Source organism: Rhizobium sp. SRI_017, from assembly GCF_057586295.1.
Genome location: NZ_JBYCZP010000015.1, coordinates 1 through 55709 on the forward strand (window position 1 = coordinate 1; position 55709 = coordinate 55709).

55 protein-coding genes, 1 tRNA gene and 1 pseudogene (1 of these 57 running past the window's edge) are annotated in these 55709 nt (G+C 60.3%); 25 read left to right on the plus strand and 32 right to left on the minus strand.

All coding sequences use genetic code 11. The features are described 5' to 3' along the window. Positions 1-1060: adenylate/guanylate cyclase domain-containing protein (locus AC2YI2_RS26035; RefSeq protein WP_487389439.1), on the plus strand; the 1060-nt coding region annotated here is incomplete at its 5' end. Positions 1061-1087: 27 nt separating this feature from the next. Here AC2YI2_RS26035 and AC2YI2_RS26040 read toward each other — a convergent pair. Then, on the minus strand, positions 1088-1453 hold the full coding sequence (locus AC2YI2_RS26040; protein ID WP_487389440.1) for a hypothetical protein: 366 nt from the start codon (positions 1451-1453) through the stop codon (positions 1088-1090). 500 nt (positions 1454-1953) lie between these two features. Further along, entirely contained in the window at positions 1954-2529 is a 576-nt protein-coding gene (locus AC2YI2_RS26045) for a TetR/AcrR family transcriptional regulator (protein ID WP_487389441.1), read from the minus strand. A gap of 250 nt (positions 2530-2779) precedes the next feature. On the opposite strand from AC2YI2_RS26045, the gene AC2YI2_RS26050 reads away from it, so the two are divergent. Continuing rightward, positions 2780-3271 (plus strand): hypothetical protein, encoded by a 492-nt coding sequence (locus AC2YI2_RS26050; RefSeq protein ID WP_487389442.1) that lies wholly within the window; start codon positions 2780-2782, stop codon positions 3269-3271. 166 nt (positions 3272-3437) lie between these two features. Here AC2YI2_RS26050 and AC2YI2_RS26055 read toward each other — a convergent pair whose 3' ends face one another. Beyond that, complete coding sequence (locus AC2YI2_RS26055) at positions 3438-4706, minus strand: MFS transporter (RefSeq protein ID WP_487389443.1); 1269 nt, start codon at positions 4704-4706, stop codon at positions 3438-3440. Positions 4707-5465: 759 nt separating this feature from the next. Here AC2YI2_RS26055 and AC2YI2_RS26060 point away from each other — a divergent pair. The 3 genes from AC2YI2_RS26060 to AC2YI2_RS26070 are packed head-to-tail and all read left to right on the plus strand — an operon-like array spanning position 5466 to position 10334. Beyond that, positions 5466-6449, plus strand: a complete 984-nt coding sequence (locus tag AC2YI2_RS26060; protein ID WP_487389444.1) for an HlyD family secretion protein — start codon at positions 5466-5468, stop codon at positions 6447-6449. Further along, on the plus strand, positions 6439-9204 hold the full coding sequence (rbbA, locus tag AC2YI2_RS26065; protein WP_487389445.1) for a ribosome-associated ATPase/putative transporter RbbA: 2766 nt from the start codon (positions 6439-6441) through the stop codon (positions 9202-9204). The genes AC2YI2_RS26060 and rbbA overlap by 11 nt, the downstream gene beginning before the upstream one ends. 2 nt (positions 9205-9206) lie before the next feature. Next, a complete protein-coding gene (locus tag AC2YI2_RS26070; RefSeq protein ID WP_487389446.1) occupies positions 9207-10334 on the plus strand; it encodes an ABC transporter permease in 1128 nt (375 codons plus the stop codon). Between the two features lie 365 nt (positions 10335-10699). Here the strand turns inward: AC2YI2_RS26070 and AC2YI2_RS26075 are convergent, their stop codons facing one another. Next, the gene (locus AC2YI2_RS26075) at positions 10700-11047 is read right to left on the minus strand and encodes a hypothetical protein (protein WP_487389447.1); all 348 of its coding nucleotides are present in this window, start codon (positions 11045-11047) and stop codon (positions 10700-10702) included. Positions 11048-12005: 958 nt separating this feature from the next. Here AC2YI2_RS26075 and AC2YI2_RS26080 point away from each other — a divergent pair. Beyond that, on the plus strand, positions 12006-12749 hold the full coding sequence (locus AC2YI2_RS26080) for a Crp/Fnr family transcriptional regulator (RefSeq protein WP_487389448.1): 744 nt from the start codon (positions 12006-12008) through the stop codon (positions 12747-12749). A gap of 401 nt (positions 12750-13150) precedes the next feature. Here the strand turns inward: AC2YI2_RS26080 and arcC are convergent, their stop codons facing one another. The 16 genes from arcC to AC2YI2_RS26160 form a co-directional block, all read right to left on the minus strand. After that, complete coding sequence (gene arcC, locus AC2YI2_RS26085) at positions 13151-14062, minus strand: carbamate kinase (protein ID WP_487389449.1); 912 nt, start codon at positions 14060-14062, stop codon at positions 13151-13153. A 1-nt stretch (position 14063) separates the two neighbouring features. Further along, positions 14064-15065: an ornithine carbamoyltransferase gene (locus tag AC2YI2_RS26090; RefSeq protein WP_487389450.1), complete on the minus strand. Its 1002-nt coding sequence runs from the start codon at positions 15063-15065 to the stop codon at positions 14064-14066. A gap of 17 nt (positions 15066-15082) precedes the next feature. Further along, positions 15083-16315, minus strand: a complete 1233-nt coding sequence (locus tag AC2YI2_RS26095; RefSeq protein WP_487389451.1) for an arginine deiminase — start codon at positions 16313-16315, stop codon at positions 15083-15085. Between the two features lie 21 nt (positions 16316-16336). After that, a complete protein-coding gene (gene arcD / locus AC2YI2_RS26100) occupies positions 16337-17911 on the minus strand; it encodes an arginine-ornithine antiporter (protein ID WP_487389452.1) in 1575 nt (524 codons plus the stop codon). Positions 17912-18074: 163 nt separating this feature from the next. Further along, a complete protein-coding gene (locus tag AC2YI2_RS26105) occupies positions 18075-18320 on the minus strand; it encodes a hypothetical protein (protein WP_487389453.1) in 246 nt (81 codons plus the stop codon). Positions 18321-18367: 47 nt separating this feature from the next. After that, the gene (locus tag AC2YI2_RS26110; RefSeq protein ID WP_487389454.1) at positions 18368-19024 is read right to left on the minus strand and encodes a methyltransferase family protein; all 657 of its coding nucleotides are present in this window, start codon (positions 19022-19024) and stop codon (positions 18368-18370) included. Between the two features lie 2 nt (positions 19025-19026). Then, a complete protein-coding gene (locus AC2YI2_RS26115; RefSeq protein WP_487389455.1) occupies positions 19027-19278 on the minus strand; it encodes a DUF2933 domain-containing protein in 252 nt (83 codons plus the stop codon). A gap of 69 nt (positions 19279-19347) precedes the next feature. Next, entirely contained in the window at positions 19348-19524 is a 177-nt protein-coding gene (locus AC2YI2_RS26120; RefSeq protein ID WP_487389456.1) for a hypothetical protein, read from the minus strand. Beyond that, positions 19521-21887: a copper-translocating P-type ATPase gene (locus AC2YI2_RS26125; protein WP_487389457.1), complete on the minus strand. Its 2367-nt coding sequence runs from the start codon at positions 21885-21887 to the stop codon at positions 19521-19523. Before AC2YI2_RS26125 ends, AC2YI2_RS26120 begins: the two co-directional genes overlap by 4 nt. Before the next feature lie 49 nt (positions 21888-21936). After that, the gene (locus tag AC2YI2_RS26130) at positions 21937-22044 is read right to left on the minus strand and encodes a multicopper oxidase domain-containing protein (protein ID WP_487389458.1); all 108 of its coding nucleotides are present in this window, start codon (positions 22042-22044) and stop codon (positions 21937-21939) included. Between the two features lie 464 nt (positions 22045-22508). After that, complete coding sequence (locus tag AC2YI2_RS26135; protein WP_487389459.1) at positions 22509-22892, minus strand: hypothetical protein; 384 nt, start codon at positions 22890-22892, stop codon at positions 22509-22511. A 412-nt stretch (positions 22893-23304) separates the two neighbouring features. Further along, complete coding sequence (locus AC2YI2_RS26140) at positions 23305-23760, minus strand: DUF411 domain-containing protein (RefSeq protein ID WP_487389460.1); 456 nt, start codon at positions 23758-23760, stop codon at positions 23305-23307. 2 nt (positions 23761-23762) lie between these two features. Continuing rightward, entirely contained in the window at positions 23763-26936 is a 3174-nt protein-coding gene (locus AC2YI2_RS26145; RefSeq protein WP_487389461.1) for an efflux RND transporter permease subunit, read from the minus strand. Next, positions 26933-28342 carry an efflux RND transporter periplasmic adaptor subunit gene (locus tag AC2YI2_RS26150; RefSeq protein ID WP_487389462.1) on the minus strand — a complete coding sequence of 470 codons (1410 nt, stop codon included), beginning with the start codon at positions 28340-28342 and terminating at the stop codon, positions 26933-26935. The genes AC2YI2_RS26145 and AC2YI2_RS26150 overlap by 4 nt, the downstream gene beginning before the upstream one ends. Before the next feature lie 4 nt (positions 28343-28346). Beyond that, positions 28347-28748 (minus strand): FixH family protein, encoded by a 402-nt coding sequence (locus AC2YI2_RS26155; protein ID WP_487389463.1) that lies wholly within the window; start codon positions 28746-28748, stop codon positions 28347-28349. Between the two features lie 104 nt (positions 28749-28852). Then, positions 28853-29236, minus strand: a complete 384-nt coding sequence (locus tag AC2YI2_RS26160) for a hypothetical protein (protein ID WP_487389464.1) — start codon at positions 29234-29236, stop codon at positions 28853-28855. 230 nt (positions 29237-29466) lie between these two features. Between AC2YI2_RS26160 and AC2YI2_RS26165 the strand changes: the two are divergent. Beyond that, positions 29467-29919: pseudogene (locus tag AC2YI2_RS26165) on the plus strand (IS110 family RNA-guided transposase); the annotation flags it as partial. A 52-nt stretch (positions 29920-29971) separates the two neighbouring features. Here AC2YI2_RS26165 and AC2YI2_RS26170 read toward each other — a convergent pair. Beyond that, a complete protein-coding gene (locus tag AC2YI2_RS26170; RefSeq protein WP_487389465.1) occupies positions 29972-30271 on the minus strand; it encodes a hypothetical protein in 300 nt (99 codons plus the stop codon). A gap of 352 nt (positions 30272-30623) precedes the next feature. On the opposite strand from AC2YI2_RS26170, the gene AC2YI2_RS26175 reads away from it, so the two are divergent. The 7 genes from AC2YI2_RS26175 to AC2YI2_RS26205 all read left to right on the plus strand — a co-directional run bounded on the left by AC2YI2_RS26175 (position 30624) and on the right by AC2YI2_RS26205 (position 36194). After that, a complete protein-coding gene (locus AC2YI2_RS26175) occupies positions 30624-31016 on the plus strand; it encodes a hypothetical protein (protein WP_487389466.1) in 393 nt (130 codons plus the stop codon). After that, complete coding sequence (locus AC2YI2_RS26180) at positions 31013-31378, plus strand: hypothetical protein (RefSeq protein ID WP_487389467.1); 366 nt, start codon at positions 31013-31015, stop codon at positions 31376-31378. The genes AC2YI2_RS26175 and AC2YI2_RS26180 overlap by 4 nt, the downstream gene beginning before the upstream one ends. Positions 31379-31737: 359 nt before the next feature. Beyond that, positions 31738-32403 (plus strand): hypothetical protein, encoded by a 666-nt coding sequence (locus tag AC2YI2_RS26185; protein ID WP_487389468.1) that lies wholly within the window; start codon positions 31738-31740, stop codon positions 32401-32403. Beyond that, on the plus strand, positions 32400-32606 hold the full coding sequence (locus tag AC2YI2_RS26190) for a hypothetical protein (protein ID WP_487389469.1): 207 nt from the start codon (positions 32400-32402) through the stop codon (positions 32604-32606). Before AC2YI2_RS26185 ends, AC2YI2_RS26190 begins: the two co-directional genes overlap by 4 nt. A gap of 8 nt (positions 32607-32614) precedes the next feature. Next, a complete protein-coding gene (locus AC2YI2_RS26195) occupies positions 32615-33133 on the plus strand; it encodes a hypothetical protein (RefSeq protein WP_487389470.1) in 519 nt (172 codons plus the stop codon). Positions 33134-34038: 905 nt separating this feature from the next. Further along, positions 34039-35706: a phage tail tape measure protein gene (locus tag AC2YI2_RS26200; RefSeq protein WP_487389471.1), complete on the plus strand. Its 1668-nt coding sequence runs from the start codon at positions 34039-34041 to the stop codon at positions 35704-35706. Further along, the gene (locus AC2YI2_RS26205; protein ID WP_487389472.1) at positions 35691-36194 is read left to right on the plus strand and encodes a hypothetical protein; all 504 of its coding nucleotides are present in this window, start codon (positions 35691-35693) and stop codon (positions 36192-36194) included. The genes AC2YI2_RS26200 and AC2YI2_RS26205 overlap by 16 nt, the downstream gene beginning before the upstream one ends. A 635-nt stretch (positions 36195-36829) precedes the next feature. On the opposite strand, the gene AC2YI2_RS26210 is transcribed toward AC2YI2_RS26205, so the two are convergent. The 4 genes from AC2YI2_RS26210 to AC2YI2_RS26225 form a co-directional block, all read right to left on the minus strand. Further along, positions 36830-37627 carry a S1 family peptidase gene (locus AC2YI2_RS26210; RefSeq protein WP_487389473.1) on the minus strand — a complete coding sequence of 266 codons (798 nt, stop codon included), beginning with the start codon at positions 37625-37627 and terminating at the stop codon, positions 36830-36832. 299 nt (positions 37628-37926) lie between these two features. Continuing rightward, positions 37927-38433, minus strand: a complete 507-nt coding sequence (locus AC2YI2_RS26215; RefSeq protein WP_487389474.1) for a DUF2441 domain-containing protein — start codon at positions 38431-38433, stop codon at positions 37927-37929. 1226 nt (positions 38434-39659) lie between these two features. Further along, positions 39660-40370 (minus strand): hypothetical protein, encoded by a 711-nt coding sequence (locus AC2YI2_RS26220; RefSeq protein WP_487389475.1) that lies wholly within the window; start codon positions 40368-40370, stop codon positions 39660-39662. A gap of 364 nt (positions 40371-40734) precedes the next feature. After that, entirely contained in the window at positions 40735-40983 is a 249-nt protein-coding gene (locus tag AC2YI2_RS26225) for a hypothetical protein (RefSeq protein WP_487389476.1), read from the minus strand. A 123-nt stretch (positions 40984-41106) separates the two neighbouring features. Between AC2YI2_RS26225 and AC2YI2_RS26230 the strand changes: the two genes are divergently transcribed. Both AC2YI2_RS26230 and AC2YI2_RS26235 read left to right on the plus strand, forming a co-directional pair. Further along, positions 41107-41364 carry a helix-turn-helix domain-containing protein gene (locus AC2YI2_RS26230; RefSeq protein WP_487389477.1) on the plus strand — a complete coding sequence of 86 codons (258 nt, stop codon included), beginning with the start codon at positions 41107-41109 and terminating at the stop codon, positions 41362-41364. A 16-nt stretch (positions 41365-41380) separates the two neighbouring features. Then, the gene (locus tag AC2YI2_RS26235) at positions 41381-41548 is read left to right on the plus strand and encodes a hypothetical protein (protein ID WP_487389478.1); all 168 of its coding nucleotides are present in this window, start codon (positions 41381-41383) and stop codon (positions 41546-41548) included. Between the two features lies 1 nt (position 41549). Here AC2YI2_RS26235 and AC2YI2_RS26240 read toward each other — a convergent pair whose 3' ends face one another. The 3 genes from AC2YI2_RS26240 to AC2YI2_RS26250 all read right to left on the minus strand — a co-directional run bounded on the left by AC2YI2_RS26240 (position 41550) and on the right by AC2YI2_RS26250 (position 43870). Next, positions 41550-42794, minus strand: coding sequence for a tyrosine-type recombinase/integrase (locus AC2YI2_RS26240; protein ID WP_487389479.1), 1245 nt, complete (start codon positions 42792-42794; stop codon positions 41550-41552). A 179-nt stretch (positions 42795-42973) separates the two neighbouring features. Next, positions 42974-43063: transfer RNA gene (locus AC2YI2_RS26245), tRNA-Ser, on the minus strand. Positions 43064-43234: 171 nt separating this feature from the next. Next, positions 43235-43870, minus strand: a complete 636-nt coding sequence (locus AC2YI2_RS26250) for a hypothetical protein (protein WP_487389480.1) — start codon at positions 43868-43870, stop codon at positions 43235-43237. 333 nt (positions 43871-44203) lie between these two features. Between AC2YI2_RS26250 and AC2YI2_RS26255 the strand changes: the two genes are divergently transcribed. The 4 genes from AC2YI2_RS26255 to AC2YI2_RS26270 are packed head-to-tail and all read left to right on the plus strand — an operon-like array spanning position 44204 to position 48195. Further along, a complete protein-coding gene (locus AC2YI2_RS26255; RefSeq protein WP_487389481.1) occupies positions 44204-45208 on the plus strand; it encodes a septal ring lytic transglycosylase RlpA family protein in 1005 nt (334 codons plus the stop codon). Between the two features lie 33 nt (positions 45209-45241). Continuing rightward, the gene (locus AC2YI2_RS26260; protein WP_487389482.1) at positions 45242-46435 is read left to right on the plus strand and encodes a D-alanyl-D-alanine carboxypeptidase family protein; all 1194 of its coding nucleotides are present in this window, start codon (positions 45242-45244) and stop codon (positions 46433-46435) included. Positions 46436-46480: 45 nt separating this feature from the next. Next, a complete protein-coding gene (tmk, locus tag AC2YI2_RS26265) occupies positions 46481-47164 on the plus strand; it encodes a dTMP kinase (RefSeq protein WP_487389483.1) in 684 nt (227 codons plus the stop codon). Then, positions 47161-48195 (plus strand): DNA polymerase III subunit delta', encoded by a 1035-nt coding sequence (locus tag AC2YI2_RS26270; protein WP_487389484.1) that lies wholly within the window; start codon positions 47161-47163, stop codon positions 48193-48195. Before tmk ends, AC2YI2_RS26270 begins: the two co-directional genes overlap by 4 nt. On the opposite strand, the gene AC2YI2_RS26275 is transcribed toward AC2YI2_RS26270, so the two are convergent. Continuing rightward, on the minus strand, positions 48190-48990 hold the full coding sequence (locus tag AC2YI2_RS26275; protein WP_487389485.1) for a sulfite exporter TauE/SafE family protein: 801 nt from the start codon (positions 48988-48990) through the stop codon (positions 48190-48192). The two genes, AC2YI2_RS26270 and AC2YI2_RS26275, sit on opposite strands and share 6 nt — an antisense overlap. 202 nt (positions 48991-49192) lie before the next feature. Between AC2YI2_RS26275 and metG the strand changes: the two genes are divergently transcribed. The 3 genes from metG to AC2YI2_RS26290 are packed head-to-tail and all read left to right on the plus strand — an operon-like array spanning position 49193 to position 52340. Then, positions 49193-50740: a methionine--tRNA ligase gene (gene metG, locus AC2YI2_RS26280; protein ID WP_487389486.1), complete on the plus strand. Its 1548-nt coding sequence runs from the start codon at positions 49193-49195 to the stop codon at positions 50738-50740. Between the two features lie 8 nt (positions 50741-50748). Then, positions 50749-51534: a TatD family hydrolase gene (locus AC2YI2_RS26285; protein ID WP_487389487.1), complete on the plus strand. Its 786-nt coding sequence runs from the start codon at positions 50749-50751 to the stop codon at positions 51532-51534. Next, positions 51534-52340 (plus strand): MBL fold metallo-hydrolase, encoded by an 807-nt coding sequence (locus tag AC2YI2_RS26290; RefSeq protein ID WP_487389488.1) that lies wholly within the window; start codon positions 51534-51536, stop codon positions 52338-52340. The genes AC2YI2_RS26285 and AC2YI2_RS26290 overlap by 1 nt, the downstream gene beginning before the upstream one ends. A 6-nt stretch (positions 52341-52346) precedes the next feature. Here the strand turns inward: AC2YI2_RS26290 and AC2YI2_RS26295 are convergent, their stop codons facing one another. The 3 genes from AC2YI2_RS26295 to hspQ form a co-directional block, all read right to left on the minus strand. After that, the gene (locus AC2YI2_RS26295; RefSeq protein WP_487389489.1) at positions 52347-52568 is read right to left on the minus strand and encodes a hypothetical protein; all 222 of its coding nucleotides are present in this window, start codon (positions 52566-52568) and stop codon (positions 52347-52349) included. A 74-nt stretch (positions 52569-52642) separates the two neighbouring features. After that, positions 52643-53593, minus strand: a complete 951-nt coding sequence (locus tag AC2YI2_RS26300) for a phosphoribosylaminoimidazolesuccinocarboxamide synthase (RefSeq protein ID WP_487389490.1) — start codon at positions 53591-53593, stop codon at positions 52643-52645. Between the two features lie 113 nt (positions 53594-53706). Continuing rightward, positions 53707-54036 (minus strand): heat shock protein HspQ, encoded by a 330-nt coding sequence (gene hspQ / locus AC2YI2_RS26305; RefSeq protein ID WP_487389491.1) that lies wholly within the window; start codon positions 54034-54036, stop codon positions 53707-53709. Between the two features lie 183 nt (positions 54037-54219). Here hspQ and AC2YI2_RS26310 point away from each other — a divergent pair, with 183 nt between their 5' ends. Then, entirely contained in the window at positions 54220-55530 is a 1311-nt protein-coding gene (locus AC2YI2_RS26310; RefSeq protein ID WP_487389492.1) for a hypothetical protein, read from the plus strand. Positions 55531-55547: 17 nt separating this feature from the next. Then, positions 55548-55709, plus strand: partial view of a TAXI family TRAP transporter solute-binding subunit gene (locus tag AC2YI2_RS26315; RefSeq protein WP_487389493.1) — the 5' end (the start) only. Its footprint extends 876 nt past the window's final position; 162 of the gene's 1038 nt are visible here — the first part of the coding sequence; it begins with the start codon at positions 55548-55550; its stop codon lies off the right edge, out of view.

The following is a 55709-nucleotide window of genomic DNA, read 5'->3' on the forward strand; positions in this document are numbered from 1 at the left end:
CCGGACTACGTTCGTGACGCTCGATGCGTTGGCCGTCACCCTGGTACTTTACGCCCAGCTCCTTCAGGCTCCCGTCGATCACACCCATAATCTTACCACGACGGGCCTCGTGATGGCGTTCATTCTGCTCAACCATGTCGGCCTCTCTTCCGACCGCAAGCTGGTCCTGCTCTTCTCGTCGATCGTCATCGTCTCGTGGATCGGATTTCTGGCGGCGATGGCCATAAGGCACGAGGGCGCAGAGCCCGGTGCCGTGATCGGAGCCTTTCTCAACCGGGACCTCGGCCTCGCCGCCAGCTTTGGCTTCACTGCTTTCGCCGTCTATGTGGTCGCCCGTGATCACGGGCACACGCGTGAACATGCGGAGGTATCGACCCGCCGACGCAACAACCTGGCCCGGTTTTTCTCTCCGCAGGTGGTTTCCCAAATAGAGGACGCAAGTCCGGCGCTCAGGATGGAACGGCGGCGTGCGGCGATCATGTTCGTTGACCTCCGCGGGTTCACGTCATTTGCCGAATCCGCGACGTCTAAGGAACTCACATACGTTCTCTCGCGCTACAGGGCCATCACCTCCACAATCATCACACGCCACGGTGGAACAGTGGACAAGTATATCGGCGACGGCGTGATGGCGGTATTCGGGCATGTGACGCCCGGGCCGGATGATGTGGACAAGGCACTTGCCTGCTCGCTGGAACTGGTCGCCGCGCTCGCGGGCTGGAAGGAGACGAGCGACACCAAAGGCCTCCCGGCTTTGCGGGCCGGAATCGGCCTGCACGTCGGAACGGTCATGGGCGGAATCCTCGACGCCGGCGGCCATAGCGAATTCACCGTTGTCGGCGACGCCGTCAACGTCGCCCAAAGACTTCAAACCGTGTCCAAGACTTTTGAGGCATCTCTCGTGGTTTCCGCCGACGTCTTCTCGAGATTGTCATCGCCGCCGCCGGACGTGCCATGGAAACATGCGGCGGATGTCGAAATTCCCGGCCGTTCGCTTTCCCTCGATGTCGCCTATTTACCCCAGGCGACCGACCATCAACGCATCAAGTCTGCGGGGTGAAGGATGAACACCTGTTGCCACCCACGATCAAGATATCGGAGCGTGGCAGACCGTGTTCCAGAGCGCGGTCTTCCAGTCGGACGGATCGAGCTTATCGATGGCATATTCGTGCCCCGCCACCATCACGAGCGCTGGCTCGTAGCACCGGACGGCAGCGGGGTGTGCGGAGGGGTCGACATAGTGATCCTTCCCGGCGGGCCTCACGCTTCCGACTCCGATCATCACATCGTAGTCGAAGCCTGCCTCCGCGGCAGCGATCGTTTGCTCGAGAAAGAGGCCGACGGTCTGGTCGTCGGAGAGTCGCGCGGAATAAAACGCAGGCGGCTGGCAGTGCGCGGCCGTCGCTCCACCGAGCGTCAGCACAGTCACCGTCAAGAGCTTGATCGTGATCATCGAAGCCTCCCTTGTATGGTGGCAGATCATACCAGATTGCGCTGGCCCTGGAAAACAAATCACACAGCCGAAACTGTACCTCGCGGCCTTCGTATTCTCGGAATTTCTCAGACACCGGCGGAGGTGCTCAAAATACAGGATCGAAACTCAGTCCCGAGAAACTTAGTGATCGATAGAAGCACTTTGATCGAATGGAGGTCGCAATGTTACTACCTAGATTTGTCTATGCCGCGCTCGCAATGGTGGTGATAACGTCCTGTTCGTCACATGATACCAAAACGACTTATACGTCTTCGTCTCCAAACTGCAAACAATCGAAGGCGACGGACGCCGGTCCCAATTCGCCAGCGACGGCAGCTGAAAAACCCGACGATCAAACCGCGGATGCAGATCATGTGTTGACGAAAGTTGGACGCACAGTGTTTTGGCTTGAGATCAAGCTGTTGGAGCAAAACAAAAAGACTTCCTCTCGATGTAGCGTCCCTCGGTGACCGTCGCGATCATAATCCGCGCGTACTGATGAGGGCGTCACGCAGGAGTCTCACGGCACGGTGGACGGACGGCTCGTCGGCGAGCATGTATGCGGACGAAAGCGATGAATGGCAGAAGCGGGCAAGCTCTTCCGGCGGAATGTCCGTCCTGAACACGCCTGCCCGAGCACCCAGCCTTATAAGATTTCCAATCACGTCGAGCAGCTCGTCTTCCGCTCTTCGGGCGTGGTCGTGACGATGGAGCATCGAGGCGAACCGTGTGCCATGATGCCTAAAGACGGTCAGGGCGTAGGTTTCCAAAATCTCGGAGAGCTTTGCGGCCTGATCGCCTTCACCGTCGGCAATCTCGACAACGTGCGCCAGGTGCTCGTGAAGAGTGGACCGATGCCATTCCTGGAAGATGGCGTCTACATCACCGAAATATTTGTACAGGGTCGCACGGGTGATCCCCGCCCGCGCCGCCACCTCCGACATCGACACTTTCTGAAATCCTCGTTCCGTGGCGAGCGCCAGCGCAGCGTCCATGACAGCTTGCCGAACCGCCTGACGGTGGCCTTCCAGCGTATCGTCCCAAGTCTTCGGCATTCGACGCATCGCACCGGTTGACAATGTGATTTGACATTAAACACATCGTATAGATAAATACCAGCATGAAAGCCGGAGGTCACATGCCACAGGACTCCATGAAGTCGGACAGCAGGCCGAGACCCCCGATGCCAGGTTGGGCGAAGGCCTTCGTTGTTGCAGGATTGATCCTGGCGTCTTTGGCTGTGGTGATGATGGTGACGGGTCACGGCCCCGGGCGTCATTTCGGTACGACCGTGGACGATCCGAAATGATCTACCGTCGTCTGCGAACACCGCTTCTTGTCGCGCACATCGCGACGTCGGTCGGGTTCTTCGGCGCGGTCGCCGTCTTCTTCTGCCTCGCCTTGACGGGCCTCGTGGTCTCGGATGTGGCGTTGGCGAACGCAAGCTACGCGGTCATGCCGCGGATCACCTGGTCCGTCATCGTGCCGCTCGCCGCCGTCTCTCTCGCCGTGGGCGTCCTCCAATCCGTCCTCAGTCCGTGGGGGCTCATCCGACACTACTGGGTCGTCGTGAAGTTCGCGATGACGATCGTCATTGCGGGGGTCCTCATTCTGCAGACGGGCACGATCGAACGCTTGGGGGAAGCGGGCACCCAAGCCGCCATCGGGAGTGCGGAATGGGCTGCGCGGTATTCAGTGCTTCTCCATTCAGGGGTAGGGCTGGTGGCTTTGCTTGTCACCTTGGTTCTCTCCGTGGCCAAGCCGAAGGGGTTGACGGGGTGGAGCCGTGCGGCGTGACAAGGTTGAATGCTTGGTGCTTCGATGCGGCCAATGCAGAGTCGAGGAATAGTGCAGCGGGGGCGCGTCGCTGAAACTGGCCTGCTGACGGACGCTCGGGAGTATCTGCCGCGTCTGGATCAGCCTGTCGCAGTTCCGCAAATGCAGGGATGCTCCTGTCGCCAACCTAATCCCGTGGGTGGATACGCGATGCATGCCGAGGCGGGGTTGATGGCGTCTCTTCGGCGGAGGTCGGCGTCAGCAATCTCGCCAACGGAAAACCCACGAAGAGGCTCACTGCGACTATGAAGGCGGTGACAATGAAACCAGCATCCGGAAGTATCTGGATGTTGAACAGCAGCCCACCCCCGGCGGAGCCGAGCGCTTGACCGAGGCTCGATGCCGCCGTCATTCGGCCGAGATCGGCACCCTGGGTTTCCGTGGTGCCGAGCGACGCCCAGTAGGTGGCGATGGGCGAGAGAATTCCGGCGCTTGCAGCGATCAAAGCTACCGCAACCGTCATCGCGATGGATGTATCTGCGAGGGGGACCGTGGCAAGACCCGCAGCAAGCAGCGCGAGCGCGGGCCAAATGAGCCAGCGGGTACGCGCAGGGTCCATCAAGGGCGAGAAGACCAGCGCCTGAGCAATGAACATCACCAAGCTGCATTCTGCGAACATCGCGCCGATATGCTCCGCATCCAGACCGAGACTTTGTTTTGCGCGAAGCGACAGGCCGACTTCGAAAGAGCCGACGGCCAGTGCCGTAACGAACGCGATAATCCAGAGACGGTGCATGACCGAATTGTCCAACCGCATCGGGGTTTGGGCGGGCCGGCTCATCTGATGGGGCTTGTCGGGAAGCGACACCCACAGCATGACAGCCGCGACAAGTGCCAGAATGGCAGGCGCAAGGAGGGCCAGGAATAGCGACCCGTTGTTCGTTGAGATAGAGAGGCCGCCCGAGAGCCGCACGGCGAGCCCTCCCAATAGCGGACCGACAAAGACCCCGGCTGTTCCGGCGATATTCACCAATGTGAAGCGACGGGCGCGCCGGGCCTTCGAAGGTGCGTAGTCTCCCACCAGCGCGTAGGCAACCGGGGTGATCCCGGCCGCGAAGACACCGCTGACAAATCGGCTTGCGTACAGCAGCGGCAGGTCGCCCGCGGCCGGGAGAAGCGCAACTGTCACGGCAAAGCCGATCAGACCTGACAACATCACGGGTCGCCGACCCCAACTGTCAGAGACCCGCCCCCACAGCGGAGCGAAGATGAAGATCGCGAGTATGTAAACACCTGTCAACAGACCCGTGTGCCAAGACAGTTCCGTCGCGTCGATCCTCCCGGCGACCCATTCGATCTGAAATGGGAGAATGGGCAGGACCACTCCGTAGCCAATGCTGATGGCGAACATGGAAAGGATGATCGACAAGAACGCAGGCCATGTCAGTGTTTTCATTGCGCCCTCCATCTGTCTCACGTGCGCGCGGAATTGCCCAGGGGGGCCTGCTGGACCATATTCGCCTCCCGAGTCGTACGCCTCCTCAGTCCGACAGCGGGTCGGGGAAGAGGCGTCGATGAACGCACAGGTGGTCACACGGACAGTTTGAGGGCCTGCGCGTCAGCGGGCATTTATGCCGTTAGTAGACGGATTCTTTGCCGCGTGGGCCGATCCCGGCTCACAGGACTGGGATTCGGCATGCGCCGCTTGCACGTGGTCGCAACAGTCATGAGAAGCATGCTTCGTATCTGCAGGGACATTGGCGACGGCGTGTCCGCCGCAGCAGTCGTGCCTGGGCTTGGGCGTGATCTTTGGCGAGTGCGAGGGATCAGATGGAGTCGAGTGGGACATTGCATTGCTCCTGAGTTTTGTCGGCGCAGCCTTCTGTGCCTCGATGTCGCGCAAGTGGTATCGGGCGCACGTGGTGCGATCTTTAACTCAGATCAAGCCGACAGCCCGCCATCCTCGGACAAGATCGTACCCAGGCGTCGACGGCGAGCAGCGCTACTCGCGCGATGACCTATCAGCAGAAGCACGAAGGGGTGGAAATTGAACGCCAGCAGCACATCACATTATTTCCCCACCCCCGTCCTCTGCATCCTTGATCGAAGTTAAAGAGAGGCCCGCCAGTTTCGTGTCGACATTGACGTGACGTCGCAGTGAGCGCTTCGGGGTTGCCCAGCTGTTACGATATCAGTCCCACGTCAGGAAACGAACTTGCGCCTTGTTCCCATACTCTCGGTAATCGTGCTCGCCGCTGCCGCAGCCGGTGGCTACGTATATTGGCTTGATGCGCGAGATCGCATTCCCGCGGGTTTCGCACGGTCAAATGGAAGGGTGGAAGTCGAGCGTGTGGACATCGCCGCGAAATATCCCGGCCGACTCTCCGAGGTCACAGTCAACGAGGGCTCTGATGTGTTGCGTGGCCAGGTTCTCGCTCGTTTCGACACGACCGAGGTCGTCGCCCAGCTGGCGGCCGCCAAAGCGTCAGTACACCGAAGCCACCAGAGTGTCGCCAGCGCGGAGGCGGGCGTGTCGGTGCGCGAAGCAGAGAGGAACCTCGCACAGATCGAACTGGACCGCGTGATCAGGCTCGTGCGCACGAGCGCAGCGCCGCAGGCGGAACTGGACCGCCAGAAAGCGCAAAGGGAGACGTCCGTTGCCGCGTTGGAGAGTGCCAAGGCGATGGTCGAGGACGCGAGGGCCTCCGTGGAGGTGGCCGAGGCCCAGGTAAGGCAGATCGAAGCGGTGCTCGCCGACATGACCCTCCAAGCCCCCGTGTCCGGCCGCGTCGAGTACCGCCTTGCCCGCGGTGGAGAAATCGTCGCGGGCGGGCAACGAGTCCTGACCCTGTTCGATCTGTCGGATGTCTATATGACCGTCTTCCTGTCGACGGCCGATTCCGGACGTGTCGCGATCGGATCGGAGGCGCGGATCATCCTTGACGGCGCGCCCGAGAGTGTCGTTCCGGCCACCGTGTCCTTCGTTTCCGCCGAGGCGCAATTCACGCCCAAATATGTCGAGACCGCGGATGAGCGCGAGAAGCTGATGTACCGCGTCAAGTTGCGGATCGATCCGCAGCTTCTGGAGGCCGATCGGGTGTTCCTGAAGGCCGGGATGACGGGAGATGCCTACATCAGGGTCACTACCGATGCCGTCTGGCCCACCAATCTCACCCAGGGGCTTCCCGATGTCCGCTGAGGCATCGCCCGCCATTCGGCTCGATCTGGTGCGGCACCAATACGGCAAGACAATCGCACTTGCCGATTTCAGTCTTTCGGTCGCGCCTGGATCGAGTGTTGCGATCATCGGGCCGGACGGAGTTGGTAAATCGACGCTTCTCGCGCTGATAGCGGGTGTCAGGCGTATCCAGAGCGGGTCGGTGTCTGTTCTCGATCGGAACATGGCGTCGTCTGCCGACCGCGCGGCGATCGCGCCGAGGATAGCCTACATGCCGCAGGGGCTCGGGCGAAATCTCTATCCCACGCTTTCTGTCGTCGAAAACATCGACTTCTTCGGCCGTCTGTTTGGTCAATCCGAGGTGGAACGGTCGCGGCGGATCGTACGGTTGCTCGCCGCGACGGGGTTGGCTCCCTTCCGCGATCGACTGGCGGGCAAGCTTTCCGGCGGAATGAAGCAGAAGCTCGGCCTATGCTGTGCCTTGGTCCACGATCCGGACGTTCTGATCCTCGACGAACCGACCACGGGAGTCGATCCGCTCTCCCGGCAGCAGTTCTGGTCTCTGATCCGACAGATTCGGGACGAGCGGCCCGGCATGACGGTGCTCGTCGCCACCGCCTACATGGAAGAGGCCGAGGGATTCGATCGCATCGTGGCCATTGACGAGGGGAGCATCATCGCCGACGGCAGCCGATCGGGCCTGCTATCTCGTACCGCGTGCAACTCGCTCGAGGAAGCATATATCCAACTGCAGCGGCCCGAGCGGCGCGGTGAACACGAGGCCCTCGTGATTCCGCCGCTGCCGCACGCGAACGGCTCGCCGGCGATCGTCGCGAACGGCCTGACGATGCGGTTCGGCGACTTCACCGCCGTCGACAACGTGAGCTTCCGGATCGGCCGCGGGGAGATTTTCGGCTTCCTGGGGTCGAACGGTTGCGGCAAGACGACCACGATGAAGATGCTCACCGGGCTGTTGCCTGCGACCGAAGGAGAGGCGTGGCTCCTGGGCAAACCCGTCGACGCGCGCGACATCTCGATGCGAATGCGCGTCGGCTACATGTCCCAGTCGTTTTCGCTCTACGATGAGCTCTCGGTCAGGGCGAACCTGGAACTGCACGGGCGCATCTGCCGCATCGAGGAAGTGGATTTGGGACCGCGCGTCAACGAGGCGCTCTCTCGTTTCGACCTTGCGGATCTGGCGGGAATATTGCCGTCGGCGCTGCCGTTGGGCATGCGGCAACGGTTGCAACTGGCGGCCGCCTGTCTGCATCGGCCCGAGGTGCTCATTCTCGACGAGCCGACATCCGGCGTCGATCCGGCGGCCCGCGACCGATTTTGGCGGCTTCTTGTGGAGATGTCGCGACGAGACGGTGTGACGATCTTCATATCGACGCATTTCATGAACGAGGCGGAGCGTTGCGACAGGATTTCCTTGATGCATGCCGGACGGTTTCTTGCTGTTGGCACTCCTGCGGAACTGCAGGCCAATAAGGCGGCGCACAGCCTCGAAGGGGCTTTCATCGACTACATATTGGCAGCAGGCGGGGCGGAAGGCGGGGCAACCATCAGGCCAACCGAAGTCGAACAGTCTGACCCTGCGCGCGCAGACCTAAAGCAATCGGAAATCCCGCTACCTCGATCAAACCTCTCCGCATCGCTCAATCGCATTTGGACCTTCGCGAGGCGTGAGGCCATGGAGGTCACTCGCGATAGAGTCCGGCTCGCCTTCGCCTTGCTCGGACCCCTCTTGCTCATGGCGACCTTCGGCTATGGCATTTCGTTCGATATCGAAGGCTTGCCGTACGCCGTGCTTGATCGTGACCGGTCCTCGGATAGCCGCGTGTTTCTCAAGCAGTTCTCCAATTCCCGGTACTTCATAGAGAAGACGCCACTGAGGGACGAAGTGGAGATTGACCGTCGCCTTCGTTCCGGCGAATTGAAATTCGCGCTGGATATTCCTCCAGGGTTTGGCCGGAACATGCTGCAGGCCCGACGGCCCGAAGTGAGCTTCTGGATCGACGGAGGCAACACCTTTCCGGGGGAAACGGCCAGGGCCTACATCATGGGCATCGTCCAGGCATACGCAGCCGACCAAAGCCGAAGATCGTCCGGATATGCTTCTAGTTTCCCCCTTGTGCAGGTCGAACCACGGTTTCGCTACAATCAGGATTTCCGCAGCGTGTTCGCCATCACGCCCGGGTCCATGATGCTCCTGCTGATCGTTTTCCCCGCCATGCTGACCGCACTCGGTGTTGTCCGGGAGAAGGAAATGGGGTCCATCACCAACGTCTACGCGTCGCCCGCCACTGTCGGCGAGTATCTTTTGGGAAAGCAGCTTCCATATATAGCGGTCGGCCTCCTGAGCTTCGCGAGTATGCTCGTACTGGCGGCCGGTGCATTCGGGGTCGTCCCCAAGGGCTCGCTTCTCGCCCTCTCGGTCGCTGCACTCGCCTATGTTTTCGCCGCAACCGCGTTCGGGCTGCTGGTTTCCGCGTTCGTGTCGACCCAGGTTGCTGCGATTTTCGGGACGGCAATCGTGACGGCGATGACGGCAGCGCATTACTCAGGTTTTCTCTTTCCGGCTTCCTCGCTCGAAGGACTAGGACGTGTGATGGGGCTGTCGTTCCCGTCGCTCTGGTTTCAGACAGTGAGTCTCGGCGTGTTCGCAAAGGGCTTAAGCGCCGCCTCTTTCATTGGCGAGATATCGATCCTGTTCGGGTTTGGCGTGGTATTTCTCGTGGCCGCCCGCCTGTCGGTCAGAAATCAGGGCAGTTAGCGATGCGCCAGTGGTTGCGAAATGTCTTCCGGCTCGGGGTCAAGGAATTTTCCAGCCTGTCTCGTGACGTCGTGATGGTCGTCCTGATCGTCTATGTCTTCACATTTGCGGTCTATGCCGAAGCGACCGCGATGCGAACGGACGTCCACGACGCCAAAGTTGCCGTCGTGGATGGCGACCGCTCCACGCTGTCGTCGCGGATCAGGGATGCTTTGCAGCCTCCGTACTTCCGTGAAGCCGATCTTATAGACCGTTCCGAGATTGATGGTCTCATGGACAAGGGGCGGTACACCTTCGTTCTCGACATACCCGCGGGATTCGAGGCCGATCTCCTCGCGGGCCGCCAAGCCGCGATCCAGGTCAATGTCGACGCCACCGCGGTGACGCAGGCGGCCGTCGGCACGGCCTACATCCAACAGATAGTCGATCAAGTGGCGGCGAACTTTCTCCGAAAGCCCCCGTCATCGAGCACGCTTCCGATCACCCCCGTCGTGCGCGCACTGTTCAACCAGAATCTCGAGGCGATCAGTTTCACCGCGAGCATGGGTGTCATCAACAATGTAACGATACTCGCCATCATCCTGGTGGGCGCGGCGGTGATGCGCGAAAGGGAGCACGGCACGATAGAGCATCTGCTCGTGCTGCCTATCAGGCCGAGCGAAATCGTCGCGGCGAAAGTGTGGGCGAACGGGTTGGTCATCCTCATCGCGGCCGCCTTCTCGCTGCACGTCGTCGTCGAAGTCGCGTTGGGCGCGTCAATCGTCGGATCGATCGAACTCTTCCTGGCGGGAACCACCATGTATCTTTTTGCCGTGACGTCGCTCGGCATCCTCCTTGCGACGGTCGCCAGTTCAATGCCGCAGTTCGCGTTGCTGTCCATTCCGGTTTTCGTCCTGATGTTCCTTCTTTCAGGATCGTTCACGCCTTTCGATAGCATGCCGGACTTCCTCCAGGTCCTGATGTCCGTCTCTCCCTCCACCCATTTCGTTCGGTTCGCCCAATCGGTGCTGTATCGGGGTGCTGGTGTCGATGTGGTCTGGCGCGATCTTCTGACCATGGTGGGCCTAGGTGCGCTCTTCCTCCTGGCTGCGCTGCACCGCTTCAAGGCGATGCTGGAGCAACGCGGCTGATCTTTGCGGTGCCGATCCGGGCGCGCCTCAGGAACATCTCTTTTTCGCGGCTTTCGACGCTTCGACGGGCGCGCATTGAGAATGCGCGGATGATCGCGAACATCGAAGGCTTTGGTCATGCCGGCCGCCAGCGCTTGGAACTCGAACCGTTGTCAATTGTCGGAACGATAACCTACCGCGGTTCGTCAACCTCCCGGGCAATGATCAGTACCGAATTCAGCTCGACATGAGGTTCCGGGCCGATCTGGAACGGTCACAGTAGCTCGGAGCGAACACTCCTGATAAAGCGATCTTCAAAGTGAAACCCGATCGGGCAAGGTCGAAACTTCCCGCTTGGAGGGGTGCCAGTCCTCTAACCCGTCTTGCTATGCGGAGGGGAGGGTCTCGAAGCCTTGGACGAGAATGTCGACAGGGCATGCGCACGAGCCGATCCTCACATCGATGCCCTTGGCGACAAGCTGATCACGCTCCGGTGGAGCGATGAAACCACACACCAGTTTGCCAGCGCAGCTTCCAAGAACCATTTCGCACGCGGAGCGGTTTGTACGCTCGGTGTTAGCCCGGAACGGTCCCAATTGGGAATCGGCCTCAAATATCAGCATGCCGTCACATTTCGCAAAGAAGGGACTCAGCATCGGCGTCTTGCGATGACGGGTCACAAGCACGGCGATGCCGCGGCTGCGATCTGTGAAATGCTGGGCTGGCTTTGCCATATGATGCCCCTAAGGTGAATTCCATAGTGCTGATATTCGCATTCTTACATCGACCTGACCTTAATCTGAATCAACTGACAGGGGTTGGGTTGGGGCACGAGAACGCCGCGGGACTTCGCGAGTAGATTTGATTTGGGTCAAAGCAGCGAGAACGCCATCGTAGGAGATTGAGACCCGGTGACTGCGTAGGACGTTAGCGCGAAATCCGTGTATATGGGTGTCACGCTTTATCTGGCGTCGGGGCAGGAGCGGTGTGGGTGCTGTGGCATGCTTAGGTTGATGGCAGTGTTGATTGTCTGCGCGGCCGCCTTGTTAATGCAGGGCGCGCCCTTTTGGGCACACGACAGTGAGGTTGGCCGGCCAATCGACGCGTCCTGTTGCGATCGAAGCGCGAACGCCGCATCCATTCCGCTTGAGCAGGACGACTGCATGGGTGGGGACAGCTGCTGCATGGTCGTATGCTGCCCCTGCCAACCGCAATCGGGCGCTCATTTCATGGTCGTCGACAGGCTGACGCTGGAGTCCGTTCCTCTCCGACTTCCGAACGCCAACGCTATTCGGTCGGCAATCCTGGCTCGAGACCCACCAATTCCAAGAATTCATCACTTCTCGACACTTTGATCTGGCACTGCCGCCACGGCTCGCGTCCGCGGGTTCGACGGTGTGGTCAGGTTGATTGTGCCATCCCGAATGCTCGGACGCGTAGCGTTCGCGACTCGGCGCTTCACTCATAAAGAATTGATTGGCTGCGGAAGCGGCCGCCGAAACGGGCGTTGCGCCCGGGAGGTGTAATATGAATTTGGATAATACGTTTTTGCCCGACCACACGCTGCGGGCGTTCCCTCTCGGGGCCTCTCCGAAGATCGAGACGGCAGGCATGTGGAGTGCATCTGCTCTTCACGGGTATCGGCAAGTCGATTGTGCATGTGGACTTTGCCGGGGAGATGGTGAACCGCCGATGCCCTCCGCCGAGGAGGATGCTGGAACGGAAAGCCTTCTGGAAAGCGTCTCGACCGTCGTACCGCTTTCGACGGAACGGCATAGGCTGATTCCCTCCTATCGGCTTGGCGACCGCAAGATTGAAGCAGGACGCGATCTATTCAGTATCGGCTCTACCGGCGGCGCAGTCTTCAATCTCCTCGATGGCTGGGTCGCATTGTACACCCTCCATGAGGACGGCCGACGTCAGATCGTCCAGTTTGCGTTGCCAGGTGCGATTCTCGGCCTCGGGCCATCGGCTGGTGCGCAGGCGACGATCGGGGCTCTGACGCTCACCGACGTCGTTGTTTCGGTCGTCCCAGTGGCCACGCTGACATCGCTTTCGCGAGCCGAACCAGAGATCAGCATGCGGTTGGCGCGGTCTCTCGCACACGATTGCAGCCTGGCGTTCGATCGGATGACGAGTATCGGACGCCGTTCGGCGCGAGAGCGTGTCGCCCATCTCCTGCTCGAATTGTTCACTCGGTACCGCGCCCACTGGCCGGGAAACCGTATCGAAGAGATGACGCTACCCATCACCCAAGAACACATCGGGGACGCGACAGGCCTCACATTTGTTCACGTCAACCGGGTCCTCAGCACACTCCGCAAGGAAGGCATAGTCCACTTCCATTATCGAAGGCTCACGATACTCGATCCCGACCGACTCATCGAGGTCGCCGGGGTTGACCCGGAGATGGCTGCGACATGGCTCGACCGATGATGTCGAGACAGGGTCCAGGCCCCGACCTGATTGTGATGGCGCGGCAGGGGACCTGACCTCTTGCCGACGCCGTCTACCACGTGGAGTGATCCAACCTGTCTTCAAGCCACCCGTGCAATTGTCGCGGGTGCAGAAGGGCCCGAACTGGCAACGCCCCCGGCGGAAACGGCGAACGCCTGCCGTTGATGTGGAGCGATGAAAGCCGCAGGACAGTCAAGTTGTCCGGCAGGCGCGTGAATGTCTTGAGCGAGAGTGGTCAGTCGCTGCGCTGCGCCAGGGGGCGAGCTTGGCATGCCGCCCACGGTACGCATTGCGTGCGAACGCAGGATCGCGTGTCTTGAGACAGAGAGAGGTTGTCGTGCCAGCGATGAGGGGATTTCGCCCCAGCACGGTGGAATACTCTACCGAGGTCTGGAAATTCGCGTTCCGGCCGTTCCCTCCAGGATGGCGAGGGCATCTTCAAGCCGACCGATTCCGGCGAAACCGCCATTCTCCGCGAAATCGGCTCCGGCTGCGAGCTTCGGCCCCATGGACCCTGCGGGAGCTTCCAGCGCCCGCGCGCCTTCAGGAGTCAAATTGGCGAGAGCCAGAGCGTCTTTCGTGCCGAAATCGCTATAAACCGAGTCGACATCGGTCAGCAGCAGCAGCGCATCAGCGTCAAGCTGGCGCGCCAGAAGTGCGCTTGCGGCGTCCTTGTCGATTACGGCCTCTACCCCGATCAGGCTGCCGTCATCGCGCCGGATCACCGGAATCCCACCTCCACCAGTGCAGATAACGATGACGCCTTGATCCAACAGCAACTTGAGAACCCTGAGATCGGGTATCTCCAAGGGGCTTGGCGAGGGGACAACCCTGCGCCAATTCTCTCCGTCGCGGGCAACGACCCAGCCCGCCGCCGCGGCGCGAGCCTCGGCGTCATCCTTCGCGTAGACCGGTCCGACAAACTTGGTCGGCCGTCGAAATGCCGGGTCCGCTGCGCTGACGACCACCTGTGTCAATAGCGTCGCCACGGGATGGGAGTGGCCGAGCGCGTTCTCGACCTCCTGCTCGATCATGTAGCCGATCATGCCCTCGGTTTCCGCGCCGAGGACATCCAGCGGGAAAGCTTCGTCCGGCTTGTAGGCGGCTCCCTGCAGCGCCAGAAGACCGACCTGGGGACCGTTGCCGTGGGTGATGAGCAGACGGTGGCCTGCCCGGACTATGGCGGCCAACGGCTTTGCGGCCAGTTGCACATTCGCCCGCTGGGCCTCGGCGGTCAGCGGTTGTTGACGTTTGAGAAGGGCGTTTCCCCCCAGCGCGGCTACGACCAGCATTTCAGGCTCCCAGCGTCGCGACGAGTACAGCCTTGATCGTATGGAGCCGGTTCTCGGCCTGGTCAAAAACTATCGAGGCCGGACTCTCAAACACTTCCTCGGTTACTTCCATGGCGTCGATGCCAAATTCGGCGTGTATTTCCGCGCCGACAGCGGTCTCGGTGTTATGGAAAGCAGGGAGGCAGTGCATGAATTTCACGCGGGGATTTCCCGATTTCGCCATCAAATCGGCATTCACCTGATACGGCAGAAGGAGCTTGATCCGCTCGGCCCACTTCTCCTTTGGTTCCCCCATCGACAGCCATACGTCAGTGTAGACGAAATCAACCCCGTTCACCGCGTCATCGATATCTTCGGTGATCGTGATGCGCGCGCCAGTCTCCCGCGCAGTGTCTGCCGCAATTTCCTGGACCCTGTTGGAGGGCCAGCAGGCGCGGGGAGCGCAAAGCCGCACGTCCATGCCCATCTTGGCGCCGCCGATCAGCAGACTGTCGCCCATGTTGTTGGCCGCATCGCCAAGGAAGACATACGACACTTGGTGCAGAGGCTTTTCGGCGTGTTCCTGCATCGTCAAGAAGTCGGCCAGAATCTGCGTCGGATGAAATTCCTTGGTCAGCCCGTTATAGACCGGCACGCCAGAGTATTTGGCGAGTTCCTCGACGATCTCCTGACCAAAGCCACGGTATTCTATCGCGTCATAGACGCGGCCCAGGACCCGCGCCGTGTCCTTCACCGATTCCTTGTGGCCGATATGGCTTCCTGTGGGCCCCAGATAGGTGACACGAGCCCCTTGATCATAGGCTGCCACCTCGAAGCCCACTCGGGTACGGGTGGAATCCTTCTCGAAGATAAGAGCAATGTCCTTGCCGACAAGCCTCGGAATTTCGGTGCCCGCATACTTCGCCGCCTTGAGATCGGCGGCGAGTTTCAGAAGAAAGCCGATCTCTTCCGGCGTGTAGTCGGCGAGCGTCAGAAGGCTGCGGTTCTTTATGTTGAAAGCCATGACCTTGTTCCTTGATTTCAGACGGCATCCCGGATGGTGGGGCAGCTCATGCAATGGCCGCCCCCTCGGCCTCGACCTAGCTCGGCTCCGGGCACGGCAAGGACCTCGATACCCGCTGCCCTCAGCGCCGCATTGGTGTCATCGTTGCGGTCGTAGCCAATCACCACTCCGGGACGTACCGCCAGCACATTGTTGCCGTCGTTCCATTGCTCGCGAGCGCGTTCCTCGTCGGAGTTGCCGCCGGTCGGCACAATCTGCAGCTTCTTGTAGCCCAATACCTCCGCGACTATCTCGAAGATCGGTCGGGGGTCTTGCCGGAAGGACAGCGGCGACGCTCCGTCGCCAAGCCTGATGTCGTAGCATAGCAGTTCATCGGCGACTTCGCGGAAAGTTGTCACGACGTCGCCGCCGCACAAGGTGAACACGGTGTCCAGATGCATCGCCGCCCGCGATTTCGGGATTCGAAAGGCAAGCACGCGGTCGACCACACCTCTCGCAAAGAGCGCTTCGGACAACTGACCGATGCCCTGGGGAGAAGAACGTTCCCCCATTCCGACGAGCACGGTCCGGTTTCCGATCGGCATGACATCTCCGCCTTCCAGCGAGGCGAGCCCATGATCCATGGTGGGATCACCCCAATGAATCTCGACATTGCCTGCGAACTTCGGATGGAATTTGTAGATCGCGGCCAAAAGCAAGGTTTCCGGACGCCGCGCGGGCCAATACATGGGGTTGACCGTCACGCCACCATATATCCAGCAGGAGCTGTCACGAGTGAAGAGCGCGTTGGGCAGGGGCGGCAGGATGAAGCCGTGATGGCCGAGATAGCTGCCGAAGAGTCCCGTCGGCTTGAAGGGAAGGTCATCCGCCGCAAGACCACCCACGAGGTGTTCCGCCAACCGGGCCCCGCTGAGTTCGTCCATCCAGGATCGAAGTTCCGCGATCATGCCGACACCGACCTGGTCAGCGCCGATACGATGGTCCAGCACCCAGGCGCGACCTTCCTCCGAGTCCAGCGTCTCGGACAACAACACGTTCACGTCCAGGACTTCGACACCTTCGTCACGCATCAGGCCGGAAAAGACGTCATGGTCTTTCTGGGCCTGCTTGACCCAGAACACGTCGTCGAAAAGCAGCTCCTGGCAGTTCGACGGAGTCAGGCGGCGATGGGCGAGACCGGGTCGGCAGACGATCACCTGACGCAGCTTGCCAGTCTCGGAATGGACGCCGAGTCTTGCGAGTTCATTCATTTTGATTTTCCCGAGTTAAAGTCACAGAGCGCTGATCGCGCCGGTCCACATCAGATACCCGGCAATCGCGGCGGCGATGACGATACCGATGCCGATCAAGGACTCGACGCCCGAGAAGGCCTTCTCTCCCCGTTCATGTCGAGACCACCAATATACCGGGACGCCAAGGGCGTAGAGAATCGCGCACATGAACAGGTAATTCGGACCAGCGGCATAGACCAGCCAGATGCCGTAGAGCGTCGCGACAGCGCCCGTGAACATGTCACGACCACGGCCTTCCCCAACAGCATATCCGTCGCCGCTCATGGCGAGCTTGACCGCATAAGCGCCCGAAAGAACGTATGGAACCAGGATGGCCGCCGAGGCGATGTAGAACAGCGCCAGATAGGTCGAGTTGGAATAGAGGGTTACGATCAAGAATATCTGTACGAAGATGCTTGTAATCCAAAGCGCGCCCGCCGGAGAGCCGTGTTTGTTCTCGGCTCCGAAGACCTTTGGCAGAATGCCTTCGCGCGCGGCGCGATAGGGAATCTCGGCGGCAAAAAGGGTCCAGCTCAGGAACGCCCCGGCGACGGAGACGACCAGGCCGATCCGCACAATCACTGCCCCCCATGGCCCCACCACTTTTTCAAGGACGTTCGCCATCGATGCGGCGGCTGGCAACGCCGCCAGCTCAGGCTGGCTCATGAGCCCGAACGGGAGGAGTGATACGAACAGGTAAACGACAAGGGCGATCGCGAAACCTGTGATCGTCGCGCGACCGATATCGGTGCGCTTCGAAGCGCGCCCCGAAACGACGCTTGCACCTTCGATGCCGATGAAGACCCAAAGCGTCACCAGCATCGTGCTCTGAACCTGGGCCATGACGCTGCCGAGATCAGGCGTTCCGGCACCCCAGAAATCCAGATTGAACCGCGGAAGGCTGAAGGCGACGAGAGCCAGAACGATGAACAGTGCGATTGGAGCGAGCTTGGCGAGCGTTGTCGCGAAGTTTATGATCGCGGCTTGGCGGACCCCCAATAAGACGAGCGCGTGGGTACCCCACAGAACAGCCGACGCTCCGATGATTGCCTGGGTCGTGTTCCCTTCCGCTCCGAAAGGCGGGTAGAAATAGCTGAGAGCGCCGAAAATCAACACGACGTAGGACACGTTGCCGATCCAGGCACTGAGCCAGTATCCCCAGGCGCTGTTGAAGCCCACGAAGTTCCCAAATCCCGCGCGAGCATAGGCGTAGGGTCCGGCATCCAACGTGGGTTTGCGTGTCGCAAGCTGTTGATAGACAAAAGCCAAAGCGAGCATGCCGACACCGCTGACCAACCAGCCGATCAAAATCGCGCCCGGCGATGCTCCTTTCGCCATGTTCTGCGGAAGGCTGAAGACGCCGCCGCCGATCATGGAGCCGACGACCAGAGCCACCAGCGGCAGGAGACCAAGCTTTCGGTCGGCCGTTTGGATTGTTGCAGGCATGACAACGATATTCTCAGTGCTCATTCTTATCTCCTCCGCCAAGGAATTCGTCCCTTGCATTCGAAATCTGCCGTTTGGCCGCGCGAACGTGGAAAGCGGCTGCCGGGTGCACCGCTCGTTCGAGTTCAAGACGACTTGGAGTTTAGTAGCGGAGGAAGATGCGCGACTTGATTCAGATTAAGAATTCGCGCGATTTTGATCTCGAGAAGGACGAGACGCCGCAAGCGTGACCTGCGGCGTCTCGATGACTGGCGAACGGCTCGGCCGTTTCATCGTCTGCTCGCCGGAGGTATCACATCATGTCGTTCATGGCCTTGTTCATGTGGATCTTGCAGTCGTCCATCTTGTTCATCTTCATGGCGTCTTTCGCCATCTCCATCTCTTTCATCGCCTTGTCCTTCGTGCCCATATCCTTCATTCCCATCATCTGGTTCTCCATCATTTTCATCGACGCTTCGTCGCATTTCATTTCTGCTCCCAGCGCGGGAACGGCGAGGGCGGTCGAAAGGATGGCCGCAGTGAGGATCGATTTCAGCATGGTAGTCTCCTGTGGTTGAGGGCATTTGCCCAGGGTGAGTTGGAGGGTTATCTGGTGGATGCCCGGCCGAACCACGGCCAGGCCGGAAAGAGGGCAGGAACGCGGCGCGCGTAGCGATCGTATTCGTCCCCGAACTTCCTCCGCACCTCGCGCTCTTCTGTCCGCGCGAGCCTTGCGTACATGACGACGAGCACTGGAAACATGAGAAGGGTGAGAAGCGTCGGCCATTGTACCAGGAAGCCGAGGAGGACGAGCACGAAGCCGATATATTGAGGATGCCGGACAAAAGCATAGGGACCGTCAGTGGCCAGCGTGCCCAGCTTCTGGGCATCGAACAGCCGCCGCCATCCGGCCGCGATAAGGGCGAAGCCGCCGCCGATGAAGATGAAGCTTAGGATATGGAACGGACCGAAATGCGGATATGCGCGCCAGCCGAACAGTTCTTCGAGCAGGTGCCCCGCATCGTGCGAGAACCAGTCGACACCCGGATATCGGCTCTGTAGCCAGCCGGAAAACAGATAGATCGTCAGCGGGAAGCCGTACATTTCCACGAACAGAGCCACGAGAAATGCGCTGAAGGTCCCGAAGGACGTCCAGTCCCGCGCGGTCTTGGGCTTGAAGAAGCTGAACGCGAACATGATGAAAACAGCCGAGTTCAGCAGCACCAGGCCCCAAAGGCCATATGAGGGGGTTGCCGTGTCCATGTTCAATCTCCTTTGACGTCTTTATGATTCCCGTGGCCGCCATGTCCCGAGTGCATGAAGACATGCAGCAGCGGACAGGCGAGCAGCAGCAGGAATGGCAGGAAGCCGAGCGCATGTGCCCGGTGCTCGCTCAGCAAAAGGAAGAGGGCGATTCCGAGGAAGGCAGCGAAAACAAGTCCCGTGCGCGAGCGCCAGAAACTGCCGCCCCCATCGGCGTCGTTGGTTTGGTTGCTTTGATGTCCTTGGTGAAGCATGTCTTTCTCCTTTCGTGCCGGAGCGGAGAGCCGTGGGATTTCCGCCCGCCGCCCGCCCGCGGCGTGCGTTCATTCGGAATAGGTCACGCCATTCGGCCCCTTGCCGACCTTCTCAGTCGCGAGAACCTTGAAGTTCGAAAGGTCGAGCACGGACAGGGTGTCGTCATAGATGTTGGTCACGAGGGCCAACTCCTCGTTGCCCGGCAATGCGAAGACCAGCGGTCGCGAATGAGCCTGGCGCATCATGCGGTCTCCAATGTAAGCGCCCGCGGCGAGGCTGCCGGCGGCCTGGCCTGCCGGATGCCATCGAGCCGCGTTCTCTTGAGCATCAGCGCGTTTATGGCGACAAGCGCCGAGCTTCCGGACATTGCCAGGGCGGCGACCTGGGGGCTGAGCACAAAGGGATAGAAGACCCCCGCGGCCAACGGAAACGCGATGACGTTGTAGCCGATCGCCCACCAGAGGTTCTGGTGCATCTTCCGGAGAGTGGCCTTCGACAGCGTCATCGCGCCGACGACGTCGTAAGGCTCGCTCTTCATGAGCACGACATCGGCGCTCTCGATCGCGACGTCGGTCCCCGCGCCGATGGCGAAGCCGACATCGGCCTGGGTGAGGGCGGGTGCGTCGTTCACGCCGTCTCCGACCATCCCGACTTTCAGCCCCTGGGCCTGGAGCTCCTTTATCTTTTCGGCCTTTTGCCCAGGCAGGACGTCGGCCAGCACGATGTCGATACCGAGTTGCCCGGCGATCCGCTTTGCCGTCCCGGCATTGTCGCCGGTTATCATTGCGACCCGAACCCCCTGTTCATGCAGCTTCGCAATCGTGGCCGCCGAGTTGGGCCTTGGCGCGTCTGCCACGGTGATCAATCCGGCCAGCCGACCGTCGCGTGCGACATAGGTTACGGTACGGCCTTCGCCCTTGAGTTGCTCGGCACGCCCGCCGAGGTCGCCGAGAGCCACGTTGTTCTCCTGCATCAGACGCAGGTTGCCGACGAGATAGCGCTTTCCTTCGATCTCGGCGCTCGCGCCCCGGCCGTCCATGTAAAGGAAATGCGAGACATCAGGGCGGGCTAATCCACCCGCCCGCTCGATGATCGCGAGCGCGATGGGATGATCCGAGTTGCCCTCAATGGCTGCGGTGGAGGCGAGCAGTTCGTCCGCTGTCACCGTCGTGTCCGGCACCACGTCGATGACCTTCGGCTGGCCCATGGTGAGCGTGCCCGTCTTGTCAAAGACGATGACATCCAGCTTGGTGGCCTCCTCGAGCGCGGCGGCGTTCTTGAACAGGATGCCGTTCGACGCTCCAAGGCCGGTGCCGACCATGACCGCCATTGGCGTGGCCAAGCCCAACGCGTCAGGGCAGGCGATGACGAACACCGTGATCGTAAGGGTGAGCGCGAACAGGAGAGGCTGGCCAAGAACCCAGAACCAGACCCCGAATGTCACGATCCCGACGAGAACCGCGGCCAGAACAAGCCATTGGGACGCCCTGTCGGCCAGCAACTGCGACGGAGCCTTGGAGTTCTGGGCCTCCTGGACGAGCTTGACGATCTGCGCGAGCGCGGTATCGGCACCGACCTTACCGGCGCGGTATTTGAGTGTTCCGCTCTTGTTTATCGTCGCGCCGATCACCTGGTCTCCGACGGTCTTCGTCACGGGCATCGACTCTCCCGTGAGCATGGACTCGTCGATGGTGGATTCACCTTCGATCACCTCGCCATCGACTGGAAGCTTGTTGCCGGGCCGCAGCACCACCACGTCGCCGAGAACGACCTCGGACGTGGGGACTTCGATCTCGTCACCGTTCCGGAGAACCGAGGCTTTGGGAGGCGCGAGATCGAGCAGCGCGCGGATCGCGGCCGAAGCGCCCGCTCTCGCTCTCATCTCGAGCCAATGCCCGAGGAGGATGAAGACGAGCAGCAGGGCCGCAGCCTCGTAGAACTGCTGCCCTTCGAAGAGAAATGTCGAACCGACGCTGAAGAGATACCCGGTTCCGACGCTCAAAACGACCAGGACCGCCATGTTCAGGACGCCGTTGCGCAACGCCCGCCAGGATGCCACCAAGAACGGCCAGACGGGATAGAGGATGGCGAGGCTCGCCAGCACGAACATCGCCCTGTCCATGCCGATGCCGAACGGCGGCTCGAACAACGGTTCGGTCAGCCCCATTGGGTCCATCGCGAAGATCGGCAGGGTAAAGACCAGACTGATCAGGAAGCGGTTGCGCATGTCCCGCACCATGTCCTGCATGTCCTTGCCAGCGCCGTGGCCCATATCATGGGACATCTCATCATGGCTTGAATGGGCCGCCTTCGATGGCTTCGCATGGCCCGCATGTCCATGCATGCCGTGATGGTCATTTCGCGCGACTTCCGCTTCGCAGAGGTGCTTCGGCACCGCCTCGCCGCGGCAATGGAAGCCGCAGGATTCGATTTCTCGCCGGAGTGCCGCCTCATCGATAACGGCTTCGTCGAAGGTCACCGACGCGGATGCCGACGCAGCGTTCATCGCCACCGAGGCGACGCCTTTCACAGCTCCGAGCCTCTTGGTTATGGCGGCGTGGTCGAGCGCTCCAAACAGGCCGCCCAATTCCATGTTGATAGTCTTCATCTCGTCTTCCTTCCGCGCCACGTTCAAGTTCAGTAGGCGAATGTCGCCATCATCCGGTCGCCATGTGGTAGAGGTGATGGCAATGGAACGCCCATTGCCCTGGATTGTCGGCGTCGACCGAGATCGTCACCGAGCGCGCTGGCGGGATGAAATTCATGGCGTTTCATGATTATGCTCCTGATTGGATTGGGCGGAGGATCGAGGCGTTTGCGCCTCTATGCGGTAGGACACGAGGCTCGACGCCCAGACGGCCGCGAATCAGAGCGGCAACCACTTGAAGTCCGAATCGATGGCGGCGTTGACCGCGCTCATGAGCCCGATCGAAGACGCGCCTGCAGCCGTGGCTCCGGCGAAAGCCATGGGCTCCGTGCCCGGAAGGAAGTGCCAGCGAGGGTCATTGCCAGAACGCCTGTCGCGAACGCGAATCCGCCGAGCACGGCGAACGCGCGATCGAGCCAGGCCGGGAACAAGGGGACGGAGCTCCGCCGGTTGCTCGGACGCGAGCGAAATGGACATCTCATTCGGCTTTCTTCATCCACCTGCGCAGACAGGTAGGAGGGCAAGACATTGCCGCGCCTCGACGCCGGGCACGTAATGCGGTTGCAGGCGCGGTGCGCCGTATCAGCCGATGTATCTGGGAGGACGGAAGTCGCCGAACGGACCCATGCCCGCCAGGCTGTGCGCCGACGAGACTGGCCATCTCACGCTTGTGAAATCGGCTGTCGCATATTCGCCGTCAGCGGGGGTCAGAGCGAACCCGCAGCAATGCGCGGCGATGCCCGACATGCAGCAGTAGTCTGCCCAGTTGGCGTGCCCGCCATCTATGGCATTGGCCTGGGCATCAGAAATGTGAACGTCGGCCTTGACTGCATGTTCGGTGCCCGGGGCCGCTTCGGAGCACGCCGTGGCGGCAAAAGCAATGCCGGGCGCGGCGCTGAACGCCACTGCCAGGCCGAGCGCCAGCACGGCTATGAAGACTCTGAGTTGGAAAAGCGCTCGGACCATGGAAGCAGGATTGCGCCATTGTCGTCCGTCAACCTTGATCGAAATCAAACAAAACTGATTTCGCTCAGACACTGAGAAGAGAACTTCTTGGCCTGGCATCGGTCTCGCCCTGCCACAGCAATGCTGTCGAACACCGTCAGACTATCAGTCTGGAGCACGTTTGCGACAAATCAAGGTGACGTTCACAGCGGATGGTGCAAATGTCCGTAGGTGGATCACGCAATGGCCCCGGAACACAAGTGCCACCACCACGCAGAGGAGACGACGGATGTCGCAGCCGAATCGGGCGCCATCTTCGACATCCTTGACGATCACGCCTGGTGCGGGCGGCAATCCACAGGGCCACGACATCGCATTTGCTCGCCGTGGCCTTCGCGGAATTGAGAAACCCGGTTTCGCCAAAGTAATTTGTTCAGGCCTTGGGACGCACCTCCAGGAACACCGACGTCTTGCCATCCTTTCCGACACCGATGACGTCGTACGACGCCGATGGATCGTCGCCCATGCCGAGCGACCCTGCTGGCATGCCGGGCACCACCAATCCCGCGAGGTCGGTCCGGCCCTCGAGCATGCGGGCGGCCCCGAGCGGCACATGTCCTTCGAGGAACTGACCACGGTAGACGGCAGTGTGGCAGCCCTGGATGTCGAGCGGCACGCCGAGCTTCTGCTTGCGCGATATCAGGTCGCGCTCCTCGACGATCTCGACCCGATACCCCGCCTTTTTATAAGCGTCCGCCCAGAGCGAGCAGCAGCCACAGTTCGGGTCCTTGTAGACTGTGAACACATCCGGTTCCGCTGCTGCGAAGACCCGGCTCGCCGGAAGGGTGACAGTGGCCGCCAATGCCACGATGAACTCTCTGCGTTTCATGTTCATGCTCCTTTCAATGCTTGCCTGGAAACGATTTCCGGCGCGGTTGGTTGATTTCTTCCGGTCTTCCCGAGACCGAAGCCTTTGACGATGCCGTAGACGGCGGGGATGACGATCAGGGTCAGCAAGGTCGACGAGACCATGCCGCCGATCATCGGCACTGCGATCCTCTGCATGATCTCCGATCCGGTACCCGTGCTCCAGAGGATCGGCAGCAGGCTCGCCATGATCGCGACGACGGTCATCATCTTGGGCCGTACCCGCTCGACCGCGCCGACCATGATCGCACGGTTGAGATCTGCGCGACCGAAGAGGCGGCGCTCGCGCTCGCAGGTCTCCCTTTGCTCACGGAGCGCCTGGTCGAGGTAGATCAGCATGATCACGCCCGTCTCTGCTGCCACTCCTGCCAAAGCAATGAAGCCGACGGCGACCGCGACCGAGGCGTTGAAGCCGAGCCACCACATGAGCCAGATGCCGCCGACCAGCGCGAAAGGGAGTGACAGCATCACGATCAGCGTCTCGGTCAGCCTGCCGAAGTTCAGGTAGAGCAGCAGGAAGATCAGCGCGAGTGTCAGCGGTACGACGATCGAGAGCCGCGCCTTTGCCCGCTCGAGATATTCGAACTGACCGCTCCACGCCACCGAATAACCCGGAGGCATCGACACGCGCTCTGCCACTGCCCTCTGCGCGTCGGCGACATAGCCTCCGAGATCGCGCTCGGCAATGTCGACGAAGACGTAAACCGCCAGCTGTCCGTTCTCAGTCCGGATCGAGGTCGCGCCCCGGGTGAGTTCGATCCTGGCGACCTCTCCGAGGGGTACGGTGCCGCCACCCGGCAGCGAGACCTGCACGTTCTCGGAGATCGATTTCGGATCGCTTCGGTAGGCCCGGGGATAGCGAATCGCGACGCTGTAGCGCTCGCGTCCCTCCACGGTGGATGTGATGGTCTCTGATCCGAGCGCCATCGAGACGACATCCTGGACGGAGTCGATGCTCAGCCCATATCTGGCGAGCGCGACACGGTCGGGGACGATGTCCAGGTAATAGCCGCCGATGACGCGCTCTGCATAGGCCGACGATGTGCCCGGCACTGTCTTGAGGGTCGTCTCGATCTCGCGGGCGATCCGCTCCATCTCCTTGAGGTCGGTGCCGAAGACCTTGACCCCGACAGGGGTGCGGATGCCCGTCGACAGCATGTCGATACGCGCGCGGATCGGCATCGTCCAGGCGTTGGAGACGCCGGGAAACTGGAGCGCCGCGTCCATCTCCTGCTTGAGGCTGTCGACCGTGACGCCCGGCCGCCACTGTTCCTTCGGCTTGAGCGTGATGATCGTCTCGAACATCTCGGTCGGCGCGGGATCGGTCGCGGTCAGCGCGCGGCCGGCCTTGCCGAACACGGTCTCGACTTCCGGGAAGGACTTGATGATGCGGTCCTGCATCTGGAGAAGCTCCGCCGCCTTGGTGACGGACAGGCCGGGCAGGGTGGTCGGCATGTACATCAGCGTGCCCTCGTTCAGCGTGGGCATGAACTCGCTGCCGATCTGGCGCGCGGGCCAGGCGGTGGCGGCGAGGATGGCGAGCGCGAGCACGATCGTCAGCGCCTTGGCCTTGAGCACGCCGGAGATGAGCGGACGGTAGAGCCAGATAAGGGCGCGGTTCACCGGGTTCCGATGCTCCGGCACGATCCGGCCGCGGACGAAGATCACCATCAGCGCCGGAACCAGGGTGACCGAGAGCAGGGCCGCCGCCGCCATCGCGAAGGTCTTGGTGAAGGCGAGCGGAGCGAACAGCCGTCCCTCCTGGGATTCCAGCGTGAAGATAGGCAGGAACGACACGGTGATGATCAGCAGGCTGAAGAACAGTGCCGGGCCGACCTCGGACGCCGCCTCGATGAGCACCTCGGTCCTCGGCTTGTCGGGCGGCGCGCGCTCGAGATGCTTGTGGGCGTTCTCGATCATGACGATAGCCGCGTCGATCATCGCGCCGATGGCGATGGCGATGCCGCCGAGACTCATGATGTTTGAGCCGAGACCGAGCAGGCGCATCGCAATGAATGCCACCAGGATGCCGACAGGCAGCATGATGATGGCGACGAGCGCGCTCCGTACATGCAGAAGGAAGATGACGGTCACGAGCGCGACGACGATCGACTCTTCGACCAGCGTCGACTTCAACGTCTCGATCGCCGCCTCGATCAGCCGGGAACGGTCATAGACCGGGACGATTTTCGCGTCGCCCGGCAGGCTCTTCTCGGCGAGCTCGAGATTCTTCTTGGCATTCTCGATCACCGCGAGCGCGTTCTCGCCAAAGCGCTGGAGCACGATGCCGCTTGCCACTTCGCCGTCGCCGTTCAACTCAGCGATGCCCCGGCGCTCGTCGCCGACGACTTCGACCTTGGCGACGTCAGACAGCCTGAGCGGAACACCGTCCTGGCTCCGGAGGCCGATGCTTTCGATGTCCTCGACGCCTTCGAGGTAGCCCCGGCCACGCACCATGAACTCGAATTCCGAGAGCTCGACGGTGCGGCCGCCGACGTCGCGGTTGCTTGAACGGACCGCGTCGGCGACGTCCTGCAGCGAGACGCCCTGGGCCTTGAGGCGGACAGGATCGACGACGATGGAATACTGCTTCACGAAGCCGCCGACGCTGGCGACTTCGGCGACGCCCTCCGTCTTCGCGACCGCGAAGCGAATGACCCAGTCCTGCAGCGACCTGAGCTCCGCGAGCGACAGCTCTTTCGCGACGACCGCATATTGGTAGACCCAGCCGACGCCCGTGGCATCGGGTCCGAGAGTTGGCGTCACGCCCAGCGGCAGCCGGCTCGCCCCCGCGTTGAGATATTCGAGCACCCGGCTGCGCGCCCAATAGGGATCGGTGCCGTCCTCGAAGATCACGTAGACGAAGGAGACGCCGAAGAAGGAGAAGCCGCGGACGACCTTCGATTTGGGTACCGTCAGCATCGACGTGGTCAGCGGATAGGTGACCTGGTCTTCGACGACCTGCGGGGCCTGGCCCGGATAGTCGGTGAAGACGATCACCTGGACGTCGGAGAGATCAGGGATCGCGTCGAGGGGAAGGCTGCGGAGCGCATAGAGCCCGCCGGCGACGGCAAGCGCCGCAGCGACGATGATGAGCAGCAGGTTGCGCGCCGACCAGGAGATGAGGTTGGCGATCATGGCCTCGGCTCCCCGGCAGTCATGGCGTTGAGGGCGGAGGTCAGGTTGCTCTCGGCGTCGAGGAGGAAGTTGGCGGCAACGACGACGCGGTCTCCGGCCTTCACGCCCTCGGCGATCTCGACGCGACCGTCGCCGCGCAAGCCCGTCTTCACGTCCCTCGGCTCGAAACGCCCGTCGCCGAGATCCAGGAACACCACTTGCCGATCGCCAGTGTCGATGACGGCCGCGTCCGGCACTGTGACCACGGGCTCGACCTTGCCGCCTTCGATGGCGACATCGGCAAACATGTTGGCGAGCAGCGCACCATCCTCGTTGTCGAGTTCGACACGCACTTTTGCCGTCCTGGTCTCGGTCCGGATTTCCGGGTAGACGACCGTCACCGTTCCCATGAACGTCCTGCCCGGCAGGCTGCGGACCGTGATAGTCGCCTTCGCGCCGCCGGCGACAGCGTCGAGCTGGCTCTCTGGCACCTCGGCGACCACCCAGATTCTTGAGGTGTCTGCGATCCGGAACAGCGTCTGGCCCGACTCGGCCATCATGCCCGGCATCGCGATCCGCTCGAGGACCACGCCGGACACGGGCGCGTCGAAGTCGAGCCTGTCCGGCACCTTCCGGCTGCGCTGGATGCCTTCGATCACATCGTCGGAGAGGCCGAAGTTGCGGAGCTTGAGAGCGCCGCCCTTGGCCGAGGTTTCCTGCTGCGTCACCAACTCGGCGGCCGCGGCCGCAATGTCCTTGGAGAAGAACTGAAAGAGCGATTGGCCTTTCCGCACCCTGTCTCCGGTGGTCACGTCCGCGACGGTCTCCACGAAGGCGTCGGTGCGCATCGCGACCATGCGGACGCGCCGCTCGTCCAACGTAACCGTGCCGGGAACCCGGAGGCGGCGCACGATCGGAGCAAGCGTGGCGTCCACCGAGCGGACACCCGTCCGCTGAAGCTTGCCAGGCGACACCTTCACGGTGCCGCTGTCGTCGGCCTCGCCTTGGAACACGGGGATGTAGTCCATCCCCATGGAATCCTTCTTCGGAACAGGCGAGGTGTCGGGCAGACCCATCGGGTTCCGGTAGTAGAGGACTCGGCGGACGCCCGGAGCCGCGTCGGTCGCGACCTTCTCCTCGGACTTGCCCAGGTCGGCAAAGCTCACGTCCTCGCTCGCGCGGACGGGGACGTAGTCGCGTCCGTCCGCGGTCTTGCGGGCAGCGCCGGAATATTCAGGCCTCCCATCCGGATGCCTGTAGTACACGATCGGACCCGTGCCCTCCAGTTTCTCCGCGGCCTCCGTCCAATCTGACGGAAGCCACTCGGCGACGACAGCGTAGTCGAACGGCAAGTCGCCTGTACCCGCGAGATATCCTCCCCCGCCCGCTGTGGCGAGGGAGACGGTGATCAACAGCGTCCTGATCATCGGATCACTCGGTCGCCTTGAGGATGATCTCGCCCTTGGCCGTCTCTTCCTCTCCCTGGATTTTGGCGGCAATCAGAAAACGCCAACCCCCCGCCATGTTGAGATTGAGCTTGAACTTGTAGACTCCCGGTTCGGCGGAGGGCAGCGGGTCGAGGGTCGACCTCATCGTCTCCATACCATCAGGGGCCATGTCGAGGCGGGTTGAGAAGATCACTGCGTCAGGAACTGGCTTGCCCGTGCGCTTGTCGATGATCTTCACGGCGAACTCGGATTCCGGTCCGGTCGGAAGCTCGGTCTTCACAGGCTGGAACTCATAGTCGGCCGCTCCAGCGAAAGCCGGGAGGGCGGATGCGGAAAGGAGAAGGGTTGCGAAGGCGATCCTCGCGGTCGAGAGAAGGGTGTTCATGGTTTCACAACTTCATGCTGGCAGACATGGTCCGGCCTTGCTGATATCGGTCGCGCTTGGCCGCGGCGGAGGCCACGGGCAGCGTTCGTTCGGATGATGTGAAGTCAGGCTTTGGGAGGTCGCGCGGGCGGTTCGGCGGCGAGAGAGCTCAATCGCTCAAAGCGCTGCTCGCCGTAGGTGTTGTCAGTCCATGAAAGCGTCGCGGACGTCCAATCGGCTTTGAGGAGCGCGAGGGGAGCCGAGGTGGTGCAAATGACGACGAACGGGCAGCTCTTGTCGCAATCCGGCTTCACGGGTTGCTCGTCCGGGCAACAGGACATGTCGCCCATCGTTCCGGCCATCTCCGCCATCTCGACGGAGGCTTTCACCGACATGTCCGCCATGGCGATTTCGGCCGCGCCCGTGCTCACGGGTACAATCAGCATCCCGATGAGGGTGAGAAGCGACAGGAGGCGCAGGAGGATTGACCAGGGTTTCATCGGCTTCATGATTGGCACGGGCCGATTGGGTTGGGAAGAGGTTCACGGAAATTTGCGAACAATGCCGCTTTCACAAGAGTCATCATTCGCCAGCTACCTCAGGCCAGCACTGTCGGTTTGCGCTTCGGGTGCAACAAGCAGTGCTGTGACCGCTGGTGATGTTGTGGACGGCTCCTCAGCCGGCATCGCGATGTGCCATCATTGCGGTGTTGTTAGGAACCGCATGGGAGGAGCCATCCATGGAAGAGATTACCACGATTGGACTCGACATTGCCAAGTCGGTGTTCCAGGTGCACGCCGTTTCCGCAACTGGCACGGTGGTCGTTCGCCGACAACTGAAGCGCCGCTATGTTGTTCAGTTCTTCGCGGGCCTCAAACCCTGCCTGGTGGGCATAGAAGCCTGCGCAACAGCCCATCACTGGGGGCGGGAGTTGGCAAAACTTGGCCACGAGGTTCGGTTGATGCCGCCACGCTATGTGAAGCCTTACGTCAAGCGCAACAAGAACGATGCTGCTGATGCTGAGGCCATTTGCGAAGCGGTGACGCGCCCGAAAATGCGGTTTGTCCCGATCAAAACAGTGGATCAGCAGTCAATCCTGATGCTTCATCGTACCCGTATGCTGTTCATTCGCCAACGCATGATGACCATCAACGCCGTCCGCGCTCATCTCGCCGAGTTCGGCATCACGCTACGTAGTAAGTAGTGCAAAAAGCCCGGCATTGCCGGGCTCTTCATTCGATCAATCAGCAAAAGCGCTTCTTAACGACAACGCCGTGGCGGTTAATCTTCTTCTTCACAAAGCAGCCGCTTCCGATGACGACCTTGGGACCGCCAATCCAGATACCAGCGCGCCAGCCAGCGTGACGATGGTGCCAGCGACCATGGCGCCAGCCGGCGTGACGCTTCCAGGCGCGCTTATGGTGCCATGCGTGATGATGGCCTTTATGCCACCCACGCTTCCAGCGCTGCCCGGCCTCGGCCGCAGTTGTCAGTGATGTGGTCGCAATCAGGGCAGCAATCGCGCCAACAATTAGTTTCTTCATGATGCTCTCCGCTTTAACGATATGTCTGCGTAACCAGAGCGCCCTGAACCTTGCATGAATGAATGCTAAAGTGCAGGAGCGGGCCCGGCAATGCCGCCGAGCCCTATGACCGAAGGCAGATCACGGGGACGACGCGAACCGCCTTCACCCCATGGTACGCTTCTAGATACGTCCGTATGAACCGTTCGTGAACAGTTTTAAAAGTTCCAATCGGCGGCTGCCCTCCTTGACGGCCGCCCGATCCGCCGTGCGCGCGACAACTCGTAGCGCCGGCCTGGTTTCCGCCCGACGACGTCGGGCTTTTTATTGCCTGCCAATGTTGCGGGCGATTTTCGCAACAGGAGAAGAACGAATGACTGAATACTCGTCGGCCGCAATCGCCGCCGCGTGCGCCGTCGAGCGCATAACTATCAGAAGTTGGCTTGCACGATCCCCGGGGTTCGTTATCGGCCGGTACACAGGTTTGGCCAAGGCCTACAGCCATCGCGAGGCGCTGACGCTCATTGTTGCAGGTGAAATGATCGCCCGCGGCATTGCGCAGCCATATATCGTGCTACCGACCGCCGAGCGCATCGTCCGGGGAGATCTATCGCGCACAGTGTGGGTCACATCGACGCCGGGGGGCGAGGTGATCGTCAGTGATAGCCAGCCGCCCGAGCCCACGGTTTGCTTGCCGCTGCCTGCATTGACTGCCCGTCTAGTCCGCACCACAAGCCCCCAACGCATTCCGAGGTACACACGATGAAACGCCACCGCCCGAACACAGACACCGACATTGACCGCGCCGTCCGCTCTTGGGCCGGCGTCAATGCAGGTGGCGACAATGCAGGCGGGGTTACATCTCTCGCACGCGAGCTGATGCGGCACGGCCTTGCCATGAACTTCGCCGCACGTGCCGCCGCAGTCATGGCCAGGGACGGTATCACCCCGGGTGATCAGTGGACCGGACCATTGTCCGCCTTGGCAGATCTTGGCGGCGATGGTGGCGTCAAGATGCACCGCGCAGCAATGGTCGGCACTGATCGCGAGGTCGAGATAGACATCGGGCGCGTCTATCACTCTGCAGCAGACGAGACTCGCGCGCTTCGGCATGCACGGGCGCGCTAAGACCCGCCGACTGTCACAATTTCCTTTTCGCTATGGCCGAACACGCTGAAGGTCGTGGACCAGCAGCGTTGCAAAAGGAAGGAAACGACTCTGGAGACTTCTTGCAGCGAACGACCTGCCGGGGCCGCTACCCCCGCTACCCGCCAGACGCGGAGGAGAACCTAGCGGAGGGGTACCCCTCGGTCGGGTCCCTCTGCCCCCCCGCCGACCCCGCGGGCACAAAACCCTCGATACCGTGAGATTGCGTGGATCGGATTGGTGTCCGCACCATGGAAACCCCGGTCGACAACGCTAGGCTTCTCAGCTCTTTGACCTGTCCGCAGTGCCCGCGGTACATGTCCGCACTTTCAAGGATCCACATGAAATTCATCTTGCGCGCCTGCTGCTCAGCCGGCCTCGAGCGCGGTCGCGGCTATGTGGCCGACGCCGATGCGCCGCCCATCGCCGGCCAAGGCTTCGGCTGGTCTTCTGCGCCGGGTCCACCTATCGCCGAGATCGAGCACGAAGTCGACGAGAGAACGTGTTGGCATGAAGCGGCGCACGCCGTTCTAGGTTACGGATTCGGTTGGAATATCGAAACCGTCTTCGTCGTTCCGCCCGAGTCTGTACGCTGGGCCGTTGGCTCGAAACGAGAACCGCACCTCGCCGTAATCAACTCGCTTGGCGGCCCGGCTGGCGAGGACGAGCGCGTCGCTTGGTATTACGACGAAACTGACGCTAACGTTATCGACTATCTAGATCGCGTCCGTCAGTGCGAGGCCGGAAACTGTGACCAGTGCCGAGCATCGTTAAACATCTGGCATCTTACCGGTGTGTCAGCGCCCATCGATGTAGCGGTCGTCAAGTGGCGGCAGGCCGAGCTCAAAGCTCAAGGCCTTTTGGCCCTTACTTTCGTTAGGGCCGCCGTATCCGAACTGGCCGACCTGCTGTTCGCCGATCACATTCTCACCGGCGACGCCGCTGAAACCGTCATTTCCAAACATCTTGAATTCGGCAGCCTTCGTGCTGTCGCGGAGGACCAATGATCGAAATCCGCAATTTCCAATTCTCGCCGGCCGGCTCGACATTTGACGTCGACCTCAATGGCGAGATCATCACCGGCTGCCGGACTACCGAAGATCGGGGGCGCACTAAGGTATTGTTTCCGCAATCTGCTGCCGACGCCGAATGGGACGCCCACACCATCTCCGACATCGAAGCGGCCGTCGTCGCTATCGTCAAAATCTAGGACAATACATGCTCGAAAAACTTCGAAAACTACTGACGTCTGAGACCTCAACCAACATAAAGGCTGCAATCGCCTCCGTTGACCTCGACGCCTTGCGTGCCGACCTTGCCTCCGCTGAAGCCAGCCGACAACAGTTGCTGCTCACCGCCGACGACAAGAAGATCCTGGCGGCCGAGGCGGACATCACCGCCAAACGCCTCAGTCTCGAGCGAGGCACGGCGGCGCTGGCCGCGCTCGAGGAGAAACTTGCCGCCGCGTCTGCCAAGGAATTCGACGCTCAGTTCGAAAAAGACCGCGCTGCGGTCGTTACAAAATGCGAAACGGTCACGAAGGAACTAGCCTCGAAGCTGGTGCCCGCTGTGAACGAGATTGCCCGGTTGGGCGACCTTGTGCGCGACGCGACCACTGCTCGCAAAGCGATCTATGGGCGGATGTGCGCTGACATCTCCCAGACAACCGTTGCCGGACGGTCGACCGAAGTTCCGTCACCGCTTCGCGAATGGAATAGGGAAGGGCTGCCTGAATGAGCCGTCATGCTGATTGAGCGGGCCGAGCGCTTCGCTTGATGCCGTCGTGAGGGCACGCCCTAGTAGGGTCACAGTGGCGCCCCCGCCCGGCCACGCGGGCGATACATCCCGGTGCTTGGGCAGAGATGAGAATTTCTGAGCCCGCTTTGCTTTCTCGGTTTTGCTCGCGGCACTCAACGAAAAATGGCCGGGAACGCGTTACAATTCCCGGCCTGAAGCTTGCGGCGCTGTGTGACGCCGGGGGAAATGGCGAAGTTGTCCCCGATCAGTAAGCTAACTGCAAATCCCTAAAGTTTTACGAATCCCTCGCCGCGGTTCGCGGCCGAGCATGTCTGGCTAGAAGCCGGTACGCGCGTAACCGCTCACATCGCGTTCGATAGCGCGTCGACGACAACGATCTTCGCGGGCGCGGACGCTTCTCGGCTGAAAATTGAGATGGAGTGAGAGACAGTCGAGCCGGTCGGAACACCACGTCTGACCGGCCCAGTCTACGTCAGCAAAGTCAAATCAACCAGTGACGTTCCGCGTGGCCGAAATATTCACCAAGCCCGCCTTTGAGCGGGGATTCTTCCATTTCTAGGAGGGCACATGCCCACAACGATTCCACTCGCCGATGGCGTGTCTGATGGCGCGCGGTAAGTTGCCCGACGCGATGAGCTTCCTGCCTCGGCTCTCGGGTGAGCCAGTCGACGTTCTTTCCTTTATGACAATGGAGGACGTCCATAGCGCCCTTCTGGCCCTCGGTGAGCACGTCCAAGAATTCCAAGAGAGGGTCGGATTCTAGGATGGCCACACTTTCTAGCACGCTGAAGCTCACCCTGCTTGACCAAGTATCAGCTTGAGCAAGGCTGATCGGCAAGTCCCTCGACGGCCTCAACCGGCAAACCAACCGCCTACTAGCACCCATGAACTCTGGCATCGCTCAGTTTATGGCGATGGCGGCCGCATATGTGGGCGTCACCCAAGGCATACAGACCACCATCGGCGCGGCGATCTCCTTCGAGTCGGCATTTGCCGACGTGCGGAAGGTTGTTGACGCGACCGACGGCCAGCTTGAGATGATGGCCAAGACCATCCGCCAGATGTCGACCGTCATGCCGTCGACGGCGAATGACCTGGCGGCGTTGTTTGCGGCCGGTGCCGAGGGCGGCATTGCCACTGCGGAATTTGCCAAGTTCGCCGAGATGGCGGCGCGGGTCGGCATTGCGTTCGATATCCCCATGGCGGACGCCGGCGAGCAGCTGGCGAAACTCAAGACGCAGTTGGGTTTGACCCTGACCGAGACCGGTTCGCTCGCGGATGCGATGAACCATCTCTCGAACCACATGGCGTCCAAAGCCTCGGATATTCAAGCCTTCAAGCTTCGCGTCGGCGCCCTCGGTAAGATGGGCGGTCTGGCTGCGGAAGAAATCGCCGCACTCGGTTCAGCCATGATTGCCGCTGGCGCAGAGCCGGAAGTCGCGGCGACTGCATTGCAGAACGTGGTCAAAGCAATGACGCGCGGCGGCTCCGCCAAGGCGGCGCAGAAGAAGGTCGCGAAAGCACTCGGCCTGAATCTTCCCGCCCTGGCGAAGGAAATGCAGAAAGACGCCCCCGGCGCCATTAAAAAGGTGCTGGCGGCTATTGCGAAGCAGCCGAAAGGCCGGCACACTTCGCTGTTGTCGGACTTTTTCGGCGACGAGGGAAAAGCCTTTGCGCCGCTGGTCGGGAACATCAAATTGCTGGATGACGCGCTGGATAGTGTGGCGGACAGCGCGAAGTACGCTGGGTCGGCGTATAAGGAATATATCGAGCGGTCCAAGACCACGGCGACCGTCCTGCAGATTCTGCAGAACAAATTCAGCGAATTGGGTCGTAGTATCGGCGACTCGTGGCTACCAACCGTGAAGGAAGGTGCCCTTGCGATAGGCCAGTTGCTGGATACCATGGGTGATCGCGCCGGCGTGCTCGACGACCTCAAGTATTCCGTGAAGGGTTTTTTGAACGGCCTCTGCTTCAAGGGCGGCGTGGCTGACGGCATCAAGGCGCTCGGCGATCTGCTGCTTGGCCCCGCCGATGGTTCCGCTTCCGCTGACAGGCTGGGCCAAATATTCGTCCGGTTCCAAGAGTTTGGGCAGCAAGTAAAACAGTTCGGCGCGGACGTCGCTGATGGCATCGCTAAGTTCGAAAAAGCCTTCAAATTGAAAGACGGCGCCGTCGGCGACACCATCAGCCAGATCAGCGGCTGGGGGCTTACGTTGGGCGCTGCGTCGATCGGCATCAGTATGGCTGCCGGGGCCATTGCTGCTCTCGGGCGGGCACTGTGGGTGCTGTCAGGCGGCGCTTTGGTCGTTGGCGGCGCAAAGGGTTTAGCCAACCTGTTCTCTGCGCTGAGCGGCTCGTCCGGCACCGTAATGAATGCGGCGTCGGCGGGCAGTAAGGCACTCCTCGGCGCCAAGCCTGGTGCCTTGCGCTCGGTGCGAAACTGGCCGCCGAATGGGACAAGCTCGGAAAGTTTGCCAAGGTCGCGACCGTCCTCCAGACGGTCAGCGGCCTCTTCGATGCCATCGAGAACAGCATGTTCGACGGACTGAAAGGTAACGTCAACGACACGCGCTCGTTCGCAAATTCGATGACTCGTTGGCTTTTTGGCGACAAGATCGCTGACGAGTCTTTCACGGCAAAGCCGGTTGACGGAGCCGCACTGCAGGCCGGCACTGGACCAAGCTTGGCGCAACTGCTCGCCGCTATTGACCAGCGCCTAAGCGTCACAAGTCCGACCGTTCAGACCGGCGTCGGCCAGCAGCTCGCCATCCAGAACTCGCAGTTCCCCGGCAAGCAAAAAGACGACTTCGACATGGGCCGCAAGGTCGTGTCAATCGACGGCGCGTCTATTGCCGCCATGGTGGCGCCCTCCGGGGTTCAACAGGTGCATGTGACCAACTCGATGGTTCCGAACGTCTCCGTGAGCGCTCCCATCACCGTCAACGGCGTTATGAATCCGGAGGCGGCCGAAAGTAGCGTTGCGTCAAAGCTCGGTGCGGCGGTCAAGAATGCTGTCTCGGCGACGCACACGGACTAAGTCGGCCAGAAAGAAGAGGGCCGGCCACGCATGGAGTCATAACCGGCCCTCCAGCCCAGAATACCAACCGTCTTCTGGCGCCCCGCCGATGCGATTGAGATCTCATTTTGATTCAACTGCAAGTCTATTGCTGTTGAGATTGGAGGGACTTGTTCAACAACGAAACCCCGCCCGCGGCAATGCGCGAGCGGGCTCTTTCGCCGCTCCATGCCGGCGCAACCGGCAACTGACGCCACCGATAATATGACAATACCTCAACGTGTGCCTGAAGGCTGTGTCGTTGGGAACACTGTGGAAAACATATGTGGGTAAGGCTGAACCTACCGTGAACCGGCTTGGAACAGCGTGGCCGCGGACAGCGGCGTGGCTTCGAAGTTGGGCGCGACTGTGAAGAATGGCCGAGCGTTGATCGCGCTCGGCCGAGCAACATGGAGAAAGTCAGCGTGCGCCCAGTGCATTACCGGAACCTTACGGAAAGAGGTTTTGTGCGGTAGCGTACAAAGGGAACCGGGCGTCGTCATGGAGTCGGCGCCCGGTGCGGCAGGGGACGCCGGGCCTTGAGCTTGATTGCAATTTTTTGGAAGCGCTTTGCTTTTAACCTGGGCGGGAGGGTACTACACGTCGCATGGCTTTTGTCAGTCCTGTGGTAGAACTTCATTGACAATAGCTAGTTGCCTCGCAAGCGACTGAACATGATGCATTGGTACTGCGTAGATCATTCCGCTGTTCGGCTTTGTGTACAGGCTTGGAACTTCCTCCTCGACGCCGTTCTTCTTGGTGTAGATCTTACTATGGCTTTCCCGCTCAAAGCGGTATTCCACCACGACACCAAGGACCGCGGGTTGCCCATTTTGATTGTTGGCCCATACCGGCGCGCCGGAATATCCTGGGTTGTTGAAGCCGTCGAGGACGAGTACCTCGTAGCCGTTGATTTTAACAATTCCGCTGAAGCCGGCACCCGTCACCGGTGGCGAGGCAAATCCATTTTCGTTAGGGTAGTTTGTCGCCAAGCCGTGTGGGAAGCCGACAAAAGCAATCCTTTGCCCTGGCAGAACCTGCGCCGGCTCGTTAAGGCCGAAAGATCTGCGAAACTTAAGACCCGACGAAGAAAACACGGTCACGTCATACTCTGTGGAATGCATGATAGATAGGATCGGCATCTTCCAATACGAATCGTCAGCCTTGCGGAACAGTACGTTGTCGCCGACCTGCGCCCCCTTAACTGCATGCTTGGCGGTCACAAAGTACGTTTTCCCGGGATCGCCATGTAAAAAGCAGGTCGCAGACTGATTATTGTAGACACAGTGGAACGATGAGATCACCTCCTTCGCTCCAAGCAGGGGCGGTGACATCATTGGGTGAGAGTTTACCATCCGGCGCTCGTCTTCTTTCCGGTCGCCTCTTTGCTGAGCCGAGGCTTCTTCCGTTTCCATACGTCAAGGTTCTCCGCGCCGCTTGCGCCCTTAGAGGAAAATTCGTGGATGACCCAAGATAGCCATCATAGAACTTCTTGACCAATGGCACCGGCCAACCGGCGTGGGCCTCGTCTTTGCGCGGGAAGCCCTTCAAGCTCGGCAGAACCGTCGTCAGCCAGTAGGATGCCCTGTCCTTGCCGACGATCGCAACGGCGATCTGCATGTCGATCGCGAAAAGCGGGAGGTCGTCGAGGGTGAGCGGCTTGGTCGGCATAGTTGTATCTAAAATTGCTGTGATTCTGATGTCGGACAGCCGATTAGGCCGGCGGGTGTAGTTTGTTGATGAGGGCCTGAATGTCTTCGGAAACCTGCTCGAGCTCACGAATGATGCGTATCGGGCCGGCGTAAAGGTATTCGGCAATTTGTGGCTCCCCGGCTAGTTGCCAATACTTCCCAGCAATCTCTGGCATGTAGCCCAAGTATGGCTGATTCACTCGCGGAGTGGTTATGATATTGAAGTCGCCGCAGAAGATGGGGTGCGCTTCTAGGACTTCGACTTCGTAAACATGCCCTCCCTTGCGAAACCTATGCCTGAACACCATTGCGGCAGGCAGGCTCGTCCAAAGAAATGTCGATGTTAGGCGTGACGGCAGAGCTGGATCGATTGCGAGTCCGGCTGTCTCCAAGGCCACCTCCCAATAGAACACTTCTTGGTTAATGGCGAAGACGCCATCGACGCCGACCTCAAGAAGTTTTCTGCCGTATTCCCCAGGCGCAAGCTCTGTGCCAACGGCAAGCGGCTGCGCGGATACGTGGTAGTACATCCCGTTCGTCGACCCCGCGTGCTTACCTATTCCTGCCTCGTTTGATAATCGAGCAGCGAAGCAAAATGTCGTCTATTTTTGATGCGGCGTTATGATGAACATCAATTGAAAAACTGTCGCCGATATCGCGCGTCCTGCAATTGATCGCAATGGCGCCGACCTCAGTTAAGGTCAGCGTGACTACTGCTTCACTGCGCCTTCCCGCCTCAGAGACAGTAATAGCTAGGAGTTTGTCTTCAATAGCTGGTTGTAACTCAAGGTCGTTCTGCCCGACCGTATTATTCAGGCCTGCGCACCGCGATGCAACTGTGTCTACAAATGCGGCCCATGCTTCGTCGTCCTTCGCTTTGGCTTGGCTACGATCCCTCTTCCGCTTCTTTTGGCAGCCAATTGCATTATGGAGGCTAGCCTCGCATCGGTATCATTGGTCATGCGCAAATCTCCGTTCTATTTTGAATACAACGGGCAGAAGCATTGGACAATCTAGGGGCCTGAAAAGGCACACGAGCCACTCAGTTTCCACGGTATTATGAGCAGTTAAGAAGCATCTTCGAAACGCCCGCCGCAGATCCGAGTACGTTCGCCAACGCCCGCCGATCGGACGGCGCGGAATAGTGCGCTCGGCCGAAAAGCCGGCACACTCGCAAAAGTGCACCGGCTTCGCCGACCGTCCCGTACGTGATGCCGCCACATCACTCGGTCGTCCACCAAAATAAGCGATCGCGAATGTTTCATCTTTGACCAGGCTCAATTTTGGATAGAAAAAGCCCGGCCGCGACAGGGCTGAAGCGGCCGGCTAGATGTCCGTCGCGATGGCCCAGGGAACGAGCGGGGCGACGGATCTTTCATACAAGGTGCCGAAGCAAGTTAGGCCCGGCGTTTCGAAAATAGGAAACCAGTGACCTGTTACCCGATGGCTCGTAGCGCATGAACACCGACGAGGGCCAACACTACCAAGACCTGGGCGAGATCGAACAATGGAAACCTCCAGCGATGGCCAAGTCGGCGCGCGAGAGCGCGGGGTAGTAGCCGACTTAATTACGAAGATTGTGGGGTGGATTGGACGCGCGATCAAATAAAAAGAATTTGACGGTAGTCAAAATTTTCTAATGGTGCCACAACGGAAAACCGGCCGCTATGACACGGACGGAAAGTTCATGGCACCGCTCGCGCAGTCTCGGAAACTATGCGGCGTCGACGAATTCCTCGACCTCTCAAGTCGCCTTTCACGGAGTGCAGAACGCTACCGTATTGCCGCCGCTGAAGGGCGAGTAGATCTCGATCTTCCACCCGCCAAATGGCCAGTCGTTTTTACGGATTGCTTTGGATACCTCAGCGCAGATTGCTCGCGCTTCAAGTCCACGAACGTCCGCGGTCACCTGAACCGCAGCGTGCCACGCCGACACCTCACAAGGCTTTGATGCAAATCCGGCCGCATCTACCACGCCGCAAACAATGTAGGCGGTCGCTAGCGCGTCCTCTGGTGCCCGTCTTGTTGGCGTGGCCACTACCTTGGGCGCCTCTTCAATCTTGTGGCAGACTCGACCCGCGCGCGCCACCAACTTACGCACGGCATCTGGACTCGTGCGCAACGGCGACTTGATAGATGTAGGGTCCACAAATTCGAGCACCACTCCATCGAAGGTAAGCTTGGATCTGCGATGGGTCGCCTCGATCGCGGCAGCATTAAGCGCGACGGCGATTCCTTCGATGATCAAGAAGGACCCGAACCACGTCGGAGAACAATACATGTCCGCGTCCTCTGGCTTGATCGGCAGCGGACGGAACAGCAATACGGTAGTGGGCACTTCTATGAAGTCTTCGACTACTTGCTGCTTCGTTTCTGATTTGATGGTGATCTCGACATCAGCAGCAGAAGAGTAGCTCGCGAACGAGGCTATTCCTGCTGCAACTATCCCAAGTATCTTTGCTCCCATGCATCCGACGCTACTCCACGGTCCCGCCTAATGCAATAAATCTCGGAGCTTGGACCTGGCATGTGGTGGCGCAGCCCGTACACTATCTTGGCCCCTTACCGGCAGCCTTGATTCTGGGGTGCATTCTCGACGAATTGGTATTCGAAAAGACCCACATGCAGATTGGCTAGGTAGCGCCAGCATCTTCGCAATGCCCGCGGCGATCCGCGAGGGTGTTCACCCTATGAAAGTTGCGGGCAAACCCGCCAATCTCCCCGCATGCAACGCGAAGTCCTGCGAAGCAAACGGAGTCTATGCTGATGCTGTGGCGATGATAGAGTCCAGATCGGGAACGTGGAAAAGAAAAGACCCGCCGGAGCTAGGCTCAACGGCGGGCAAAAGGCGCGGGAACCGGGCAGGTTGGCCCGCGCGAAACTAGGTTCAGTGCTCGGTGAGAAGTTCCTCGATTTACCGCACCGGAAAGCTCGTAAACTTGGTAGGACACCTCCTCTGCGCCCAGGTCGTCGGCGAGCGAGAATATGTCCCGAATGGCCGCGACATTGTTGAGCAAATCGTCGACCAGGCGAGTTGCGATATACATTCTCATCGTCAGGTCGTTGAGCGCGTCGATCATGTCATCCCGCGGGGTCGGATTTTTTGGCGGGCACGGCTTCGCCGGTCGCCTTGAATGCGGCGTTAATCATGATCTGGTCCTTGGGTTGCGGGTTTGTTTAAGCTTTGATACGAATAGTATTAGATGAAGGGCCGAAGCGTGTCAATACTAAAAGTATCAATTCGGCAAGTGAAGGCCGCCCGAGCCTTACTCGATTGGTCCCAGTCCGACCTCGCCCAACAATCCGGGGTATCAGAGCCAACGATCAAAAGGCTGGAATCTAGCGACGGAGACCTCGCCGGAAGAGTGGCAACCGTTGCTGCCATCCGGGCTGCACTGGAATCTGCCGGCGTCGAGTTCATCAATGGCTCGGGCGTAAAGTTGAGAGCCTCAAATGAATGATTAGGCTGAAAACGAGTTGCCCGAATTCCGTGCAGCCCTGAAAGCTGCAAGGGAGTTGACGCATGCGATTCAAGCCGCCGCCGATGTGGGTCTGGAGTTGGACGCGGCGCTGGAAGAGTTCAAAGTCGGCAACAGGACACACAAGCAGGTCATGCTTCGCGTGATCTCGATCCCGAGGCAGTAGTCTACCGCCGCGGCCCGTCGATCAGTTCCGCCGCTGGCTTCGCGCCTTCAAGGATAAGGTCGGCCCACAGTTGAGCCAGTTCGCGCCGGCGACCGATATGCAGGGCGCGGTTATAGGCGCTCTCGACGCGGTCCTTGGCGGTATGGGCGAGCATGAGGTCGATAATCGGCTTGTCGGCCGCGAACCGCTCGTTCATCACGGAAGAGAACGTTGCGCGCCAGCCGTGCGGCACGTGCTTTGAATGATACCCCGCGCGGTTGAGCAAATACCCCATCGCGTTTTCGGACATCGGCTTATGAGCGTGTCTAGCGTTCGGAAAGGCGAGGGGGCCTTTGCCGGTGACGGTGCACAAGACATCGATCGCGGCAATGGCCTGGCTTGATGACGGCACGAGGTGATCGCGGGACTCGTCGTCTTTGTTGGCGAGCCTCATTTTCATTCGGGCCGCCGGGATGCGCCATACCGGATTCTCTGCATCGATGTCGGCCCATTCCGACCAAGGCGTTTCGGCAAGCGTGCCGCGTCGGACGGCAGTCAGCGCGAGGATGCGCAGCGCCAGTTTCGTCACGGGATGCGCAGGCTCGTCATCGGCTTTCTGCAGCATGACGCGAGCGGCGGCCAGATCGATAATTGCCGGCTGTCGACCCTTTTTGAGCGGCGCCATCGCTTTCTGAATAGCCGCAGCCGGGTCGGCGTCGGCGCGCTGGGACGCGATGGCATAGACGAAGACCGCCGACATCCGCTGGCGTACGCGCCGGGCGGTTTCGATTGCAGGCCGCGCCTCGATCAGCCGAAGAACACCAGGCACGGCCGAGGCAGTGTTATCCCGGATTGGGATGGCGCCGACAAATGGGAAGACTTCATTCTCAAGGCTTGTGATGACGTCGTCGGCATGACGCGGCACCCACTGGCTCTTATTCAGTGCGAACCATTCTCGGGCAATGGCTTCGAAGGTATTGGCATTGCTGTCGCTGGCCGTGATCTTCCTGAGCTTCTTTTCGACGCCAGGGTCGCGGTGCTCACGCAACAACGCCTTTGCATCGTCTCGAGCCTTCCTCGCGTCAGCAAGGCTGAGGGCGGGGTATGGGCCGAGCGACAGTAGCTTTTCCTTCCCGGCGACTTGGTACTTGAACCGCCACAGTTTGCCGCCTGACGGCGTAATATAGAGGTGCAGGCCGCCCGAGTCAGCGAGTTTAAAAGCCTTGTCCCGCGGCTTTTCGTTGCGAACCTTGGTATCCGTCAGCATGCGGTGATCTCCAAAATACCCCGACATGCCAAAAGATACCCCATTTGATACCCCGAGTAAAACGGGGTGCGATGGGGTATGTAGGCGTAAAATGCGGTAACATCAGGCAACTGATGTCGCCCCAAGATATTGATTTTACGGAGAAATTTGTAAGGATTGGGAAAAATTTTTAAGGCTTCTGGCGGATGGGGTGGGATTCGAACCCACGGTACGGTTTCCCGCACGCCGGTTTTCAAGACCGGTTCCTTAAACCACTCGGACACCCATCCAACGCGTTGAAATGATTGAGATACCGTCCGGACAAAGGTATCAGGCCCCGGCTTGCGATAGGCCTGCAATCATTTCATTTCCGCCCTGCGCTTATAGCGGCTTGCGAGACGGCGTCAACTTGTTCTGTGGCCAGCCTCGGCTCTCACGATCACGTGGAGCGTCGGAGGGTCTCAGTTCAATTGAACATGCATGTTAGGCGCGGTTTTGCTGCGTTTGCCGTGATATTCGGGCATATCGCGGCCGCATTGGAAACCATCGGCCACTTCATCGGCCACCTTTCGCGCCAGTTCATTGGCATTTTTGTTGGCGGAAGCGTCGACCATGCCGATGGCGCAACTCACCGGGCTGTCGGGCTGGCCGACCTTCGAAACAAGCAGGACCTCGGGCAGCGGCTTCTCGTTGAAGTTATAGTTGGAAAACTTGTAGCGAAGGATGGCTGCGCGAGGCGTGCCCGTGTCGTCGAGACGCCACTCGATCTTGTCGCCTGCAAGACTATCGGCGTCGAAGTCCTCATTGTGCTCTGCGAGGAATTGATCCGAGAGATGGCCGAACAATACTTTCGCGCGCCGGTCCCATTTGTTGAGGATTTTGTATTCCTTGTATCCTTGGCAATGCAGCGCCCAAGGGATGTCCTGACCCATCTCCTCCATTTCCTTCTGGTCCTTTTCGGAGATCGGCGAGAGGTCCACGCACCGCTCTTTGCCAAAGGGGAGGTCCTGATAGATGCTTTCGCCTGCGAGTGCGAATGGCGAAATCGCAAGTCCAACACAGCAAGCCAGAATACGAACTCGGGCGCGCATGACCAATCCTCCCCAGAGGGCATCACTGTTCACTTGAAAGGGCTACGTATCAAGGCGCTGCGGTGACTATTTTTGGGGTGAGATTGGATGCAGATCAAGCGGCGGTCAGCAGCTTTCATATGCGGTGTCGCCTACCGTTTGAGCACAAGCGTCGCGCCGGCAAAACGCTCGGGGTTTAACCCTTCCGAAACCATAAATCGTAAATCCTAGTCCAACATCCGGAAATCATTCGCAATTCCGCTCCTTTATTGGCATGGTCTGAGCAAGTGTGGTTAATGAAGCCATAGGTGAGCGGGCTTTCGCCTGTCGTCAGTGGCGCAGAATAAGACAGTATTGCGTATGACGGGTGACGGACGAATTTTGAGGGGCGCGGCGCGCCTGCTCGTGGTTTCCTTGATATGTGCCTTCGCCGCATCGTGCGCTTCGACGAAGGATGCGCCTACTCCGAGGAAGAAGCGCAGCAAGGAATATTTCTCCGAGACGGAATATGGCGTGAAGGCCTCGCCGCGCCTCTATTACGGCCGCCACGTTCCCAAGGGCGGCGGCCGGGACGTCACGGGCAAGCCCTATAAGGTGAAGGGCAAGTGGTACGTCCCGAAGGAAGACAAAAAGTACGACAAGATGGGCCTAGCCTCGTGGTACGGTTCGGCCTTCCACGGCCGGCAGACCGCAAACGGCGAGATCTACGACCAATATCACCTCTCCGCTGCTCATCCGACGTTCCCGCTGCCGAGCTATGCCCGTGTGACCAATCTCGAAAATGGCGACTCGGTGATCGTCCGCGTCAACGACCGCGGTCCGTATCATCCCGGACGTATCATCGACCTTTCTAACAAGGCCGCCGAGATGCTGGAGGTGCAGAACAAGGGCACTGTGAAGGTGCGCGTCCAATATGTCGGCCGTGCCCGCATGGACGGCAAGGATATGCCGATGCTTCTGGCGTCCTTCACTCAAAAGGGCGATCGCATGAAGCGTTTCAATCCCGGGCAAATCGCCACAGGGGTGATGGTGGCTTCTGCTGACAAGAAATTCACCGTGCCGCGCGATACGCATGAAGAAGATGCCGTCGAGTTCACACCGTCGGCGACTGCACTTCAGTCGACCAAGGCGGTGACGACTTCCTTCGATCTGATGCAGGATTTTGTCCAGCTGCCGGAGCTCGGGCCGGTGCCGCGCGAGCGTCCGTCACAACTGGGCGAAAACAATATCCTGCTTTCGGCCTATGCGGCCGATCGGATCGACACTGCGTCTGAGCCGTTCGAATATGTGCTGGCCGACGGCAATAAGCTTGATGCCGATTCCATCCGTGCGTCCGTGAAAAAGCGGCAGCCCGGCCTCTTCTAGTCAGGCTTGTTACGCCGGGTCTTTCAGGACATTATGCGGGCTCAGCGAAAACGGGACTGCGCAGTGACGCGTTTCTTCAAGTCAATTCTGGCCTGTCTGGCCGCGGCATTAGTTGGCGTGGGCCCCGCCGCGGCGCAGCAGGTCACCGCCTTCGAACCGAAGGCCACGCAGATCTATCTCATTGAGGCATCGACCAACACGGTTCTATATGCCCGCGGCGAGAACGACCCGGTTCCGCCTGCATCATTGGTCAAATTGATGACGGCGGAATATGTGCTGCATGAGATCAAAACGGGAAAGATCAGCGAGAATACCGAATACAAGGTCTCGGAATATGCCTGGCGGACGGGGGGTGCGCTGTCGCGGACCTCAACGATGTTCGCGGCGCTTAATTCCAGCATCCGCGTCATGGATCTCCTCCAGGGTGTCATCGTCCAGCTCGCCAATGACGGCTGCATCATCCTGGCCGAAGGATTGGCCGGCTCGGAACCGAAATTCGCTGAACTCCTGACGAAACGGGCGCGCGAGATCGGCCTCGAAAAGTCTGTCTTCGTCAATTCGAACGGGCTGCCTGATCCCGGCAACACGTCAACGATGCGCGAACTTGTCGAGCTTTCCCGCCACATCAAGGCCGAATATCCCAGCTATTTCAAGCTCTACGCCCAGGAATCCTTCGAGTGGAACAAGATCTTTCAGCGCAACAAGAATGCACTGGTGACACAGAATATCGATGTCGATGGCATGGCGATGGGTTTTGCCGAAGGCTATGGCTATACTGTCGTCGCCACGGTTGAACGCAACGGTGTCCGGCTGTTCCTCGCCATGGGTGGTCTCAAGACCGACAAGGAGCGGACCGAAGAAGCGCGCCGCGTGCTCGATTGGGGGCTCACGAATTTCCACAAGCAGGTCGTGTTCAAGAAAGGCGAGTTGATCGCTGACGCGCCGGTCTTCGGAGGTGACAGCGGCCATGTGTCGCTGGTCGCCTCCCAGGACATCGATATCTACGTGCCCAACGACAATCCGGACAGAATTCGGGCCAGAATTTCCTATAGATGGCCGCTGAAGGCACCCGTCGAGCAGGGGCAGAAGATCGGCACGCTGGTGATTTCTCTTGGAGAAAGGCCGGTGCGGAACATGGCCGTTCACGCTTCTTCCGCAGTTGGAACGGGCACATTGACAAGCAAGGCCTATGACGGCCTGAAAGAGTTGCTTTTCTTCTGGCTCTAGGTGCAATAGGCCATGCGGCGGAATCGTGTTGAGCAAGGATAGCGTGTGCCGAAGCAGGGACTATTCGTGACGTTCGAGGGCGGCGAGGGTACGGGCAAAAGTACCCAGATCCGCCTGCTTGCCGATCGGCTGCGCCGTCGCGGCGTCGATGTGCTGGTGACGCGCGAGCCCGGGGGCTCGCCGGGCGCCGAGGCCGTGCGTTATGTCATCCTTTCGGGCGCCGCCGAGGAATATGGCACCCGCATGGAGGCCGTGCTTTTTGCAGCAGCCCGCAACGATCACGTCGAGGAGATAATTCGGCCGGCACTCGGCAGTGGTGCGGTCGTGCTTTGCGATCGCTTCATGGATTCGTCGCGGGTCTATCAGGGCATCACAGGCAATCTCGAACCGGCCTTTGTGCAGAATCTGGAGCGCGTTGCCGTCAGCGGCGTGATCCCGGATTGCACGATCATTCTCGACATTCCGGCTGTGGAAGGTTTGCGGCGCGCGCGCTTGAGGTCAGGGGACACCAGCGTACCCGAGGAACCCGACCGGTTCGAAAAGGAAGAACTGGGCACGCATGAGAAGCGGCGGGAGGCCTTTCTCGACATAGCTGAGGCCGATCCGCTGCGCTGCCGTGTCGTTGACGCGTCGGGCACGGCCGAGGATATCGCGGAGAAGGTGTTCGCGATCGTCGAGCCGCTGCTTCCCATTCACGCGACCCGCGCCAAGGAGGCTGGCAAGGTTTGAGCGCAGAAAGCGAAACATTGGTGCTGGACGGGGCCGTGCACCCCGCCGCGAATACCCGTCTCGTCGGTCACCAAGCGGCGGAGGATTTTCTTGCGCGCTCCTATCGTTCCGGCAAGGGCCATCACGCGATCCTGATCGAGGGACCGGAAGGCATCGGTAAGGCGACGCTGGCCTTCCGCTTTGCAAACCACGTGCTCGCCTATCCGAAGCCGGGCGAGGCGCCCGAGAATATCTCCGATCCGGATCCCATGTCGCCCGCGTTCCGGCAGATCGTTGCCGGCGCTTCGCATAACCTGCTTCACATCACGCGGCCCTTCGATGCCAAGAGCGGCAAGTTCAAGACCGCCATCACCGTGGACGAAGTGCGTCGCGCAGGAAAATTCTTCGGACAGACATCCGGCGGCGATAGTTGGCGCATCGTTATCGTCGATCCCGCGGATGACATGAACCGCAGCGCCGCCAATGCCATCCTGAAGATGCTGGAGGAGCCGCCGCGCCGGTCTATGTTCCTCGTGCTCTCGCATGCACCAGGGCGATTGCTGCCGACCATTCGGTCGCGCTGCTTGCCGCTTGTGCTGCGGCCGCTGCACGACCACGATCTCAGACAAGCGTTGCAGGCTCTCGGCTTGGCAATCGCGCCGGCAGTTGAAGCGAAGCTTATGGCAGCCGCGGGGGGCAGCGTTTCGCAGGCGATCAAGCTCGTGAACTATGGCGGGCTCGACATACTTGAGGCGTTCGAGGCCATTCTTCGAGCCAACGGCGCCGAGCAGCGTAAGGCGATGCACAAGATTGCTGACGCTGTTGCCGCGCGCGGGAGCGATACGCTCTACGGCTTTTTCGTCGATCATGCCGGTGACCACGTCTCTGGTGCCGCGCGGCTGGCGGCAGACGCGGGCGATCTCGACCGCGCCTATCGCCTGTCCACCCTGCACTCTGCCCTGACGGAGAGGATATCGGTCTCCGATGCCTACAATCTCGACCGGAAGCAGACCGTGCTCAGCCTGCTGACGGATCTTGCCGTCGCGTTATGACGTGACGAGCTTCAGCGCCACCAGCGCAAGCGTGACCGCCAGAACGGGGCGGATCACTTTGTCGGGCATACGTGGCGCGAGATGGCTGCCGAAGATAATGCCGGGAACGGAGCCGATCAGCAGCGAAATCAGCAGCGCCCAATCGATCTCGCCGATCATCCAGTAACCGAGCCCACCGACCAGCGTCAGCGGCACGGCATGGACGATGTCGGAACCGACGACGTCGCGGATTTCGAGCCGCGGATAGAGCATCAGAAGTGCTGTCACGCCGAGTGCTCCAGCGCCGACCGAGGTCAGCGTAACCAACGCACCGAGCACCAACCCAAGGACCAGGGTGGCTATTGCAATCGTGCGCGGTTCGACAGGTTTATGGTGGCGACGCCAATCGGCCACCTTGTCGACGATCGGCTTGCGGAAGATGAGCAGGATGGCGGTGAGAAACAGCATCCAGCCAAGTGCTTGCGTGAGCACCGACTTGAACGACAGACTATCACGATCGACCCCCGACATCAGCAAAAGGGTCACCAGGGCTGCCGGGATACTGCCCAGCGCCAGCATTCCCACGATCCGCCAATTGACAGTCTTGTTGCGGCTGTGCACCGCCGTCCCGGCAGATTTGGTGATGGCCGCATAGAGCAAGTCGGTGCCGACGGCGGTCGCGGGATGGACATTGAAAAGAAGCACGAGCAGGGGCGTCATCAACGACCCTCCACCTACGCCTGTGATCCCCACAAGCATGCCGACTAGCAGACCCGACACCGAATAGAGCGGGTTCAGCGAACTCAAGAATTCCAATGTGCGATCCCCTGACAGACCAGCGAACGGCGATATAGAGTGCAATGGGGCAAGTCAAGCGAGCCTCGAATGTCAGGCGATCGCCAATGTGGATGGCGCAAGCAGTATATTTCGCCCCCGCCGGGCAAAGTTGATGTTTCCCCCTGCGGAAACATGCGCTAGAAGCCGCAGCATCCTTCCCGCTTGCAGGCGTTGCGACCGAATGAAAGACACGTCACCTTTCTACATCACCACCGCGATCTCCTATCCGAATGGCCGGCCGCATATCGGCCACGCCTATGAACTGATCGCGACCGACGCTCTGGCCCGTTTCCAACGGCTCGATGGTCGTGAGGTACTTTTCCTCACCGGCACGGACGAGCACGGCCAGAAGATGCAGCAGACGGCGCGCAATGCGGGTATCACGCCGATCGAGCTCGCCGATAGGAACGCAGCCGAATTCGAAAGCATGACCACGCTGCTCAACGCTTCGAATGACGATTTCATTCGCACCACCCAGCCGCGCCACTACGAGTCCGTCAAGGATCTCTGGATCAAGATGGCCGATGCCGGCGACATCTACAAGGACAGCTATGCCGGCTGGTACGCGGTGCGCGACGAGGCCTATTACCAGGAAGAAGAGACTGAAGTCCGCGCCGACGGCCTCCGCTATGGTCCACAGGGCACGCCGGTCGAATGGGTGCAGGAAGAGAGCTATTTTTTCCGGCTTTCGGACTACGGCGACAAGCTCCTCGCCTATTACGAAGCACATCCCGATTTCATCGGCCCCGACGAGCGCCGCAACGAAGTTGTTTCCTTCGTGAAATCAGGTCTCAAGGACCTTTCGATCTCGCGCACGACTTTCGATTGGGGCATTCCGGTCCCCAACGAGACCAAGCATGTGATGTATGTCTGGGTCGATGCGCTGACGAATTACATCACCGGCGCCGGCTACCCCGATACCAAGGATCCGCGCTGGAAATTCTGGCCGGCGACCCACATCATCGGCAAGGATATCATCCGCTTCCACGCGGTCTATTGGCCGGCTTTCCTGATGTCGGCAGGTCTTGAACTGCCGAAGCGGGTATTCGCGCATGGTTTTCTGCTCAACAAGGGCGAGAAGATGTCGAAGTCGGTCGGCAATGTCGTCGACCCCTTCGATCTCGTGAAGCATTTCGGCGTCGATCCAGTCCGGCACTTCTTCCTGCGCGAAGTGCCCTTCGGCCAGGACGGTTCCTATTCCGAGGAGGCGATCGCCAACCGGATCAATGCCGACCTCGCCGACAATATCGGCAATCTCGCGCAGCGTTCGCTGTCGATGATCGTGAAGAATCTCGAAGGTGTGCTGCCCGAGCCCGGTCCATTGACGGACGAGGACAAGGCGATCATCGCTTCTGCCGATGCCGTGATCGAGCCTTGCCGCGTCGAGATGAACAAGCAGCAGATCCACAAGGCGACGCAGCAGATTTTCGCATTGTCCTCGGAAGCCAACGGCTATTTTGCCGCCCAGGCTCCTTGGGCACTCGCCAAAAGCGGCGACGTGGCGCGAATGTCAACGGTGCTTTACGTGACGGTGGAGGTGGTTCGCCAGATCGGCATACTGCTGCAACCCTTCGTACCGGAATCCGCTTCGAAACTGCTGGATCTCCTGAAGATTCCCGCTGACGAGCGCGATTTTGACCATCTCGGCAAGGCCGGCCGACTCAAGGGTGGCATCACGCTCGACAAGCCAGAGCCGGTTTTCCCAAAATATTTCCCGCCGAAGGAGTAACGGCCGGAATGCTGATCGACACGCATTGCCATCTCGACTTCAAGGATTTCGCCCAAGAGCGGGACCAGATCATCCAGCGCGCGCTCGATGCGGGCGTGAAGCAGATGATCACCATCTCGACGCGGGTGAAAAAGTTCGACCAGATCAAAAGTCTGGCGGAGAGTTACAGCCAAGTCTTCTGCTCGGTGGGCGTCCACCCCAACAACGCACATGAAGAGCCCGACATCACGACCGAGGAACTGGTAGAGCTGTCTAAGCACCCGAAATGCGTGGCGATCGGCGAAGCGGGGCTCGACTATTTCTACGACTATGCGCCGCCGGAAGTGCAGGCCAAGGGTCTTCGCCGGCATGCCGCTGCCGCCCGCATTACCGGTCTGCCGCTCGTGATCCATTCCCGAGCGGCCGACGATGACATGATATCCATACTCAAGGACGAAGCCGGGCAGGGCGCCTTTCCCTTCCTGCTCCATTGCTTCTCCTCAGGCGCTGAACTTGCCCGCATTGGCGTCGAACTCGGCGGCTATGTCTCTTTCTCCGGCATCCTGACCTTCCCCAAGTCCGAAGATATCAGGGAAATCGCCAAGACCGTGCCGCGCGACCGGCTTTTGGTCGAGACGGATGCACCTTATCTCGCGCCGAAGAAATGGCGCGGTAAGCGCAACGAACCATCCTATGTTGTCAACACGGCTGAGGTGCTCGCCGAGACTATCGGCGTATCCATGAAAGAGATTGCCGAGATCACGACTGAGAATGCCTTCCGCTGCTTCTCCAAGATGCCGAGGCTGGCCGCCTGATGCCAAAGCGGCGCTTCACGATCCTAGGCTGCGGTTCGTCGCCTGGCGTGCCCCGCATTACGGGTGACTGGGGCGCCTGCGATCCTGCCAATCCCAAGAACCGCCGCACACGTGCTTCGCTCTTGGTCGAACAGTTCGCCGACGACGGCGCGCTAACCTCGATCGTGATCGATACCGGCCCGGACTTCAGGAGCCAGATGATCGCAGTCGGCGCCAAGGATCTGCACGCCGCCGTTCTCACGCACGCCCATGCCGATCATCTGCATGGGATCGATGACATCAGGTCCTTCGTCTACAAGAACGAGCATCGCATGCCAGTTTGGGGCGATCCGGCGACGATGGAACGAGTCATGGAGGGCTTTCGCTATGTCTTCGAGACGCCGCCCGGGAGCAACTATCCACCGATCGCGCGCGTGATGACGATCGATATCGGCGGTGTCTTCGAGGTCGAAGGGCCGGGCGGTGCAGTTCCCTTTCTGCCTGTGGTCCAGCATCACGGGGATGCCCATTCCCTGGGGTTCCGCATTGGTGATTTCGCCTATTGCACCGATGTGAGCGATTTTCCGGCCGAAAGCCTTCCGAAGCTTGCCGGGCTCGAAACCCTGGTCATCGACTGCCTGCAATACCGGATGCATCCGAGCCATCTGTCGCTGCAGCAGGCGCTGGACTGGATTGAGACGCTGAAGCCGAAGCGGGCGATCTTGACCCACATGCATATCCCGCTCGATTATGAGACCGTGCGCCGGGAAACGCCTGCGCATATCGAGCCGGCTTTTGACGGCATGACTATCGAAGTGAACGTCTGAGTGGGTTCAGTTGCTGTTGGCAGCGGCGTGGTTGCGTCGCGGCCGTTCCGAGAGGAACATCACATAATCGTCCGCGGCGTCAGCCAGAGCCATGGCGACCTCCGCCTCGCGCCAACCAGCGCTCACAGCCTCTACCACGAGATCACGCAGCGCGGACTGAAACGCATCCCGCGTTTCGCGCGTGCGGCGGGGGTCAGTGGGATGGAATTTCGGCGGTTGCAGGGTCATGGCGTGATATCAGGTGAAACGGCGCTTATTAGCAACCGCTTCCGTAACTTAACCTTACCTGCTAACCAGCACAATCACGAGAAATAGGGAGCAAGTGCCGCGCGTATTGATGTCAGCGGGCTCGGGCTCATGTCGCGCTGGAACGACTTGCCCGTGATCATCTTGTAGGCCTGGAGATAGACGTCAGAGGTCTGAAGGATGAGGTCCTCCGGGATCGCCGGGATCGGATCCTTGTAAGGATCGCAACGCTCGTTCACCCAGGCGCGGATGAAATCCTTGTCGAAACTCCTCGGCCGCTTGCCCAATGTATAGGCGCTGTCATAGCTGTCGGCGATCCAGAAACGGCTCGAATCCGGCGTGTGAATTTCGTCGGCCAGAATGATGTTGCCGTCGATGTCGGTGCCAAACTCGTACTTCGTGTCGGCGAGAATGAGACCGTTCTTCGCACTCAACTCCCGGCCGCGGGCGAAAAGCGTCAGCGCGTAGCGTGAGACCGTATCCCATTGCTCGGCCGTGAGCAGGCCCTGGTCGAGGATCTGCTTGGGCGACAGCGGCTCGTCATGGCCGCCGTCGAACTCCTTGCTCGTCGGCGTAATCAGCGGCTGGTCGAGCTTCTGGTTGTCACGCATGCCATCAGGCAGCGTCACACCATACATTTCGCGTTCGCCCGCCTTGTATTTGGTCAGGATCGACGTCGAGGTCGTGCCCGCGAGATAGCCGCGCACCACGATTTCGACGGGAAGAATCTTGAGGGTCTTGCCAATCACGACATTCGGATGCGGATAGGACACGACATGGTTAGGGCAGATATCGGCCGTCTTCTCGAACCAGTAGCGTGCCGTCTGGGTCAGCACCGCGCCCTTGAAGGGAATGCAGGCGAGGATTCGGTCGAATGCGCTGATCCGATCGGTTGCTATGATGACGCGGTTGCCATCCGGCAGGTCGTAATTCTCGCGGACCTTGCCCTTGTAGCGATTGGGCAGTTCCGGAATGAAAGCGTCGTCGAGCACGGGGAGAGGCGCCATGGGACCGACCTTGCATCTGAGGCTGAAGTGATGGCCGCGGTAAATCAGCGACGCCTGAAAAGGTCAAGGGCGTTCACTGGCGAATCCGGTTGCAATTCGCAAAAAGCCCTTGCTCAGTGGGTAAGAAGAGCCTTGGGGCGATAGATACCACCGGCCTCGGACACAAAGTTCTCGAGCACGGCCGGATGCTTCACTGGGCCACCGTCCTCATCGGGCAGCAGATTCTGCTCCGAAACATAGGCGACATAGGCCGACTCGGTATTTTCCGCATAAAGGTGATAGAAGGGCTGATCCTTCGATGGCCGCACTTCCGCCGGTATCGAATTCCACCATTCCTCGGTATTTGCAAATTCCGGATCCACGTCGAAGATCACACCGCGAAAGGGAAATATCCGGTGGCGCACGACCTGGCCGATATTGTATTTGGCGTAGCGCTCACGCATCTTTTTACCTTGTCTCATTGACTTTAGATTTGGGATGAATTTACCACATTTCAAGGTGTTAGTGGCGGCGGTCGGCCCTTCCGGCCGAATGTCGCTGGCGTGGGCGAGGGATGGTGAATTTCCGCTGGACTTCGTCCGTCGATCAATTGCCCGATAGGGCTTAAAATGCGCAAAGGATGAGCCGTGGTCAATCAATGGGGTCGGGACGGCAATTTCTCCACCTCGGGCTCGCGTTCGTCCGGGGGTGTCGGCATCGTTATCGCCGCAATCGTGGCGCTGCTTCTCGGCGCGGGCGGCGGCTATACGGGCGCGCGCTTGTTGGGCGGAGCTTCGGCGAGTGATCTCCAGGCACGCGATGAGAAGATCGGCGATCTCGAGAAGCAGGTCTCGGATCTGAAATTCACCACTTCGGGCAATGCCAACCAGGAAAACGTCTTGCGCGAGCGGGTCAAGGAACTGACCAAAGCCAATGAGACGCTGAAGGCGCTGGTCGACGAAAACGATAGCAAGGTGAGCGCCGACACCCAGGCGGAGATCGCAGCGCTCAAGAAGACGATCGAGGAGGCCGGCGACGTCAGGGCCGAGCTCAATCGCGCGCGGCGTTCACTGCAGGTGTCGGAACTGCAGATCATAGAACTCGAAGGCGAGATCAAGACCCAGCGCGCTGAAATGGAAAATCTTCGTAAGAGCCTCACCGACGCGGCAACACAGGGCGATTCCGGCAACAAGGCACTGAGTGATCAGATCAAGACCCTGGAGGCAGCACTGGCCGAGAGCCGCAAACAGGCGGCCGCTGCCGCCGACCTGCGCAAGCAGGTGGCTTCGCTCGAAGACGATGTCGCGCAGAAGACCGCTGAAGCCAGCACAGCTCGCAACACTGCGACGTCGCTTCAGAAGGATATCGACAAGGCCAAATCGGAATTGACGAAAGTCAAGAAAGATCTTGCTGCTGCACAGGCCGCTGTAAAAGACCAGGGCGGCGAGTCGGAGGCCATGCAAAAGGAGCTCGTCGCAGCGGAGGAACGACTCGCCGCGCGGGACGGCGATGTTCGCACGCTGGAAGCGCGTCTTGCCGAAATGAAAAAGGATCTCGATGATGCGAATGGAAGGGCGAGCCTCGCAGATTCTCAACGCATCATGATGGGCTTGAATCTCGGTGCTATCAGGGGCGAAAAGGAAAAGCTCGAGGGCGAGGTCGCCGTGCTCAAGCAAACGATCGAAAGCCTGCAGGCCGCCCAGCGCGAGGACAAGCCGCAGCCCGATGTCAACACCGGTGGCGATGACACGCCGGCGGCCCGCCGCGACGCAGACGATGTGCGTGCCGCCCTCGAAGACATGCCGGGCTATAGCCGGCTGACGCCTGACAAGCAGTTCGAGCTTGCACGCCGCCTCGAAGACGGCGAATGCGCTGCCGATGCGCTGAAGACGACGCTCGGCCGCGTGCCGGCCATTGCACTACGCAACCTGATCCGCGACCTTGGAAGCAAATGCTGATCTTTGGGAGAGAGTTTATGCTGAGAAAACTGCTCGCGGTCCTGCCGCTGGTTCTGCTGCTCGTCGCGCCGGCCCGCGCTGCCGAACTCGAAAAGAATATCATGACGGGCGGCCCGACCGGCACCTATATCAAGATCGGCCGCGACATCGCCGGTCTCGGCAAGGCCTGCGGCCAGACG

What these genes read in the sequence shown, in the direction of transcription:
- AC2YI2_RS26040 (WP_487389440.1), bottom strand. Translation starts at nt 1,453, where the DNA reads ATGATCACGATCAAGCTCTTGACGGTGACTGTGCTGACGCTCGGTGGA.
- AC2YI2_RS26045 (WP_487389441.1), bottom strand. Translation starts at nt 2,529, where the DNA reads ATGCCGAAGACTTGGGACGATACGCTGGAAGGCCACCGTCAGGCGGTT.
- AC2YI2_RS26050 (WP_487389442.1), top strand. Translation starts at nt 2,780, where the DNA reads ATGATCTACCGTCGTCTGCGAACACCGCTTCTTGTCGCGCACATCGCG.
- AC2YI2_RS26055 (WP_487389443.1), bottom strand. Translation starts at nt 4,706, where the DNA reads ATGAAAACACTGACATGGCCTGCGTTCTTGTCGATCATCCTTTCCATG.
- rbbA (WP_487389445.1), top strand. Translation starts at nt 6,439, where the DNA reads ATGTCCGCTGAGGCATCGCCCGCCATTCGGCTCGATCTGGTGCGGCAC.
- AC2YI2_RS26070 (WP_487389446.1), top strand. Translation starts at nt 9,207, where the DNA reads ATGCGCCAGTGGTTGCGAAATGTCTTCCGGCTCGGGGTCAAGGAATTT.
- AC2YI2_RS26075 (WP_487389447.1), bottom strand. Translation starts at nt 11,047, where the DNA reads ATGGCAAAGCCAGCCCAGCATTTCACAGATCGCAGCCGCGGCATCGCC.
- AC2YI2_RS26080 (WP_487389448.1), top strand. Translation starts at nt 12,006, where the DNA reads ATGCCCTCCGCCGAGGAGGATGCTGGAACGGAAAGCCTTCTGGAAAGC.
- arcC (WP_487389449.1), bottom strand. Translation starts at nt 14,062, where the DNA reads ATGCTGGTCGTAGCCGCGCTGGGGGGAAACGCCCTTCTCAAACGTCAA.
- AC2YI2_RS26090 (WP_487389450.1), bottom strand. Translation starts at nt 15,065, where the DNA reads ATGGCTTTCAACATAAAGAACCGCAGCCTTCTGACGCTCGCCGACTAC.
- AC2YI2_RS26095 (WP_487389451.1), bottom strand. Translation starts at nt 16,315, where the DNA reads ATGAATGAACTCGCAAGACTCGGCGTCCATTCCGAGACTGGCAAGCTG.
- AC2YI2_RS26105 (WP_487389453.1), bottom strand. Translation starts at nt 18,320, where the DNA reads ATGCTGAAATCGATCCTCACTGCGGCCATCCTTTCGACCGCCCTCGCC.
- AC2YI2_RS26110 (WP_487389454.1), bottom strand. Translation starts at nt 19,024, where the DNA reads ATGGACACGGCAACCCCCTCATATGGCCTTTGGGGCCTGGTGCTGCTG.
- AC2YI2_RS26115 (WP_487389455.1), bottom strand. Translation starts at nt 19,278, where the DNA reads ATGCTTCACCAAGGACATCAAAGCAACCAAACCAACGACGCCGATGGG.
- AC2YI2_RS26120 (WP_487389456.1), bottom strand. Translation starts at nt 19,524, where the DNA reads ATGATGCGCCAGGCTCATTCGCGACCGCTGGTCTTCGCATTGCCGGGC.
- AC2YI2_RS26125 (WP_487389457.1), bottom strand. Translation starts at nt 21,887, where the DNA reads ATGAAGACTATCAACATGGAATTGGGCGGCCTGTTTGGAGCGCTCGAC.
- AC2YI2_RS26130 (WP_487389458.1), bottom strand. Translation starts at nt 22,044, where the DNA reads ATGAATTTCATCCCGCCAGCGCGCTCGGTGACGATCTCGGTCGACGCC.
- AC2YI2_RS26135 (WP_487389459.1), bottom strand. Translation starts at nt 22,892, where the DNA reads ATGGTCCGAGCGCTTTTCCAACTCAGAGTCTTCATAGCCGTGCTGGCG.
- AC2YI2_RS26140 (WP_487389460.1), bottom strand. Translation starts at nt 23,760, where the DNA reads ATGAAACGCAGAGAGTTCATCGTGGCATTGGCGGCCACTGTCACCCTT.
- AC2YI2_RS26145 (WP_487389461.1), bottom strand. Translation starts at nt 26,936, where the DNA reads ATGATCGCCAACCTCATCTCCTGGTCGGCGCGCAACCTGCTGCTCATC.
- AC2YI2_RS26150 (WP_487389462.1), bottom strand. Translation starts at nt 28,342, where the DNA reads ATGATCAGGACGCTGTTGATCACCGTCTCCCTCGCCACAGCGGGCGGG.
- AC2YI2_RS26155 (WP_487389463.1), bottom strand. Translation starts at nt 28,748, where the DNA reads ATGAACACCCTTCTCTCGACCGCGAGGATCGCCTTCGCAACCCTTCTC.
- AC2YI2_RS26160 (WP_487389464.1), bottom strand. Translation starts at nt 29,236, where the DNA reads ATGAAGCCGATGAAACCCTGGTCAATCCTCCTGCGCCTCCTGTCGCTT.
- AC2YI2_RS26170 (WP_487389465.1), bottom strand. Translation starts at nt 30,271, where the DNA reads ATGAAGAAACTAATTGTTGGCGCGATTGCTGCCCTGATTGCGACCACA.
- AC2YI2_RS26175 (WP_487389466.1), top strand. Translation starts at nt 30,624, where the DNA reads ATGACTGAATACTCGTCGGCCGCAATCGCCGCCGCGTGCGCCGTCGAG.
- AC2YI2_RS26180 (WP_487389467.1), top strand. Translation starts at nt 31,013, where the DNA reads ATGAAACGCCACCGCCCGAACACAGACACCGACATTGACCGCGCCGTC.
- AC2YI2_RS26185 (WP_487389468.1), top strand. Translation starts at nt 31,738, where the DNA reads ATGAAATTCATCTTGCGCGCCTGCTGCTCAGCCGGCCTCGAGCGCGGT.
- AC2YI2_RS26190 (WP_487389469.1), top strand. Translation starts at nt 32,400, where the DNA reads ATGATCGAAATCCGCAATTTCCAATTCTCGCCGGCCGGCTCGACATTT.
- AC2YI2_RS26195 (WP_487389470.1), top strand. Translation starts at nt 32,615, where the DNA reads ATGCTCGAAAAACTTCGAAAACTACTGACGTCTGAGACCTCAACCAAC.
- AC2YI2_RS26200 (WP_487389471.1), top strand. Translation starts at nt 34,039, where the DNA reads ATGAACTCTGGCATCGCTCAGTTTATGGCGATGGCGGCCGCATATGTG.
- AC2YI2_RS26205 (WP_487389472.1), top strand. Translation starts at nt 35,691, where the DNA reads ATGTTCGACGGACTGAAAGGTAACGTCAACGACACGCGCTCGTTCGCA.
- AC2YI2_RS26210 (WP_487389473.1), bottom strand. Translation starts at nt 37,627, where the DNA reads ATGGAAACGGAAGAAGCCTCGGCTCAGCAAAGAGGCGACCGGAAAGAA.
- AC2YI2_RS26215 (WP_487389474.1), bottom strand. Translation starts at nt 38,433, where the DNA reads ATGTACTACCACGTATCCGCGCAGCCGCTTGCCGTTGGCACAGAGCTT.
- AC2YI2_RS26220 (WP_487389475.1), bottom strand. Translation starts at nt 40,370, where the DNA reads ATGGGAGCAAAGATACTTGGGATAGTTGCAGCAGGAATAGCCTCGTTC.
- AC2YI2_RS26225 (WP_487389476.1), bottom strand. Translation starts at nt 40,983, where the DNA reads ATGATCGACGCGCTCAACGACCTGACGATGAGAATGTATATCGCAACT.
- AC2YI2_RS26230 (WP_487389477.1), top strand. Translation starts at nt 41,107, where the DNA reads ATGAAGGGCCGAAGCGTGTCAATACTAAAAGTATCAATTCGGCAAGTG.
- AC2YI2_RS26240 (WP_487389479.1), bottom strand. Translation starts at nt 42,794, where the DNA reads ATGCTGACGGATACCAAGGTTCGCAACGAAAAGCCGCGGGACAAGGCT.
- AC2YI2_RS26255 (WP_487389481.1), top strand. Translation starts at nt 44,204, where the DNA reads ATGACGGGTGACGGACGAATTTTGAGGGGCGCGGCGCGCCTGCTCGTG.
- AC2YI2_RS26260 (WP_487389482.1), top strand. Translation starts at nt 45,242, where the DNA reads ATGCGGGCTCAGCGAAAACGGGACTGCGCAGTGACGCGTTTCTTCAAG.
- metG (WP_487389486.1), top strand. Translation starts at nt 49,193, where the DNA reads ATGAAAGACACGTCACCTTTCTACATCACCACCGCGATCTCCTATCCG.
- AC2YI2_RS26285 (WP_487389487.1), top strand. Translation starts at nt 50,749, where the DNA reads ATGCTGATCGACACGCATTGCCATCTCGACTTCAAGGATTTCGCCCAA.
- AC2YI2_RS26290 (WP_487389488.1), top strand. Translation starts at nt 51,534, where the DNA reads ATGCCAAAGCGGCGCTTCACGATCCTAGGCTGCGGTTCGTCGCCTGGC.
- AC2YI2_RS26295 (WP_487389489.1), bottom strand. Translation starts at nt 52,568, where the DNA reads ATGACCCTGCAACCGCCGAAATTCCATCCCACTGACCCCCGCCGCACG.
- AC2YI2_RS26300 (WP_487389490.1), bottom strand. Translation starts at nt 53,593, where the DNA reads ATGGCGCCTCTCCCCGTGCTCGACGACGCTTTCATTCCGGAACTGCCC.
- hspQ (WP_487389491.1), bottom strand. Translation starts at nt 54,036, where the DNA reads ATGCGTGAGCGCTACGCCAAATACAATATCGGCCAGGTCGTGCGCCAC.